A 56,963-nucleotide genomic window follows, 5' to 3' on the forward strand; every position below is an offset into this window, starting at 1 on the left:
ATGGCGAATAAGACCGCGAAAATCAGCCGGATCGAAAAAATCGAACGCGTTTCGATTGATAAAACTATTGCCGATGATTCTGCAAAACTCAGCAGCAATCTGCAGGAACTATCAGCGCGTCTGTTTTCACCTGACGAACAAAAAGCGTTGAGGCGTTTCAGTAGTACCGAAGCTGCAAAGTTGCTTGGCGTGACCGACAGCTATGTCCGGCACCTGGCTTCACAGGAGGACTCGGTCACGTCCGAGAAGACAGCGGGTGGTCGCCGAACGTTTTCTCTGTCGGAGATCAACACGATCCGACACATCCTGGGAAAGACTAAACCCGCGTATCTTCCTGGACGCCGTGAAGGGGACCACCTGCAGGTCATAGCAGTTACTAACTTCAAGGGCGGATCTGGTAAGACGACGTCGTCAACGCATCTCGCTCAGTATCTGGCGCTCCGTGGCTATCGTGTGCTTGCTGTCGACCTTGATCCTCAGGCGTCGATGTCAGCCATGCTTGGATATCAGCCGGAATTCGATGTTGGCGAAAACGAGACACTATTCGGAGCTATCCGATATGATGAGCTTCGCCGTCCAGTAGGGGAGGTGGTTCGGGAGACTTATTTCCCTGGACTTGATCTGATCCCGGGCAATCTCGAATTGCATGAATTTGAGCACGACACCCCTAGGGCTCTTGCCGAGCGCAGCAGCTCGGAGACCGACATGTTCTTTCTCAGGGTAGGGAAGGCGTTAAGCGATCTTTCCGATCGCTATGACGTCGTTGTCATAGACTGCCCGCCAACTCTGGGATTTTTGACGCTGTCAGCGCTGTGCGCGGCAACTGCGGTGTTGATAACAGTTCACCCTCAGATGCTGGACGTGGCTTCAATGAACCAGTTCTTGGCTATGACCTCTGATCTTCTCTCCGTGGTCAAGGAAGCAGGTGGCAATCTCGAATACGATTGGATGCGATATCTCGTCACACGGTACGAGCCGAACGACGGCCCCCAAGCGCAAATCGTTGCCTTCTTGCGAAGTTTGTTTGGCGAACGCGTCCTTACATCAATGATGGTGAAATCAACTGCGATCTCTGATGCGGGCCTGTCGAAGCAGACAATTTATGAAGCGGCGCGAGAGTCAATGAATCGGCAGACATATGATCGCGCCGTGGAAGCGATGGACGGAGTCAATTGGGAAGTTGAGAATCTGCTGAAGAGTTCATGGGGGCGTGCATGAAAGGCCGCGATATCCTGAAGAACATGGTGAGCTCGTCTGCGAGCGATTCAACCAAGTCGCCCGTTCAAGCGCAGCCTCCACACAAGCCAGCTGGGGCCGTTCGAGCTATGAACCTCTCACTCGGTCGACTCGGTGATGAGGCCGCCGCTGCGAAGGAGCTTCGCACCGCGCTTGCAGCTGGTGATAAAGTTGTCGAGCTAAGTCCCGCTCAAATCGAAGCCTCGTTCATTCGGGATCGTATCCCGACTGACCATGATCCCGCCCTGCAAGAACTCATTTCGTCCATGAGGGAAAGCGGACAGCAAGTTCCCATCTTAGTTCGTCCGCATCCATCAAAGGAAAACCACTATCAGGCGGCATATGGCCATCGAAGATTGCGTGCAGCGGTAATTCTGGATCGCCCAATCAAGGCAATCGTGCGCCAACTTTCAGACGATGAACTGATCGTCGCACAAGGGCAAGAAAACGGTCCCCGCGTCGATCTCAGCTTCATAGAGCGTGCCCTGTTTGCCAAACATCTCGAGCTGCATGGTTTTGACCGGGACAGGATTTCCCAGGTTCTGTCGGTGGACAAACCTGAAATTTCCCGTCTTTTGCAAGTTGCTGACGCTATCCCAGAACAAATAATCCTCGCTATAGGGCCAGCCGCAAAGGTGGGGCGACCCCGCTGGTTGGCGTTTGCCGATCTCTTGAAGGACAAGGCAGCTTACGGAAGGATCACTGAAGCGATTGGCGAGGCCGAGTTCACATCAATTGATTCAAACGAGAGATTTACGCGTCTCTGGCTAAGCGGTCAGGCACGGAAAGCTTCGAAAGACAATAGTCGAGGACAGATTCGCACTCGGAAGGGGCTTGTTCTGGCAGCTGTTGAGCGGACGTCAAAAGGCTCAAAAATCACCGTCACATCAAGAGCGTTCGCGGAGTTCCTTGACGCTAAGATGAGCGATCTCGTCGAACAGTTCGAACGAGAAAATTCTTCTCAAACAGACAATTAGCGTGATTGTCAGCTGACAATCACTTGTGAAACCTGGAGACCAGACCCGCAAAAGAAAAAGGCCCCCAAAACGTCGCCGTCGTGGAAGCCCTTCTCATCGTGTAGCAACTAGAGAATCGCATTTCCCCGAATCCCAGTCAAGAGTCTAGGGCGCCAATTTGGTGAGCAGTCTTCTTTTGCCTTATTGAAGGCAGAGATAATGCAAAGTGGAAATGTCACGACGCCCTTTGGGCGGCGGCCGGTTGTGCTTGCTCTTGTAAAAAGGCAGCTCCAGACGTCCGAGACGAAACCAAACCGCCCGGTCGAAAAATGGAAGGTGTTTCGCGACGCCTGTGAGGCCCGTGAACGCCTCGGCCTCCAGGACAGGGCGCTGACTGTGCTGGACGCATTGCTGACATTTTATCCGGAAAGCGAGCTCAACTGCGATAGCGGATTGGTGGTCTTCCCTTCGAACGCCCAGCTTTCTGTCAGAGCGCACGGCATCACTGGAACGACCTTGCGGCGCCATTTGGCTGCCCTGGTCGAAGCCGGGCTCATCCAGCGCAAGGATAGTCCGAACGGCAAGCGCTACGCTCACCGGGACAAGGGTGGCGATATCGAGCAAGCCTTTGGGTTCGATCTTTCTCCACTTTTGGCTCGTGCTGCGGAACTTGCAATTCTGGCACAGGAAGTCGCTGCCGAACGCCTGCAGTTCAGGCGAGCCAAAGAGGCACTGACTATCTGCCGGCGTGATGTGCGCAAGCTGATTTCAGCAGCGATGGAGGAGGGGGCCGACGGCGACTGGGAAGCCATCGAAGACATGTATGTCGGCATTGTCAGCCGACTTCCCCGCAATCCTGACCGTCACCAGGTGGAGGCAATCCTCGACGAGATGCAGCTTTTGCGTACCGAAATCCTCAACCTTCTGGAAAATCAGTTAGATTCTCAAAATATGGACGGCAATGCTGTTCAAAATGGCTGCCACATACAGAATTCAAAACCCGAATCCATCTATGAACTTGAACCTAGCTCTGGAAAAGAGCAGGGCGGAGCCGTCGAGCTGGAAGTAGCACCCAAAGCGGTTGCTCAGCCGTTGGCAAAGCCGGAACAGATGAAGGCGTTCCCGCTGTCGATGGTCCTGAAAGCCTGCCCGCAGATTTCGGACTACGGGCCCGGCGGCACGATCTCCCATTGGCGCGAGCTGATGGGCGCCGCGGTGGTGGTACGATCAATGCTTGGTGTTAGCCCGTCGGCTTACCAGGAGGCTTGCGAGGTGATGGGGCCGGAGAACGCGGCGGTTGCCATGGCTGCAATCTTGGAGAGGGCAGGGCATATCAATTCGGCAGGTGGATATCTCCGCGATCTCACGCGCCGGGCGAGGGGAGGGGAGTTCGGACTGGGACCGATGCTGATGTCGCTGATGCGTGCAAATGCGAACAGCGATCGGAAAACGGGGTGAGGGACGACGCGTTCCTAAATGGCCATCACTTGACGGCCCTTTCCGTTCTTCAATCGTCTGTCGGGGTATCGACCTTGGATGATTTTCGACCTGGTGGCCGGCCAGGGGGACGGCCTTTCCTGCTGACTCTCGCCGCTTTTCTAGTCAGTCGTTGGCGTTCGGCCTCAGCTTGTGCTTCGGCCTCCGCTTCCGCTTTTTGCCGAGCTTCAAGAACATCCTTAGGCGTCAGTTGGCCAACTATACCGATCAAACTGCGTATGGTGTCATGCGGGAGGTCATGAATGAGTCTGAAGAGTTCAACACGATCATCTGCCTCTTCAGGATTTTTACCGTAGAGATGAGGTGCAGCGGCATGAATCATCTGCATCGGCAGGAACCCAAGGAGCTCGGAAAGGTGAATCATTCGAGAGACGGTCAGTCGCGAAATGTTCAGTTCGTAGCGGCTGTAGACCACTCGAGCGAGACCAGCCAGGGTCGCGAAATCACTCTGGGTCAGACCAGTTTTCGCGCGTTCGTCGAGTAGGAATGCGGAAAGTTTTGCGTCGATCTCGCCGAAGCTGACTATGCCGTCGAATCCCTCCTTGCGGTACAAGGGTCTCTGGAAATCTGGATCTGTAGTCTCAACCAGTTCCCTTGATTTGATATAGTCGGATAGATTCCGCACAGTCGGTATTCCCTCAGTCCCCAAATCCGCCTGTGGCAGATATCACGCACCATAACGTGCCATTAAGGCACTGTCATCCTGCGCGCCAGTTACAAAGCCCTAACAAAAGTGGGGGGAATGAATGCCAGGATGCTGATCTCCTCGATATCAAATCCGCAACTCAGGGCGCGTTGTCCATCACCTCAAGATCCAGTGGGAGCATTCCTGTTCACGGCTTTCGCAGCGATCAGGCTCCAGCTGTGGGCGCTGGATTGAAAAACGCCTTCGACCGTTCTTTCTTCGGAGATCCAGCTCAGCTTCACGCGCATTTCGCATGCCAATGAAAGCTGGTCGATGCTGATGCACCTTGTGATCAAAATCTCAGACTTCGGCCCAAATGTCTCAAAGTCCCACATCGCAAACCGGAACAGCTCCCGTTTCGCGTGTTCGTTGGTTGGCCAATCAGCTTGTTTGACCGGCTCGGCTGGAGAAGAACCAATAAGAGGCATAGTCCTCTTTATGGACTGAATGTCGATCCCTGCCTTCTCCGCTGCTTCAGGGTTGATCAAGAAGCCAAGGGTGGTGCCCACGGCCACCCCGGCCAGAAATCGAAGGTCGAGGATCAATAACCATTATCCTTCAGGAACTGGTCGATTGCGGCCTTGACGATCACCGTCATTTTTAAGTCGTTTTCAGAGGCTGCGCGCTCCAAGCGTTTCTTGGTGTCGTAATCAAGAGGGCAATTGACGAAGTGCTTGCTCTCGCGCGCCTTGTTCTGCTTGAGCTCCTGCAGTCGTATTCTGGACGCCTCACGCTCCAACGACTTGTTCGTCGCTCTCTCCCGGCGAGTCTCCGGTGAGGGCAAAATCAAACTTGATCTTGGGGGCACCTGAACGGCTGGTACCTGAGCGGGAGCTTCTTCGACAGCGACCTCGTCCGGTTGATGGCTGGCGACCGCGTTTTCTGCTTCGTTGTCTATAGCCGGCTGCGACATTGGATTGGGTACATTCCCCCGGGACCGTCGCGGTGCAACGGGAAAATCAGATATGCTGGAAGTCCCTTTAGCCATCTTACGACCTCTTCTGCTCGTTCGGCAGGAAACGTTCAATTTCTTGCATCAAGGTCATGACCTCGCTCCGGGCCTTTTTGACTGAGTCGCTCAGCTCCAGCATTTGTAGCGTCCCATATCCAAGTCTGATGTCGCGGTATGGGTTTCGCTCATAAAGCTCAGTGTCCAAGAGGTATGAATCATATCCCTGTTCCTGCAAGTTTGCGATGAAGGGGCGTATCAGGCGGTAGGCTTCCAGTGAACGTCCCGGGAGAGTAATCCGGGTTCTGAAGTTGAGATGTGGAATGTTTCGCCCGGTACGATCGCAGGTGTCAGCCACGTCCATTGCTGCCTGGCCGGCAGCAAGAATCTCGTCTTGGTTTGGCTGGATCGGGGTCATAACGATGTCCGAGCCGGCGATGATCGTGTCTCGCAGCACGGTGTCTTGACCGGGCGAGTCGATCAGCACGACGTCAAACCCATGCGTTTCGTTCTCCAGAATATGCTGAAGTGATGCGTTGGTTACTGCCGTGCGAAGCTCAATGCCGTCTGGCCTGTTGTCTTTCGCCTCGGAACGGGACCACCACTCATTCAGGTTTTGTCGGCCATCGGCATCGACCAAGAGCACTTGCTTACCATGAAGCGCATATTCTCCAGCGACTAGGATTACGGCGGTTGTCTTGCCCGCTCCACCCTTGCCGCTTACCAGCGATATGCAGATTGCCATTGCACGATCCTCTCAAGACTAATGGTTCCCCCGCCCCCTAGCGATCCGACGTGGGTTCAATCGGCACATCAGTATCGTCGTTAAGATCTTCACATCGAAGCAAACCTAACATGTGAACACACGCAGGTTAAGATCAAAACATGCGTGTGAACGCACGCCTCGGAACATCAGTAAAACCACACGAGTTAGTCGTGTGGTTTTTACAAGTGTCTGGGTCGAGTGGTGAACCCCGGAGCCGCGTGAGGCCTCACTTGGCGCTCGCACGGAAGGCGCAAGGGCGAAGAGCGAAGCGTCCCTTTCGCCTGAGTACGAGGGACAGACAAAGGCCTTCAGAAGCGGTTTTGGCGGTGAACCCTGGTGAGCGTTCCAACGGAAAGAGTGCGAAGCGAAGTGGAGCCAGTCGAGAGGTGGAATTTGGTTGAAATTATGAGATTGTGCTTTAGGTTTAGAGTGGCAGGATACGCAAAAATGTTTTACATTTTGCATTGCGATCGTGGGACAAGCCCACGATGATGGTCGCAAGGCTCCGGGAAGGCTTAATTGATTGATGAGTGAAGACACGATCGAAGTTCCGACAGCCAAGCAACGCAAGGGGCGTCTCATCAACGTCCGCGTCAGCGATGCAGAGCATTCGGCTATCGAAGAAGCGGCCAAGTCGGCTGGTATGAGTGTCTCTGCTTTTTTCCGTTCGCTGCTCCTCGAAGGTGCTGGCGTTCGACCTATTCTGACTGCGGAAGACAGGTTGATCATGGCCGCATTGCTCGAAGACATGCGGATGATCGGCATCAATTTGAATCAGGTCGCCCGCTCCCTGAATGCAGGAAAGGGTGTCCATCCCTCAGAGCTGGACATCAACCTTGGCAACGTCCAGCGGATTCAGGCGGCCGTAATGAGTGAGCTGCGGACACTTTCGCGCCGTGCCGGGCATGAGCGCCGAGGCGAGGTGTAGGCCGTGGAGTTCTTTTTCGGCACTTTCACAAGCGAATGGGAGCAAAGGCGCGCGGCGCTATTGCACGAAATGACGCTCGGCGGCCGTGGGAGCGCTGTCGAGGAAGAGCTTGAGAAGAGACTGAAGAATCTGCAGCACCAGGTTGGGATGTCTAAAGGCGGGTCGGGATCTAGGGGAGGGGTGAGGACTTCGGCATTCAACGTGTCATCGCCTGCGAGGACGATGGCTGCCGGTTCGGGTGCTATGCGATCAATGGACGTTCGTCTTGCGAGCGTTGCCAAAGGGAGCCAGCCCGCCGTGGTCAAACTGGCTTCCTACGGTGGTGGCGCCCGCGTCGGCTCGATGCTCAACTATGTTTCCAGAGGGGGGGAGCTGAAGGTTGAGAACGAGAACGGCGAGACGTTGCGTGGCCGTGAGGAGCTGGCGCGTCTCCGTGGCGATTGGGATCACCTTTTCCAAAACAGGACCGAGAGCCGCGATATCGGCGCGTTTAGCGTCGAGGTGAGCGTTTCCGGCGGCTCGAACCCACATGAGAAGGTGCGGGACATTCTCAGCAGTGGCTTTGGTGATCGACGCTACGCTTACTCTGTCGAAACCCGAAACAATGGATCGCTGAAGGTCGAGGGCTATGTCGTGCTGCGCAGCGGGCAGGGCGAGCGGCTGACGGCTGACGCCGAGGCGGCCGCCATCGTTCAGGAGCGTTTCAACGCCAGCGCCGTTGCGAAAGAGGCCCCTGCGGCTTTCTCGTTCACAGGCTATGGCAACGGCGTGGAATATGGCGCTGCCAAGTTGCGAGACCTGATCGCGCAGCGGAACGACGTTCGAGACGATCAGGGACGTTCGGTTGCCGATGACAAGGCTGCGGGCGGCCTGGTGCAAAAGGAATGGCGGGATGAGCTGCACAGCCGCAAGAGCCGTGACGTGATGCACGTGATCATGTCGGCGCGTGCCGGCACGGATGCTGTCGCGTTCGAAGGAGCTGTTCGCGACTTCCTGGCTGAGCAGTTTGCGGGCCATCGGTACGTATTCGCTATGCACGATCCGGAGAACGATCCGAAAGAAGCAGGGGAGGGGGGCAAGCGGCCGCATGTTCATGCCCATGCCATCGTTACCATGCGTTCGGAATCGGGCGACCGGATCGAGACGACTCCGGCCACCTTCCGGCAATGGCGTGAGGTCATGGCCGAGAAGGCGCGTGACCACGGCATTAATATGGAAATGACCGATCGGCGCGAGTTCGCTACGCCGCCAGCCTTCACGCGAAATCAGGTTCGCGCCGTCAGGCATGACGGTCGAACCGAGCATGTAGGCACCAGCGATCCGGCACAGGCGCGATATGACGCAAAGCGAGCTGGTCGACGCGTGGTGGCGACGAGCCAGAGGAGCCGCCAGTACATCCTAAAAGCGCAGGAGACTTGGCAGAAGATTGCAGTCAACGCCGGCGACACAGTGGTTGCGGCCTACGCCGCTCAGCATCGCTCCTATCTGGAAAACGGCCTTGCCCAACTGGATCAATCGCCTGCTGGTTCGGTCATTCATGCGGATTTTGGCGGTGATTACCGCTCCAATATGTTAGCAATCAGAGACATGTTGTCGGAGGCAAAGGACATGCGCGAGCAGACACGCCCAGAGTTCGAAGCGTACGAAAAGACGGTTGAAACGGCTCTGTTCAACCTTCAGCGCAGCGCCGGTCCAGAGGACCGGTCAGGCTTCGAAGAAGTTTCCTCCCTCGCTCGCGAGATCGTCGATCTGCGCAGGCAGATGCTCGAAATGAAGGAGCGTGGACTTGATGAGCAGGATGGACGAAACGCTGCTGGCGACGTCTCCAGAGAGGGTGGTGCCGCGCCGGAAAGAACGGCATCTGAGGTGCAAGAGCAGACGAATGCTAACCTCCAGTGGGAGGCGGCTGTTGCCAAGCATGGAGAGGCTGTCGTTGAGGCTGGTCACGATGCGATGGCAAATGTGGAACACTATCGCTCCGGCCTCGCCCATATCGAAGCCGGCGAGCTCGGAGACGAAAACCGGGAGCAGTATGAGAAGGGCCTTGAGGCTTCGCTTCATCATGCAGCTCAACTCGCCGCTACCGGAAACGGCTATCTCCGGGATGTTGCCAACGAAGATCCGGAACTGCGCGCGGAGATCGAGACCATTGAGCGCAATGAAGAGCGTGGGGACGAAAACAAGTCAAACAAGCAGCCGATAATTGCGGATACTGCCGACGATCGCCAACGCGATCTCAGGGTGGATCTGGAAGAGGAACGTCCGATTGGGCAAGCGGAGCGTGAGGCTCACCAGCTCGCTGAGACGGTGGACGCTACTCAGCGGCAGCAAGATCGTGTAAACAGAGACAGGGAAGCGGCCCAGCGGGGCGGCGAGACCACTCGCACTGATCCCGCGCAACAGCACATTCCTCGGCTCGAGGAGTTGGAGCGTGAACAGGTTGAACAGAGGGAGCGTAATCGGGACGACCGTGATCGCTAAAGTGTCATGCAGGACGGTAATCAGAACACCTATTTGGTGGAAGTAAACGACCCCAAGTCTGCCGACATCGTCGGCAAGATGATGGTGTGGGGTATGGTCTCCGTTGGGATCCTCGCGATACTGATCAAGGTCTACGGGACCGTGATCGGCTGGTATCATGCTTCTGTGGCTTGGCTAACAGAGGCGGGTCAGTACGCATCGAGCTTCTGGCCCTTCTGAACCTGAATTAGCGGCCGGCCTGTTCCATGATTGGATCAGGAACGGTCGCTGCGAATAGCTCTTCCAAGCTCTTCCTCTTGCGCGGTGATTTGCCTTCGGCTTCCCGTTCGACGACCTCCCTTAGACGACTAACCCGATCATTGTGCGCTTTTTCGATGTCGTTCTCTGAGACAGGTGTTGTGCGCTTTTCGGGAGCGGGCACAGCTGTCTTAGCAGGTTCCGGAGTGCCCCCGGCGCTGACCTTCTTGTTGGCCAGGGCGGATGGATTCACAACACGAGCGGGCGAGGTGGAGGGCGCTGGCTCTTTCGGAGCCTCCTCCTGGACAGGCGCCCGCGGTTCCTCCGCTTTCGCCTCAGTCGCAGGCTTTATCGCTTCTGCTTCATCAGCCTGTTCCTGGCCTGCATTGGCATAGGCTGGCGTGGTCGCTGGAACAGGTTTAGGTGGCAGGTAATCGACAGTTGGAACGGTCGGTATGTGCGTCTGAGAATAGGCCTCCGCCTCCTTGAAGGGCTGCGTCTTAAAGAAGCGCAGCTTGTCTCCAAAAATTGGCCGCTGACCCTCCACCAGCAAGATCATCTTGTTCTCGGGCATCTGGCGCACTTCCTGCGGCATCATCAGGTCCCGATCGCGAATTTGCTCGACCTTTGTTCGGCGCGGGAGGCCCATAAGCTCGATAGTGCGGGATTCAGACTGATATCGGATAGTTCTCTTGCCAAGCGCGCGGGAAGCATACTCTGCCGTGGCCTGGTCATTGGCACCAAGGATGAGCTGATAGCCGCAGTTGCCAAGGAGCGAATGTCGGGACGTCTCACCATAGATCTCATCCAAGTTCTTCAGGTCCTGGATGATGAAGGCGAGCTTGATCTTATAGCCGGCCACATAGGGCAGCTTCGTCATGATTTCGTCCATGCGCTTCAGCTGGCGAAACTCATCCAGCAGAAAATAGACCGGCACGGAGTTGGGATCATGCTCAAGGGTAAGTATGTCCATCACCTGTTGAACGAACAGCGTCAGCAGCGGCCTAAGAAGGGTGATGTCGGTGATGTTCGGGGCAAGGTAGATTGTGATGGGGCGACGCTTCATGGATCGAAGGTCCATGTCGGTCACGTTCGTTGCGGCCACAACGCGTTCGTTCTTGAACGGCCTCATCGCCTTCTGGATATCAAGCAGTGCCGAGGCCGCGGCCCGATCCGAGAGAGACAGGTAGGAATTGAAGCTCTCCATCGTGAACTTCGACAGGTATGGCTCCTTCTCCTTGATGTACTTCATCAAGGCCTGCAGATCGGTCCCGCTGTTGAAGAAGGAGTTGATCTCGCCGAGGTTCCTGCGCCCTTTGTAGAAGGGGCTTTCAAGAACATAACTGATGGCGCCGGCGAGAACCTGTTGAGCTGTGGCCTGCCAAACTGAATTCTCGGATTCGGTGTTTTCCGGTACAAGAATGCTGGCGATATTTTGAATGTCAGTCGTGCGATTGCCTCGCTCCTGACGAACGAAATCCAAGGGATTATAGCTGTTGGTCGTCTCGGAACCCGGCGCGAACAAGAAGACCTGGCTGCCGTTGCGCTTCCGATAGCCGGCGGTTGCCTTGTAGACCTCGCCCTTCAGATCCGTGACGATCATAGAGCCTTCGTGCATGAGAGCGTTGGGGATGACGTAGCCCGCGCCCTTACCGGATCGCGTCGGGCCAATAATGAGGTGGTGGCGATCGTCATACGCGCGGAGGACGTTGCTCCCGATGCGGCCGAATATGTGACCTTTCTTGCCAAACCACTTCCCGCGCCGAAGGGTTGCAAGATCCTGAAAGGCCGCATCACCCAATGGATTGCTGGTAGGTTTGAGCCCAAGGTAAGCAATGAGGCCTGATACGAGCAGCGCGGGCACTACGGAGCCGAGCGCGACTTTTTGTAGGGAAGGGGAGGAGCTATAGGCCCAGAACTGCTGAGTTGGCGCGAATGGGTTTGAGGTGATTGTCGCCTCGAGGATCCTACCGTCACCGTAGAAAAGCTGAAGCCCCGCCCCGTACGCCAGCATCCAGACTGCAAATGCGATCAACAGGCAGAAGAACAGATAGAAGGCCTGTAGCCCCTTACTCATGATGCATCCCGTGCGAAGTAGATTTCGGAAACCCCGCGCTTGCCGCCCTCCCGCCTGAGCTGGATCACGATCGGAATGACCATTTGGATGTAGGACATCAGATCCTGCTTGGAGTAGCCGGCGGACATGCCTGACTGCTGCATCATCATGGCGAGCTGTTCATAGGCGCCGAGCGGCGTATCGGCGTGTACTGTCGACATGCTGCCCGGGTGGCCTGTGTTGATGGCGCGAAGGAATGAAAAGGCCTCAGCTCCACGAATCTCGCCAACAAAGAGGCGATCCGGCCGCATTCGAAGCGCCGATTCAAGAAGGTTTTGAATCGTCACGTTCGCAGTGCCTTGCCCACCCTTGGAGGCGATCAGGTGGACCGCGTTCTTCTGTGGTGGGAATAGCTCACGAGTGTCTTCAAGCGTCAGGATCCGCTCATTCAGGTCTACAGAGTTCAGGCACGCGTTCAGAAACGTGGTTTTGCCCGACGACGTGCCGCCACTGATCAGGATCGAAACCCGCTTCGTGATGGCCGTATGGATGAAGTCGTAGATCTTCTCCGCGCGGAGATAGGCGATCAGCTCCCTATCCACGTCGCTTAGGCCCCCGACAGCAACCGAGACTTTGTCGAGAGAGCCGTTGTCACGGTAGTCCTGCAGAGAGAAATTCTGAACAACCTGCTTACGGATCGTGATCGACCCGCCGTCAGGTGCCGCGGGCGGCAAGACGACCTGGATACGTTCGCCGGTCGGCAGTGCTGCGCTAAGGATCGGATTAGCGGCGTTGAGGAACTGCTTTGTCGCTGCGGCAACCCGCTCGCCAATGTTCTCGATCTCGCGTGCCGTCAGAGCATCGATTTCATGATGCTCCATGTGATCAGCACCGAAGCGCTCAACATAGACTTGGCCTGGCCGATTCACTGCAATCTCAACCACCTTCGGGTCATCGAGAAATTGCCTGATGGGCTCCAGAGACCGGTTCAGGAAATAATGAGGATCATGAGCGGTCGTGTTACCTACCATAACGTTCACGTTTGATCTCCTTCATCGCTTCCGTGACAGGATCGTCGTACATGGCGCTGAAATCGAGGTCCTGGCGAACATAGACAAAGATCCGCTCGCCTTGCGGTACGCTGATCGTTGGCGGGATCCTCAAGTTTTCGGCAAGGACCGTGTTCGCCATGTCGCTGAAGGTCTGCGCGATCGTTTCTCGCGCCAATTCAGCAGCTCGCTCAGTGTCATCGTTTCCGGAGCTGGAGTCGCTACCGTATCCGGCTAGATAGCTTGCACCGCCTCCAACGATCGACAGCAAGATTGATGCGCCAAAGCGCTCACGGAACTTGTTGTCGACATGACCCGTCAGGCCTGATCGCCCGAGGCTGTCCGTGCCGATGGAGTTCAAGCGCACCGACACGCCGTCATCCCGGATCAGCCTCGTCCACACAACAAAGACCCGCTTCTGCCCCCGCGTAACTTCGGACTGATATTCCCCGATCAGGCGTGTTCCTGTTGGGATCAGGACACGCCGCCCATCGAAGGAGTAGACATCCTTGGATGTGATGGCCCGGACCTGGCCCGGAAGGTCGCTGACGATCGCCGTTTCCAAGATGCCGGGGATCAGCGTGCCCTCTGGGATCATGGCGTCGATGCGCTCAATCTGCCGGGCTTTGGCGGAACGGTCACCGATCGCACTCGCTGAGGACAGGTACTGGCTGTTGCGATCCTCGCCAGCGACGGTCAAAGGCGTGCCGCTGTTCGAGCCATCGAGCGAACCATTCGCGGATCCTCCCAGGTTCTGGTCAAGCGTGATTAGCTTTGACCGAAATCGCTCCGGAAATACCTCTTCGGCGGGCGGGGGGGCGCTCGCCGGTTGAGCTACTTCGGGCGGGGGAGGCACGTTGAATTCAGTGACGTCCACCGGCGGAGCTGGCGGCGGAGGTGGCGGAGGTGGAAGTTCCAAGACAGGCTGTTCGGGTGGTGGGGGAGTGGGTTCTCCATCGCGCACGAAACCGGGCGGCCGGAAGGTCGTGGTACGGAACTCCTCCTCACTTTGCGGGCTTTCAGGCGGGCTTTCTCCGGACGTGGCGAGCACCAGGTACGCGGCGAAGACGCCAGCCAGCAAAAGGGCGGCCATGCCGACCGTTTGATTGCGCTTCACGTTTCGATTGCTGATTTCGGCCTCGTCGGCCGCCGCCATTGCGTCGAGTTCAGGGCTGCGCTTCATTAGTTGCCGCTCCTCCTGCGTTTGCTGGCATCAGGATCCGGCTTCGGAGCCATGATGTCAGGATCAGGTGCTGCAAAGTCCGGCTTGCGGAGGTTGAAAATGCACGTCCACTGGTTTCCGTCCCGGAGCGTGTATTGCGTGGCCACGCCGTCAACGACGATGTATTCGCCTTCCTTGCGGAAGTTTCGCAGGGTCTCGGAGAAGTCGGATTGAACGGCAAAAATGGCCGGCACGGTCCCTCGGCCGAACTTGAAAAAGGTCTTCTTTCCGTCATCGAAGACCATTGTCGGCTTCAGCGCCGCGTCGCCCGAGAAAGAGTAGTCAATATTGACGTTCGCTTTGTCGATGCTCGAAATGTTCGGGTTAGCTGCCCGAAACTCAGCCTCCTTCCGCAGAGACTCGTTCAGGTTCTTCTCGGGATAAACGAAGCGAATGCCGAAGACCTTTTTCCCTGCTTCCGGTGCATAGTCGTTCAGCTCAAGGAAGTAGATCCTCTTTGAGGTCACCACGTTCATGTTTGTGGAAACGTCCTTGGCTATCGGCTTGACGAAAAGGATGTTGCCCTTTTCGGACGGGGCAACCTGCCAACTGTCGGTGTCGCCAAGCGAGATCGTCTCAAACTTCTCATCTTCGTCGAAGATGATCATCGTTGAGATGCCGTAGGTTGCAGACACCTTCACGACGTTGTTCGGCTGATAGACGACACTGGTCACACGCGCATCCAGACTGCCAGGGCGGGGCTGTTGCGCCGCATAGGCGTGAGTCATCGTGAGAGCGGCGATCGACGCCGCTAGTAGGAAGCCATATTTCACTGCTGGCCTCCCGAGGTCACCGTTTCCTGATCACGGCGGTAGTCATAAACTTGGAAGCCCAACGGGTTTTCGAAGCGCCATTCGTTGCGCTCAGGCGTATCGGTGTAGCGATAGCGAACGATAGAGATGAAATGGCGCGTGATGACGTCTGCATCAGAGCGCTCATGCGTCGAGAACCGGACGAGCGCCGTTGTCGTGTTCGGGAAGGTGACAGACTTTATGTCGACGGTGATCGACTTATTTTTGCCGAGCCGGCGAGCTGGATTGTCAGGGTTCGCGGCACTCCATTGGGCCTGGAGGTCGCGCGCTGCGTCCCCGGTGGAGAGCAAAGCTGCAATTCCAAAGTTCTGCTCAATGGCAAAAGGATCATAGCCCTCGCGGGATCGAATGTAACGGACGACATTCGCCTGAGTGACCGCCTGCTGATCGGTGATGTTCGATGTTCGGGTCAGCCCTGTCTTGACCTCAATATAGCCAGTGTTCTTGTCGACCTCGACAATGTACGGCTCGAAGCTCTTGAGGGGCACGAGCATCACCAATGCGGAGAGCGACAGGATCGTGATGCCGCCGAAGATCAGCGTAATCAGCCAAGCGAACGCCTTGGACCGTTTGGCCTTTTTTACGATCTCTTGTTCCCAACGGTCCCCATCCTGAAAATAGCTCCGGAGAGCATCGTTATTCTCTGCCATCTATCCTAGCCCTTAATTCCCGCCACCAGTTGCCTAGTTGGGCAGACTGTTGTTGGTAATTCTGTTTTGCATCGCTTCTGCTGCACCGGCGTTTTGGATGTTTTCCCTCATGCCGGCATGGGTTCTGGCGCGTGCGGCCATTCCTAATTCTCCAGCCCTCCCGGCTAAAGAACGTGTCGCGGTCAAAGCTCGTGCCGGCAGTGCAACACCGGTCGCGTAGCCAACCGATCGAGCGATCTGCCCAACGCCCGTTGCCACGCCCCCGGTAATTCCCTGGGCAAGAGTTTGAATGTTGAAGAGGACAAAAGCGCCAGCCGCACAGATCAGGACGAAAGCCGAGATATCGTCTAACTGGATCTCGTTCGCGGATGCTGCCGCTGCGACCTTCTGCAGTTCAGCGTCCATGGTCGTGATGAGAAAGGCGGCGACGACGTAAACGAAGAGCGGAATGATTGCGTACGTCAAAACCTGCTGGAACCAAGCCATTCCGTACTGGCGTGTGGAATCAAACAATAGGCAGGCGATAAAGATCGGTGCAGTGCCAAGCAGCACCCACATCATCACCTTCGCAAGCACTAGGATGGCAAGCGCAACTGCAATGAACAGCCCAACCGCCAGCATGATCAGGAACCCTACAAGGCCCGGGAGAATGGCGAAGTAACCCGACTGCTCCGCGAATGCTGCTGCTGCCTCATTTGCCGTCTCCCAAATCATGGAGAGGCCGTCTGTCGGCTCAGTTATCCCGGTACTGCTAGCCGTCAAGAGCGCCCGCCCCACGTCTTCAGGCGTGTTGTTCAGCCAGTCGTAAAAGAAGAGTTGGAAGTTGCCCCACTGATCAATAAAGGCGACGATAAGTATCATCCGCACGACCCGGCCGACGATCTCGCCGACGCTCACTCGCGCGGTCCCCATGACGAGTTGAAGTCCGTAATAGGCGACGTAGGCAATAAGCATGATCGTCAGCAAGGGCATGATCTCGTCGCCAACGACCTCATAAGCCCGTTGGGAGAAATTCCGCCCTGCATCTTCAAGAGCCTCAAGCAGGCCGCCTAGAAAGTTCATGGGGTCACTGCTCTCCGCTTGCAGCGAAAGCGTCGATCGCCGCCAGCGCTTCCGATGGGTTGCCATTCACGCTGGTCATTGGGCCACATTCCTGTCGCGGATCCTCGGCGTAGGATGTGAGGTTTGCCGGCCTCTTGCATGGTGCAGTCTTCTCTTTCGGAGCACCGGCGCAGCCAGTTACGCCGGCAGCAACCAGAACGGAGAGGAGCACAAAGCCTTTCACTCGAAATGTCTTAGTCACCGTAGGTCAGCGCCTTCTTGGTATTGGAGATGTCGACAAGGCGGCGCTGGTTTTGAGCCTGCAGGGAGCCGACCGCCCCATTCATCACGCCAATCATTTCGTTGATCGTCAGGCCGGTTTGAACCTGCAGCTGCGTGTTCTGGTCAATGGACCCTTTGATGTCTTGGGCCTGGCCGATCTGCTGACCTGCCTGCTGGAATGCCTGTGTTCGCGACTGAACGGCCTGTTGCGAGCCGGTGACTAGGGCAGCAACTCCAAGGACGGTCTTCATCATCTCTTCGTAGGACTTGTCGCCGGAGAACGTGCTGTCCGCCTTGCCAGACAAGTTCTTTACTAGCTGAAGACCGTTGATGAAGGTGGTGGCAATCTGGCCGATGTCACCGCCCATGCTGCCGAAGTTCGGGACTCCGCCCTGCATGAGGCTATCGAGTGACGGCATCTGAGAAACGCTGAACCCTTGACCAACGGCGAGGTTCTGCATGGGATTTGAAACGCTCCCGCGATCCCCCGTGACGGCTTTAAGCGTCTCTTCTACCGTCTTCAGAACCTCCTTGTTCGTATCCAGGATCTGATCAGTCGTCTGAGAGGTTTCCGTTGCAATTTTCAGGTTGGCGCTGTCGATCACGGGAACCTGTGCATGCGCAGTAGACGCCATCGCTAGCGAAAACGCAGTCAGAAATGCTCTTTTCATGGCCGTTCTCCTTGTCATTCGGCGCTCAACATCAGCTTCATGTCAGCCTCTGGTTCGAGTTTTCGAACGCAGGCCTGTTCCTCCGGATTCCACTCAAGCTGCAGTTCCTTGTCGCAGAGGTCAGCTACCTCGCGATCGTCTTCCTTCTTGTCTCGCTTGTAGCCGCTGGACCGCGAAGACCCCGAGAGCCCGCCCAGATCGAGTGCATTTTGAGAATTCATAAGCTCCGCCATCGTTGTTCCGAGGCGGATGACCTGGTTCATCATTTCGAGGTTCGCATTGCGTGCGCCGGAATTGTGGTCCCAGCTGTCTTGGATCGTGCCGCTTTCCATCTGGCCGAGTTGCTGAAGCCATGACGCGACGTTCCCGCTGTTTTCGGAAATCGACTGGCTGGTTGCCATTGAGTTGATCGTTGCGTCTCTCGCACCTGAAAAGCCCGACGTGCCTCCGCCGAAGTTTTCGGGGATGTTAGAAACATCTGAGCCTCCAAACTGAGGCATCCATTTGCCTTTGATCGCGGCGACATAGCCCTGCGTCTCCTTGAACGGAGGGATGCCGCCATACTTACGGACGTTGCCTGGCCCCGCGTTGTACGCGGCGAGCGCAAGGTTGGTATTGCCGTTGAAGGTGCGGAGCTGCTGCTTCAGGTAGCGTGCGCCGCCGCGAAGGTTATCCTCGATATCGTGAGGATTCACGCCAAGATCCTTGGCTGTGCCCGGCATCAGCTGCGACAAGCCCATAGCGCCGACAGGCGACTTTGCGCAGGGATTGAACCGGCTCTCCTGGTAGACGAGAGACATGAAGAGGGTTTCGTCTACCCCTTCCTCACGCGCCACTCGCTTCACGAGGCCGACAATCTCCGGATTGGCTTGTGCTGCCGAGGGGGCGTCACCTCCGCGCCCCGGCCGATACATCGAGCAGGTCACGCTCTTGCTCACGGAGTGCCGGCGACTGTCTGTTTCTTCGATCTGCTTCGTCGTTTCATTGCGCACTGCATCTGTTGAAGTGAGGGCGCCATCCGTAACAGGAACCCGCGAGGAGGCGGGGGGCGCTGTTCCCCAAGCCAAGGCTGCAACTAGCAGCGTTAGAGTCCGACTGTCCCTCATTCGGCCTTCTCCCATCCGCAGAATTTCGCCAACCAGTTTTCGGGTTCGTCTCCGTACTGCTCGCGAAGTGCCGCGCACTCCTCGATCGTCTCCTTGCGTCCTGAAAGCACCTTCACGAGATCCGGCATTGTCGACAGATCGAGACGCGCAATGACAGAGTCGTTGCCATGCTTAATCAGGAAAGTTCTCTTTTCAGGAGGCGTGTTCTTGATGAACTTGAACTCCTTCACCGTCAGGCCGAAGCGCTTGATGTAACTCTCTTCGTCAGCCCGTGGGTTCGGGAAGTGGATGTTGGTCGCCGATTGCTCAATGAGCGTGTGCGACGCTTTGGATTTGGTAATGTCAGCAGCCGACTGCGTACCAAAGCCCACGATGCCGTTGAGCTTTCGGATCGTCTTCATCTTGTCGACGATGAAGGCGCTGAAAGTGTCATCCATCAGCAGCTGCCAGCCTTCATCCATGAAGAACATGACGGGGTTACCGTCCAGCAGCTCGTCCAGCCGATGGTAAAGATACATCAGCGCAGGGGTTCTTAGCTCCTCGTTTCCGAGGATGTTGGTCATATCAAAGCCAAAGACGCTGTGACCCGAGAAGGACAGGACGTCATGGGGCGCGTTGAACAGCCAGGCCTTTTCGCCTTCGATCCAAGGGCGAAGCCGCGAGTATAGATCGTTGGCATCGGCCTTTGACCGCCCCATCAAGAGGCCGGCAAGATTGGGGAGGTTCCGCTGAGCTGCCGGCTCCTGCATGATCCGGACGATTGCCTTTTCCAGCGTGTCCTCGTCCTCTTGCGTGAAGTCGGTGCGACGATCGCCGCGCAGCATGGCCTTGAGCAGACGGACCAGAAATTCCCGGTTCTCGCCGGTGTTTTCCAGTTGCAGCGGGTTAAAGCCCGTGGGTGTTCCCGGAGACAGAACCTCGTAGGCTCCGCCGATCGCCCTGACGAAGATCTCAGCCCCCCGGTCCTTGTCGAAGAACACGGCGCGAGGCGTGGGTGAAACCCGCATCGCCTGAGCCAGCAGGAAGGTCAAACCTACGGTCTTGCCGGATCCTGTCGGACCAGTCACCGTGAAGTGCCCGATATCGCGACGGTGGAAGTTGAACCAGTAGGGGGTTTGTGAGGTCGTTTCCAGAATGGTGATCGGCAGGCCCCAATGGGTGCGATCCGCTTGTCCAGTTGCGAAATTATGCATCGAGGAAAGGCCGGAGAAGTTGGCGCTCGACAGCATGGCGATGCGGGAGATGTAGGAGCGGTTTCCCGGCAGCTGCGCCCAGAACGCCGCTTCAAGATTGAGATCCTCCCGGAGCCAGTTGATGTTCATGTCGGTGAGGCAAGCGCCAAGTTCCGACACGCAACGGCTTAATCCCTCGAGGTCCCGCGAAATGCACAGAAGCGAAAAATGATGGAAGCCGAATACAGCCTCCTGATTGAGGAGGCTGTTCAAAGCATAGTCGATGTCGGATTCGACCGAGCTACCTGCTTCGTCGGAGGCCTTGATTTGGCGTTGAAGGCGACTGATCCGCTCTTGTGCAATCGGCTTGTCTGCAAGGGTAAAAGACTGCGTCAGGATGAACTCGTGGTTCACCTGCAGCAACCCATCCAACATGCCGGGACCAGTGAATGGGGGATATTCTTTGATCGAGAGTAGAGCGGCATAGCGGCTATCTTCTTCCACCGCCGCTTGTGCCTGCATCGTCCGCTTTGAAAAGTGAAGCCGTGAAGTGCCGACGTAGTTGCGAATTCCCATGCGCGGAAGCCGCATCTTTCGCGGCACACCGCAGGTCAGGATCGTGTTGAAGAACTCGCAGGGCTCCGAATACGGATCGCCCTTAGCTGTAGCGGCTTGCCAACATAAGCGCCTCTGCTCGCAAACATCGGCATTTTCTGCTCGAATTATCTGACAATGGAGCGGGCGTCGTGCTCACGCTCTTTGCCAATGTGCTCGCAAACATCCGGGTCTGCTTGCAAACATCCGCCACGTGCTCAGATTAATTGCCAGCGACGGCATGGTCAAACCGGGACGCCTGCCTGTCGTAGTTGCTCGGTCAGCTGACGGGAATATTCGGGATCAAGGGTGCCCGCCAGGAAGGCGCGGATATACGGACATGCGCTGTGGCTTTCCCTCCTTGGCGCTTCGGGTGCAGGAGGTTCTGCAGCATGATCCGTTGTCAGGGCATCTCTTCGTCTTCAGGGGCCGCAGATCGGATATTTTGAAGATCATCTGGCATGATGGTCTGGGCGCCTGCCTTTTTACCCGGCGGCTGGAGAAGGGCCGGTTTATCTGGCCGAATATGGGATAGCATCCGTCAAGGTGGTGTAGAATTGGGACCGGGCCGTCATGATCAGGCGGCTCTGGGTGAAATTTCTCCATCGCAGCTACGCGAGGAGGTAGAGCTGAGTTTAAGTGCTGTCATTGAAGTTTCACGAGCCTGATAAACGGACGTCATATGTCGCCCATAGTGATGCAAATATTCAATCGATGCACCACTAACGATCAGGATTATTGTGATGCTGGCTCTGAACGGAGTTGCCGTGACCTATGCCAACGGCACCCAAGCTTTGAAGACAACGACATTGACGTTCAACCAGGGTCAGTTCGTCGTGCTCCTCGGTAGATCCGGCGCAGGCAAATCTACCCTCATCCGGACACTCAACGGCTTGGTTGCGCCGACGTCTGGTTCGATCACTTCTAACGATATTGGTGCTCTGGATGCGGAAACTAAGCTTCGCATTCACCGAAGGCGAACTGGGATGATATTCCAGCAGCACCAACTCATAGGGCGCTTGAGCGCGCTCGACAACGTCATGACGGGCCGCCTGGGCTACCACTCTGGCTGGCGTACGTTGTTCCCTATGCCGCGTTCGGATCGAAGGCTGGGGTTGGAATGCCTTGAACGCGTAGGCCTTCTTGATAAGGCTCTCGTCAGGGCGGATCAACTATCCGGCGGTCAGCAGCAACGGGTGGGCATTGCGCGCGCGCTGGTCCAGAAGCCCCAACTGGTCCTTGCAGATGAGCCCGTTGCAAGTCTGGACCCTGAAACGGCTGTCGAGGTCCTGTCGCAGCTTCGCGAAATATGCACAGCCGACGGCATCACTGCTGTGATCAGCCTTCATCAGATCGATCTAGCTCGCCGGTTCGGCGACCGGGTCATTGCTATGCGCGACGGGGAAGTGGTTGCGGACGCCGCTGTCGACGAACTGACCGATCAAATGTGTGCGTCGATCTACCGCAGCGCCCCAAGAAATCCGACCACAACACAAGATTTGTCCAACTACGAGTATGATCAACCTTTAGCTGCCATGGAGGCCGCATTATGAAGAAGCTTCTGTCCCTCGCATTCCTCGCCGTTCTTGGCTGGAGTTCGTTGGCGCATGCTGGCTCAAATCCAGAGACATTGCGCGTCGCGTTGCTACCGGACGAGAACGCCGCCACTGTCATCAAAAACAATCGTCCTCTCGAGGAGTATCTTGAGAAGACACTCGGTCGGGAGATTGAACTGATCGTAACGACCGACTACTCGTCAATGATCGAAGCGATGCGTTTCGGCCGGCTTGAGTTGGCTTATTTCGGGCCGCTCTCTTACACGCTCGCGAAAACCAAGGCTGATATCGAGCCTTTCGCAGCAGTTATGAAGGATGGCGAAACTACCTATCGCGCTGTAGTTGTCGCCAATGCAGAGGCTGGCATCGAAAGCCTTGAAGATGCAAAAGGGAAAAAGGTCGCGTTTGGGGACGTGGCTTCCACCTCAAGCCACCTTATCCCGAAATCTATGCTGCTTAAGGCCGGAGTTGAGGCTGGAAAAGACTATAGCGAGAACTTCGTAGGGTCGCATGATGCCGTGGCTATTGCAGTGCAGAATGGCAATGCTCAGATTGGCGGACTTTCGTTGCCCATCTACAATTCAATGGTCGCTCGTGGCACCATTGATCCTAAGAAAGTTATCGCCCTCGCCGAGTCCGATCCGTTCCCGCAGTACCCCTGGACCATGCGGTCGGATCTTGACACTTCGTTGAAAGAGGCGATCACCAAAGCCTTCATCGACCTTAAAGACGAAAAGGTATTGGCATCCTTCAAAGCCGATGGGTTCGCTCCGATCGATGACAAAGCCTACGACGTCGTCCGTGAGCTCGGTAAAGTGCTGAACTTGGACCTGAGTCAGTAAGGCGCGTTCGAGACAGTTTCTCACCTTTCGACGCAGGCGCTGGCCTGCGTCCTTTCTTCCAGGATATGTGATGACACAGCCGTCGGCCGACTACGACTCTATCCTTCAACATCAAAACAAAGCTTGGACCAGAGCTGGCGTGATCGCGTTGGCAATTGCGTGTGTGATCATTGTTAGCAGTTATCACTCCGGTCTTCTTGATCTGGAGCGTCTGGGATCTGGGTTTCCTGCGCTCTGGCAGCTCGGTACGGAAATGTTTCCCCCGGATTTCAACCGAGGCTTGGAGTGGATCAGCCCTCTCATCGACACTCTGGCGATGAGTATAGCTGGGACTGCGATCGCGGTACTGATATCACTTCCAGTTGGCTTTTTCGCCTCAGGGAAAACAGCACCCAACGCTGTCATCTATATGATCTCGCGTGGATTGTTGAATGGTCTACGGTCGATCCCGGAGCTGATTATGGGCATCGTCTTCGTGGCGGCAGTGGGATTTGGAGCGCTCCCAGGCGTGCTGGCTCTTGGTCTTCACTCGGTTGGCATGGTGGGCAAGTTCTTTGCGGAGGCGATCGAGCATTGCGATAATGCGCCTATAGAAGCCGCACGCGCAGCTGGTGCGTCGCCGTTCCAGATCGTGACGCGGGCGATCTTGCCACAAGTTCTACCGCAATTGGCCGATGTGACCATCTATCGGTGGGAGTACAACTTCCGCGCCTCGACAATCCTGGGCACTGTGGGAGCTGGTGGTATCGGTTTCGAGTTGATGACATCCCTCCGGATCATGAATTATCAGGAGGTTCTTGCGATCATGCTCGTTGTCCTTCTGATGGTCACCATCGTTGACCAGGTCGGCGCTCTCCTCCGCCGCCAGCTGCAATAGAAGGATAAATTAAATGCTCCCAAAGGTAGTAATCACCCATCGCGTCCACGAGGAGATTATCTCAAAGCTATCTCCCCACGCTCGTTTAGTTTGCAACGATACTGATGATACATGGCCCCGCGAGAAACTGCTCGCAGAATTGAGCGACGCCAAGGCGATGATGGCGTTCATGCCGGACATGATCGACGCGTCTGTACTCGCGCACGCTCCCGATCTTCAACTTGTGGCATGTGCGCTGAAAGGCTTCGATAACTTCGACATCGAAGCCTGCACGCAGCGTGGAGTCCACGTCACGATAGTGTCCGATCTTCTCACTGACCCGACAGCCGAACTTACAATCGGTCTGATGATTGCTCTTGGGCGGCACATTCTGCCAGGCGACAAGAGCGTCAGGAGGGATTACAAAGGTTGGCGCCCTCGGTTTTACGGCCTTGGGCTGCAGGGCACAGCAATCGGCATTTTAGGGATGGGAGCGATCGGAAAAGCTATAGCACAGCGCCTAAGTACCTTCGGCGCCATTGTGTCGTACTGGGATCGTCAATCCCTGGACAAAGCCGATGAGATCAGACTGAACGTAAAGCCTCTTGAATTTGACCAGTTGATCTCGTCGTCTACCTTTCTTGTGTGTGCACTCCCGCTTTCGGCCGAAACGAAGCATCTCCTCGGCGCTGAACAACTCGCCAAAATGCCCAAAGGAGCACTTCTTATTAATCCTGCACGCGGAAGCGTGGTTGATGAAGAGGCTGTTGTCGCTGCATTGCAGGCGGGGCGCTTGGGAGGCTACGCCGCTGATGTTTATGAGATGGAGGACTGGGCCAGACCCGACCGGCCTGACAAGGTCCACGGGGGTCTCCTCAATCGCGAACATGATTCGATCTTGACACCCCACATAGGCTCAGCAGTGGCGAAGTCGCGTTTGGCTATCGAGCACGAGGCTGCTGACAACATTATAGATTTTGTCCAAGGCCGAAGACCTCGTGCGGCAATTAACGAGGTTCAACTAATTCCTTGATTAGAGAAAGTAATGTTTAGCCTTTCGCATGTCGCAGCATTCATAGAGGTAATCGAAACTGGCAGCTTTCACGAGGCGTCGCGACGGCTTCAGATATCCCAACCGACTGTCTCACATAATGTGAAACGATTGGAGGATATACTAGGGGTGCGGCTGGTCGAGAGGAGGAAGGACAAGTGTGTGCCGACTCGGCAAGGGCTCGTATTCTTGCCATTCGCACGCAGCCTTTTGACCGTCACGAAGAGATCTCTGGACCGCCTGCACAGCGGCCGGATTACGTTGGGTGCCAGTACTAACATCGGTACCTATATTTTGCCAGTCCACTTGAAGCGTTTACAGGATGCTCAAGGCCGGCCACCTGAGGTGGCCGTTGCCTCAAATCCTGAAATCATCGAAAAGCTCTTGAGGAAGGAGATTGATCTAGCCTTTACCGAATGGTGGGACGATCGAAAAGGATATCAAGCCCGCCTTTGGCGGAAGGAAAAGCTGGTAATAATCGTATCCCCACAGCATAATTGGAGGACGCGAAAAACAATTGAAGCGGCAGAGTTATTTCAAGAGTCCCTCATTGGCGGAGAACGTGGAACCGGTACCGGATCCGTGCTCCGCGAGGCCTTCGGCCAAGCGGCAGAGCAATTCCCAATCTCATTCAATGTCGGGAGCACTGAGGCTGTGAAGCATGCAGTTCGAGCTGGTCTCGGCATTTCGATCGTGATGAGGAGCACTGTCCTCGATGAGCTCGCGTCGGGTAGGCTTTATGAGGTTTCTGTTGAGAATGTGGTTCTCGAAAAGTCTGTGTGGGCTGTACATCCCGTACATATGGAGGATGGTTCACCGGAAGCAATCGCGCTTAAGGTTATACTCGATGCGAGCGCCCCTCTGGGTGACCTAGAGCACGTCCACATTACTCGGGGTCATATCCGCAAGATTTGAAGTAGTTGGCGCATTCCTGCGGCTCGAACATGGTAACGGCCTGGCCGACCGCATCCTTTGGTATCGCCGCCTCAATTCCCGGAGTATCCCATACAAGGGGGACAAGATCGGGGACCGCCCGATTTTCGATGCGTAAGGTTCCCTGCTCCATGTCGCGAATATTCGGCCGTCAGACACATAGTTGGTTTCCATGGATCGTTTGTCATAAACGAGGGTTTTTGAGCATGCCATAGCGCATGCCGTCACGCCCCTTGAATGGCGCGATGGAATCTTCTCAAAACTGTTATAGAAACGGTTGTCGCAAAATGCTATGTGTCCAACGACTTTCAAGAACATTTGGATGGCTATGCGGGTCGGGTACGCCAGGGTCAGCACGATCGATCAAAATCCGGAGCTTCAGCTTGAGGCGCTGAGACGCGCCGGTTGCGAGAAGGTGTTTACCGAGCGCGGGTCAGGCGCTCGCGATGACCGCCCGGAATTGGGCCGAATTCTCTCCGACGTGCTTCGCACTGGTGACACGCTCGTTGTCTGGAAACTCGATCGGTTGGCGCGATCGCTAAAGAAGCTCATCGCGACGGCGGAAGAGTTGGAGCGCGCGAAGATCGGGCTCGTGTCCTTGACCGAGAGCATTGATACGACGACGCCGGGCGGCATGCTGACCTTCCATGTCTTCGGTGCGATCGCCCAGTTCGAACGTGCTCTGATCCGCGAACGCACGACGGCTGGACTGGTCGAGGCGCGGCAACGTGGCCGCAAGGGTGGCCGCCCGCCCGCGATGCGCCCGGGCGATATTGCCGCGGCGCGCGCCCTGATGAAGGAAGGCAGCATACCGGTACGCAATATTGCGCAGCGCATGGGGGTTTCTGTTGCAACCCTCTATCGTCATATCGGCAAGAAGGGTGGCTCTCCCAAAACAGTGGAATCCGAGGACGTCCATGGCTGAGCGGAGAAAGCGGCCGCCCGGAGAGGCTCTTGTCGATCTTCGACGCCGATTGTCGCTGCTTTCTCCCCGTGATCCAGGCCGTACCGAGATTGTTGCTCGTGCCGCCGATGCCTACGGCATCTCGATCTGGACCCTGTATCGGGCGCTGCGGGAGTTGAACCGCCCGAAATCCGTACGGCGCGCCGATCACGGAACCTCCCGGATCGCCCCGCAGCCGGAGATGGAAACCTATGCCGAAATCATCGCGGCCCTGAAGATCAGAACGGCGAACCGGAAGGGGCGGCATATCTCCACGGCGCGCGCCATCAAGCTGCTTGAGGAAGACGGCGTGGTGACGCCCGATGGCCTGGTCCGTGCACCGCCCGGCATCTTGAAACGCGCAACGGTCGATCGGCTGCTGCGTGTTTCCGGCCTGGATTATGCGCGCGTCACCCGCCCGGTGGCTGCCGTCCGATTCCAGGCGCGGCGTTCCAACGAACTCTGGCACTTCGACATGAGCCCGTCCGACCTGAAGCAGGTGGAAGCGCCGCTTTGGGTCGAGGAAGGGCGCGGCCGGCCGACGCTGATGCTGTTCTCCGTGGTCGATGATCGCTCCGGCGCGAGCTATCAGGAATACCGCTCCGTCTACGGCGAGGACGCGGAGTCCGCCTTGCGCTTTCTCTACAATGCCTTCGCCGCCAAGCCTGAACCGGAACTGCCGCTTCAGGGGATTCCAACGACCATCCATATGGATAACGGGCCGGTGAGCCGCTCGCGCGTTTTCCAGTCCGTCATGGGTAGCCTTGGTGTCCGGGTTCTCACGCATATGCCCCCGTCGGACAGCGAGCGGCGCACGCCGGCGCGAGCGAAAGGCAAGGTCGAGCGGCCGTTTCGCACGATCAAGGAAGTGCACGAGACCCTCTATCATTTCCACAAGCCGAAGGACGAAGAGGAAGCCAACCTTTGGCTCAGGCGCGCCTTGGTCACCTACAATAACGGCGACCATCGCACAGAGTCTCATGCACGCATCGAGGATTGGCTGCGGCATCTTCCTCCTGACGGGGTGCGGGCGATGTGCTCCTGGGAGCGGTTCTGCGCCTTTGCGCGCGAACCGGAACGACGGACGGTTGCTGGAGACGCGACCGTATCGGTCGAAGGCGCATCCTATGAGGTCGAGCCCGAACTTGCCGGCGAAACGGTGACCTTGCTCTGGGGCCTGTTCGATCAGGAACTGTTCGTCGAGCATGAGGGCAAGCGCTTCGGTCCATTCCAACCTTCGCGCGGGGCGGTTCCCCTCTTTCGCTATCGCAAATACCAGAAGAGCAAGCTCGAAGAGCGGCTCGACAAGGTGGTGCGCCTGGCAGACCAACTTGGGCTCCCCCGCGCCGCGGTCACCGGCGGGGATCGTCCATTGCCTTCGCTGCCCCCGACCACGGCTGGGCTGAGTGTACGGCGGACACCGTTTCCGGAACCCGCAATAGAGACCGCTTATCCAAATGGCCTCGCAGCCCGTGGGGCCATCGCCGACCAGCTCGGCCGGCCGATCGGCGCGATGAATGCCGGTGACCGCGCCTTCATCAATGAACTGCTTGGAGAAACACTCGACAAAAAGATGATCGCGGCCCGTATCCGCGAACGCTTCCAGGCGCGAAGAAAGGAAGAATGATGCTCGCTGACGTTCAATCCAGTTACGGCCTCGACCGGCCTTTCCAAGGGGCCGGCAACTTTGAGACCGAGCATCAGCGCACGATCATCCGCGAGGTGTGTGCGGCCGTCCAGACCGGTCGGCTTGTCGTGGTCTCCGGCCTGGTCGGTTCGGGGAAAACCCACCTTTTGCGCCGCATCGAGGCCGAACTCACCAAAGCCGGCAAGGTCGCACTCGCCAAATCGCTGGCGGTCGACAAGCGGCGCACTTCGCTGCCATCGCTCATTGAAGCCCTGTTCTACGACTTGTCTCCCGGCGATCGTGCGCAGGTCAAGATCCCCAAGCAGGCCGAGCGCCGGGAGCGCGACCTGCGCGACATCATGAAAAAAGGCAAACGGCCGATCGTCCTCGTGGTCGACGAGGCCCATGACCTGCACCACAAGACCTTAACCGGCCTGAAGCGACTGATGGAGGTGGTCGCCGACGCCGGCGTGCTCCTTTCCGTACTTCTTGTCGGGCATCCCCGGTTGCGCAATGATCTGCGCCGGCCGCAAATGGAGGAGATTGGCTACCGCACGACCATTTTTGACTACGAGGGGATCGGCTCCGCGCGCCGCGACTATGTTGCCTGGCTGCTTGGCGCCTGTGCGGCCGAAGGCGTAAAGGTTGGCGAACTCCTCGAGGAAGAAGCCATCGACCTCATCGCCGAACGTTTGCGCACGCCGCTTCAGATCGAGATGCATCTCACCCTCGCATTCGAGCAGGGCTTTCGCCTCGGCGCCAAGCCGGTTACCGCCGAAATCGTCGAGCAGGTCCTGTCCCGCGCCATCGACGATCTCGAACCGACGTTGACCCGAAATGGTTACGATGCGACGGCTCTGGTCACGCACCTCAATGCTCGGCCGTCGGATATCCGCGCCTTCCTGGCGGGCACCCTTGATCCCGAATATTCCCGTCAGCTGACCGAGCAACTACGACAGGCAGGCGTCCCGGTTTGACCATGCCGTCGCTGGCAATTAATCTGAGCACGTGGGGGATGTTTGCAAGCAGACCCGGATGTTTGCGAGCACATTGGCAGGGAGCGTGAGCACGACGCCCGCTCCATTGTCAGATAATTCGAGCAGAAAATGCCGATGTTTGCGAGCAGAGGCGCTTATGTTGGCAAGCCGCTACACCTATGGCTTCGCCTGGGGCGGCTCACAGCTCTTCACCGGTCGACTTTCCGATCACGTTGGGCGTCATTGGCCCAATGTGCTCGGCATGTGGATTTCGGGCCTCGGGGTCGCCATGGTGGTGATAGGCAGCGGCGTTTGGTGGTGGGCCGCATCGGCCGCCATCGCCGGCTTCGGCATGGCCCTGCTTTATCCCAATCTGTCGGCAGCCGTGGCCGACATCGCCCCGCCCAGCTGGCGCGGCTCAGCCATTGGCATTTACCGGTTCTGGCGTGACCTTGGATATGGCATTGGTGCGCTCGGGCTCGGCCTGGTTGCCCATTTCAGCGGCGCTCTCGAGGCTACATTCTGGTTCGTGGCACTTTCGATGATGGTGTCGGGCTTGGTGTTGTGGGCATTCGGTGAGGAGACCCATCCGCGGATAAACCCGGAAGATTTGGCCTAGCTCATGCCTTGGCATCATGGTGGACGTTGACGTCGCTTGATGGCAGCTTTCAGGCATCCCAGCAGGGCAAGGGGCTATAGTCCCGCAGCCTTGGTAAGGTTTACGCGAAAGCGGTCCCGCCGGCGTTGATAGCGACGGGTCATCTCAGCCGAAACATGCCCTAGCTGCTTCTGGACGTAGCGTTCGTCGACCTCGGCCGATGAGGCGAGACCGGCCCGCAGAGAATGGCCGGCGAACAAGCCCCCCCGGGCATCTTCCGAAAGGTCGCCCCGTACCCCGGCCGCCAGTGCCGCTGTCTTGACCAGGCGGGCGACTTGTTTGTCGTTCAGTCGATCGGCGCCGACGCCCTTGCCCTGCCCAGTCACACGGCGAAACAGCGGGCCATGCGCGATCCGAGCGAGCTTAAGCCAGGTTTCCACTGCCACAACGGGGCAGGTGGCATCAGTGGATCCGCGACCGATTTCCACTTCACGCCATCCGGTCTTGCCCCGAATATTCAGGACCATCCCTTTGTCCAGGATCTCTATCCAACCACGGCCGTCCTCGCTCTGCCCTTCGCCGCCATCGAGGCCGACGATTTCCGAGCGCCGCAGGCCGCCGGCGAAACCCAGCAGCAGCATGGCGCGATCGCGGATGCCACGCAGGCTGCCGCGGTCGAAGGTTTCCAGCATCGCCAGGAGATCCTCGGGCAACAGGGCTTCCTTTTGCCGTGGTGGCTTGGCGTGGGTATTGCGGATGCCAGCCATCACTGTGGCGATGTGGCGATCCTTGCGATCTAGGACTTGCCCGAGCTGGGTGTAATTCCAGGAAAGCGACGAGAGCCGGCGTTCGATGGTGCTGACTGCATTTGGCGCAACCGTAGCCTGGCCTGTCGCACAGGCCGTAATGTAGAGGCCAACAATCTGTGGATCGGGCGGCTGCACTGCCAGTCCCTGCCGGCGACACCAACCAGAAAAATGCTTCCAGTCCGAGGCGTAGGCCAGCCTGGTGTTGGCCGAGCTGGCTGCCTCGACATAGTCCCGGGCGCGATCCGCCAGGCCGCGCAAATGGGCGCGATCGCCGCCCGGAATCGACACGGCGGAATTGCCGACGGGTGCCGCGGCTGCAGCACAGGGCAGGGGGGCGTTGCCGGCGTCGTTTTGCGTGGTTTCGTCGAGGTTTTGGGGCATTCTCTCTATAATGAGCAAAACGTCCGATAATGCAAGATTATCATTCGTTCTGAGATGCCGACAGGTAGGGCGGTTTACAACCAAATCGGTAGCAAAAAGCGCCGCTGCGTGTTACTCTGTTTGCATGAAAATCGCTGCTGATTTGCTCGAGATCGATCTGCCACCAGTGCCGAAGGTGCCGGCCTGGGCGCGCTCGCGCGGCGAGATTTCTTACGATGTCGACGGTGCTTACATGGCGGGTGCAGCGTTGAATTCGTTGGATAGTTTAGTGCGGCAGAGTTGTCCTTGGGCCGGTGCCTGGCGCCAGCGACTGGCCCTGCATAGTGCTAGCGCGGCGGTGAACTTGACCGGTCGGCGCGAGGACGAATCCGCGTTGCGCGATACCCATTTTCTGCGCGGCAAGGGCGATGATCCTGGGCCAGCCGGGCACCTGCTGATGGCCTGGCGCCGCTTGGCCAGCCGGACCACCAGTTGCGACGCAGAGTTGGTACGCCCGGTGGTCGAACAGCATTTTGCTCTGCAGTGGGATGACGTTCTTGCCGAGGTTGTCGCCAATGCCGAAGACCTGACGGCGTCGTCGCGGCCGGCTCCAGCCTTGGCGGCCGAGATTGCCGCTGCCGTCTACCGGGCCCGGCCCGATGCCGAATTGTTGGCCTTTTGGCTTGCTGACATGGTCCTCGCCCAGAAGTTCAGATGGCCTGTTCCGGTGCCCCTGCTGATGGGGCAGGTGGCTTCGCCGACCTTTAAATCGGGCGAACACCGCAAACGCATCCGGCCGGGAGGAGAAGGTTGGGGCAAGGCGGTGTTTTGGGCCTACGCCACGGCGGCGGCAGAAGCCTGCGATCTCGGGTCAGAGCTGGGGCAGCGGGCGGCAATACTGGCTTCGGCGGCGCCAAAGTTGCGCGCTAAAGGTGCTGGCGACGTCATCAAACTGCTACTGTCCGATGACGCGGTGCCGGGCTCCTGGTCCAGCCCAAGACTGTCGGCGCGCGGGGCTCGGCGGCTATTCGATCGCTTGGGAGAGTTGGGGGGAGTGCGCGAACTCAGTGGCCGGCCGACGTTCCGGCTCTACGGTTTGTGAGGCAGGGCAACGGGATGGCCAGGCGCAAAAGGACAGATGCCGAACCGCCGATCTTCGATTCCGAACTGGTCGATATGCCGGCTGACCTACGCTGGCGCGAATGGATGAACCGCATCGAAGCCGTACTGTTCGCGGCGCCCAAGCCGGTGGAGCGCGAGGTCCTGGCGCGGGTGATCGGTCGTGACGCCAGCATCGACCTGCTCATTGACGACATCCGTGAAAGCCTGCGGGGCAAACCCTACGACCTGGTCAGTGTCGCTGGGGGCTGGGCGTTCCGCACCCGAACGGCCTATGCCGATGCCATCGCCACGTCTGCTGCGGTGCCGGACCGGGCGATCGATCTGACTCAGAACGAGGCCATGGTGTTGGTGTCGATCGCCTATCACCAGCCAGTCACGCGAGCAGGGGTGTCGGAAATCCTGGGGCGGGAGGTGTCGCGCGACGTCATCGGGGCGTTGCGGGACAAGAACATGATCACCGCGGGACCCCGCAGCCCGACGGCCGGGGCGCCGTTCACTTATGTGACAACCAAGGGGTTTTTGGAGCATTTTGGGCTAGCTACGCTTCGTGATCTTCCCGAAATTGAGGCGCTCCAAGATGCTGGTCTTCTCTCCAGCGACCATGGCCAGCACGGCGACGTTCCGATTGGCAGTGACCGCTCCGCTGACGAGGCATAGGATTTTGGGAGTGTCAGTGCCACGGTTGTATGGATGCTCGGAAGCGCTCAACCACCCGCCATCTTCGCCGCACCGCAACTTAGACTTTATATTTCATCAATCGAAATATCGAGATAGCGCTCCGGATCGCAACGACAGCACTATGGCATGACGCGCATATCCCACGTCCCATAAGGAAAGTTGGAAACAGCCGAGTTGGCGCTCATCGCGGCGATCAGGCGGGGTCAACCTGGACCGTGACCTTCGTGATGTTAAACTTTGAGACTGCGCCGCCGATCGCCTTCGCGGGATCAAATAGCGCTAAGTTCATCCCGTCGCTGACCGAGCTGCGGTAAACGACGCCGTCATAGCCGTTCTTCTTGATGAACTCACAGAGATACTGGCTGGGAATGTAATCGATTGCGGCCCCACGAGGCAGCACAGGGCGTGTCAACTCATCCCCAAGCCGCTCCAGAAACGCAATGTCCGCCCGCAGCTGACCGATCGCGCTCGCATCGGCCAAAAGGAAGGGCGACACCAGCTTGCGCGGGTTACGCAAATCCACCGCGCGCAGCGGCATAGGAATTGTGAACTCGGCGACGCACGCCACCTCGCCGGTATGAGGCCGGACTTCCGCGGCCGCGGTCTCTGGAATTGAACCGAGATACAAATATGGAATGCCGGGCGGGTTCGCGCGCCCGTGTGATGCAAGCCGCTTTGGCGGAGCACCCATTTCTCCAATAAGATAAACTGTGTCGTCGGACAGGATACGCGCCCGGTACCACTTCGCAGGCATGTCATCCGTCGGCAAATGGCCAAGCAACTCCCGCAGCCGATCCGCGTCCAGGACCTCGTCCAGGAAGTACCGGTTCTTCCACATCAGTTCATCGCGCAGATTTTCCCATTGCGCGAGAGCTTTGCTGTCATAGGCGGACGACGGCGCGAACGGCTTGCGGACGATGTCGCCGTCATCGAGAATCTCAGCGAGTAGCTCCTTCGAATGCGCAACGTCCATTGCGGCATGGCTGAACAGCTGCCAGTCATCTTTCATCCATTCAACTAAGGTTTTGCCCGCGGAATCTGCTTCGTAGATCCCGATTAACAACTCGAAGATGTCAGCGAGGGCACGTGGTTCAACCAGGATAACGGCTGTCGACCCGCAGAAGTCACAGTCCCCCATTCCATGGCTGAGCGAGGGGATGATGTCGCGGCGAAGGCCACGGTCGTCGAAGCATTCGGGGCAACAGAACTTCGGCATGTGATTGCCCGCTACTCGGAAAAAAAGTCTGCGAGCGTCTCGATATGATGGCGCATCGAAAGCTTCTTGACCTGCCCGAGCCCCGGGAAGTGGCCTTTTTCATGCAACTCCCGAAATTCGGCGATGGCTGTGCTAGCAAACAGTCTGGAGGTTCCGGAATCCAGCTTAGCGATCAGTTTTGCCAGCGCTTGGGCAAACTTACCGCCCGGATCAGTCGGCGTGTCCTTTGTCGTTGATACGAAATGATAGATGTACATCACCTCGTCCTTGTCGGGGTCGAGGAACGTCAGGTGGATCGCGACAGCGTACGCGGGGCCGCCACCTTCAACATAGTCGTCGCCAACGATTAGGAAGTCGCCGAACCCGTCCATGTCTTCCTCCTCGAATGTGAGGTGGAGGTCTGAAAACAATTCGACTGCTGGATGATCGGCGTTGCGCCGCCGTTCGAACCCGTCACGAAGAAGGATACGGGTTTTGCTGCCTTTCAGGTGTTTCCGGTAGAGCTTGTGGCAGTGCTTTTCGAAGAAGACGTGTCGAGTCTCAGAGAGGTCATTCCCGAGCGCTTCTGCTAGCGCCTTCGCTTCGGTGAAACCGGCATGGATGAATACAGGACGATGTGCCTGGTGCTTGGTGTGACAGGCCATCGCGTCATCGATATTCATGTCGTTGGTGAGCAAGATGCCGGCGCTAATGCCGTCTTTATTTAGAAATCCATTTCCCAGAAGGGTCGAGATGCTCACGCCGTCCTCAGCATGATCGCCATAGGCTGGATTAATGATCACGATCGCCTCGCCGCCGGCGTCGCAGATCGCCGTCAGGGTTCTCTCTAATCCCTTGAGCGCCTCCCGCACCGGCTCAATGATGGGCACGAACCCCGATCCAGCCATCAGTGCTGCGGTTTCGCGAATGGCGATCAGCTCGAACTGCTTGCCACGAAAATAGGGGTGATACATGCGTTAGGCCCAGGCCATCGACTCGCCCAGCGGCGTAGAGATCGCTTCTACCACATGGGCATGGTCTGCACGGCGCACCGGAATTGAAAGAGCGGCAGCGTGGAGCGAGCGCGGGAGCCGGTCGACGAGGTAAGCTAGTGGCGCCAGATCGCGGGTGCGTTTTAAGGTCCGCACCACTTCGCGGTGAACCGCGACGGGGTCCAGATGCGCGAATAGCGCCCGCATGGCGGCGTGGCGCTGTGTATTGGGAACATCAGGAACGGCAATGCTAAGCGCTTTCAGGATACTCGCAGCTTCTGCTGAACGAAGCGATTCGAACACCGTAGCCGGGCAGATTCGCTCGGGACAATCTACTGCGTCACGCACGGTCGCGATGCGGTAGCGATGCGACAAGCACAGGATACCGACATCCTCCGGAAGGATCAGTCGGACGCCGTCCACATGGCGCTCGCTGACTACAACGTTCACAGATGCGAATACGCGTTTGTAGTTTTCCACTTGGTTGATCAGACGCGCGAGGGAGTCTCGCTCGGATTTGATCTCGTAGACCGTCGAGGTTCCGTTGAGAATGACAAGATCGGCTTTGCACGATCCGGCGCGAAATTCGTTTAGCATTGAGGCGGTGCGCAAGGAGTGTTTGCCCATCAGTATCTTGTGGGTCAGCGCTGACCGATAGATATATTCATCGCGTAGTCCGGCGACCCTGAGAATCGAGAAAGCGGCCTCAAAGGCATCCCCGACTGTGGCTTCTTTCGCGCACAGCTCGGCGAGGCGGGTCTCGCCGAGTAGACGTCCAAACAGCGCAGAGCGCCCCTTCCGGGCCAGTTGCTGGAACACGGCCGAAGAGAACAGGCGCGTCAGCGCTGAAAGTTCTGTTGTACTTACGGTCACGTTTTTCCCCGACGCGCAGACTTAGGCCGCGACTGAGCCAGTTTAGCTTAGCGGCCCTACAACGCAAATCGATAATGCTCAATGGGTTACCTCACCTATCAAGCCGCCATGCTCATATTTGCCGGCAATGCTGGATATCGCGGTCCGGACGTTGCGACTGCCATTGCTGAGAGCATCGGCTCCCGCGAGGCAATTCTCGCGGTCAGTCAATGCGACGTCATCTTCAGTTGCGTCGACACCCACGAGGCAAGGCAGATTGTTGACCTGATCGCGTCTGCCTTTCTTATCCCCTTGTTCGACGTGGGCGTTGTCATTCCGACGCGGAAGGTGGGGAACGACGGAGTAGCAATAGCCGACGTTTGTGGCCGGATCGACTACGTCCAGCCTGGGGGTTCTACTCTTGCTGACCGGCGCGTATTCACTCCCGAGAGCCTCCGCGCGGAATGGCTGCATAAGGCGAACCCAGGCGCATTCAAAGAAGAGCAAGAAGCCGGCTACATCAAGGGGCTGACCGAACAGGCCCCTTCCGTTATCTCGCTCAATATGCGGGCAAGTTCGGCCGTCGTGATGGAGCTCATCGCTCGTACCTTTCCCTTCAGGCACGATGCGAATGAGCTTTATGCCCGGACCACGTTCAGCCTGGCGGCAGCCGAGGAGGAATACACCCCGGAGAGCGAATTCGATCGAGACCCCGACACGGAGCTAGCCCGAGGCGCAGAAGAGCCGCTGCTGGGCATTCCCGCGCTCGGCAAGCCAAAGGGCAGAAAGTGATGAGCCTGCCCCGCTGGTTTCATCGTCTGTGGGATCGGTTCGGCCCCGCGCGTCGACTTCAAACTGTCGTGGGAGACGAGTTGCCCTCCGCGATGCCGTCCAGGGACTTGGTGCTTGCTATCGATGATGGCGAGCCATGGAGTGTGGGCATGATGTGCCCATGCCGCTGCGGCGCCATGATCGAAATGCTTGTGGTCGATGCCGGGAAGCCACGATGGGACATCGCCGTAGATGCCAAGGGTCGGCCGACTTTGCGTCCATCCGTCTGGCGGAATACCGGATGCAAGTCGCATTTCTGGCTGCGTTCGGGCCGGATAGTTTGGTGCGGCAATTCCGAAGCGGACTAGCGCTTTGACTAGCCAGGGTCGATACAGAGAGCCGGGTAGTTGGGTTATCGCATACACGAAAAAGCATGTGAAACACCGCGCGCCCTGGGCATTCTCCCTAGGTCTTAGGAGGCTGGCGGCTTTGGAACGGCAATCGCCGCGTCTATTTCAAGCAGCGCATTGACCACGCTCTCCAGCAACTGCAGACCTTGCACGGCTTGTGGGTTCCTGCCATCGACGCCAAGGCGCTCAAGGCCACTTTGCACCAGGGTCGAACCGAGGTGCGAACCGGCATTGCGAAGGTCAATCATACCAAACAGCGGCCCCATCATCTTCCTGGCCTGTTCCTCGGTTAGGACGGTACCCAACAAGCGCTCAATGGCCTTTAATGACCCTGGCTTCTTCTCGCCCTTGGCCAATGGGGGGCATTGCGCCAGCACCACATCAACATCAACCCGTTCGGTGAAGAGCTGGGTCAATTGCTTGGAAAGTTCCAGCAAACCTTCCGTCTCCGCACTTCGGAACCGATGGGCTCGCGTGAACAAGTCCGGCACCTGGGCATTCTCACGAAGCAGCTGCTGACCATACCGCTCGCGGAAGCTCGAAGCGACACTATCGACGGCCTTTTCAATAAGGGCTTCTGGCGCCTTGGTCGAGGCCGGCTGGACCATCATCTGCGCCTCAAAAAGCTCCTTGGACACACCGCCATCCGGGGTGACGTTGTGGGCGGCCCAAATTCGCTGTTCCCATGGCTTGAGCATGCCGATGTCCTTGGCGAAAACGGTGATCAGACCAAGGTCGTTGACACCGAAATGGACGGTGTCTGAGGTCGCACCCACACCACCAGTATCTCGCGACGCCCAATGAAGCCGACCACCACGATGCCGAAGCAAGGCATTGATGATCCCCGGGTCAAAGTAAAGCCAACCGATGTCTCCATGCAGCCGCGCAGCGGCCACCCGGGTACCATCCGGCTTGGTCACGAAAGAAACCTCATCGGCTGGCTTATCACCGCGGACACGAGGGCTGAATGTTCCCGGCTCCAGCCATTCAGTTCGCCATATGGCGCCTCTGGTGAAGAACGATCCGCGAGGATTGGGCCAACCTGCCGAGGTGGTAGTGTATTCGAGCAGATCTCGCCCCTCAGCCACGTTGATTGGCTTGCGAGACCAGCCGTAGCCGGGATCCTTCTCAGTCACTGCCGTCCGCTCGGCATAGCTCGAGCAAAAGAGACGCATCCCCCGTGCTGCTAGATAGTCGTTGAGGAATTCAGTTTTGATCTCGATGGAAACCGGCTCCCCATTATCGCCTCGGGCCAGCCGTACGACCTCCGGCCACCCTTCTTCGGGCCGGTACCAGCGATCGCCTTCCTGGATAAGCCGGAGCGCCACAACCAGATCAGGATGCAGATGCCAAATCTCCTTGCTCGGCTCCTCGAGGTGCTGGGCAATGACCAGGTTGATGCCAAGTTCGGTGTCTCCCCAGCCACGGAACACATCCGATGACTGGTAGCCCCATGATTCCATACCTGCCCGATGGGGGTTCAGCCCGACATCGTTCCATCCCATCGTGTCTACATCAGCGGACTTGGCGGAATGAACCGCGGCGGTCGCTGTCCCGTGGAATTCGGCTACAGAGATGACCCGAGGCGGGAGATCGTTAAGCGTCGACTCCGTCACCCTCCGCAAGGGGGTCCAGGTGCGCGCCGCGAGCTTCGGCAAGTCAGCCAGATTGAAGAAGGTCTGCTTGATCGTCATAGGCGCTCCTTTGCCTGGCGCAGACCAGGAATCGGTGCCGCGATCGAGATGTGGACCAAGATACGCTCTGCGGCAACGGTGGAGCCTGGGAAACCCCTGCTCCCTTGCTTGGGTGAGCCCTTGGGGTGGACTGAGCGAGGTTGAAGTGCCCACTATGGGATGCCCGCTCGCGCCCCCAGGCGTTTTGCGGCGATTGCCAACACATATTTGCGGCGGACGCTCGCCTCGCCGATCTTGGCTATCTCTTCGAACTAGCCATGGGCAATCCGAGTTGAGGCGTTGTCTGCATCGATCAAAGCAGCGAGACGAACGGTCAAGGGCCGGTCGCGGTCCTGGTTGGATAAAGTAGTTGGGCGCTATGGCACTTAATATAGTGAAAACGTTGTTTTTGCCCATTGTGCCGACAGGGCGCTGAGGAGATTGTTGTCCTACGATCCAAGAGGGGGCACCTATGTCTGTTCTAGATATTCCTCTCCGAAAGGCCCTTCAGTTATTCTATGCGCCCAATTCACTGCGTCGATCCATTTTGAAAGAGGACATTCGACTTGATCGTAAAAAGGAAGCCGGCGGCACTAGAAGTCGAGGCGGCGACTTCTACCTACCCTTTTGGTCAGACGTTAAGATGCACATCTCTGGCCGAGGCGACCTAGCGCAGCTGACCCAAGATCGCATCCGATCGAACAGGAATTTCAAACGACTTTATCCGCTACTGACCAATGGAATTCTCGAACTGCTTAGCGCAAAGCTGCGCTGGTCAAACGAGCCCGTGGAGATCGTTCCTATAAGCATGCACGGCAACCTGCGTATCGAAACTTTGGGAGCCACAGTTCGGATAAGGGATGCACTCCATGCGCGCGTCCGGGGGGAATATACACGTGTGGTATACCCATACTTCAGTGAAGAGCCGCCGCTCTCGGAAGAAGGAGGGAGGCTAGGGCTCTGGGCAATGCAACAAGTCCTAACTGAAGCAGACTCCGCTGACATGCGTGTTATCGATGCACTGCGTCGTACTTTCTTCTCTCCGCAAATGACGCCGTTGCAGGGCAACGAGGAGGCAGTTTTTCATGAAAAGTACAGGACGTTGATTGGCGAGTGGGAGCGACTGAAGCTGGAGTGAGCGAATGCGCGAATGTCGTCTAGGCTGTTTAGCCTTTCACATGCCATAGACAGCGCCCTTATGAGGAGAAGTCATGGTGACGGCCCGTGCCTAAGTCCGGTAGCCACAAATCGCAGCACTATATCCCAAGGAGCTACCTTTCCGCCTGGTGTGATCCGCATACGCCTGCTGGAATGCAGCCCTTTGTGTGGACCTTTGATCCCAGTGGCGGCGTCGGCCGCAAGCGAGCACCCCAAAACCTCTTCACCGAGACCGACATCTACACGATCCTCGGGCCGGACGGTTCCCGGGATCTGCGGATAGAGTTTGAACTGTCGAAACTTGAGCAGGGCCTGAAGACACTCGTCACAGACTTCGTAGCCAGCCACCGCCAGTTGCCTCGGCTTCGGCAATGGCAGTTGATCGCCTTCATCGCAGCGATGCACGGGCGTACGCTTGAAGCGAGAGAGATCCAACGGACGCTTTGGCAGCAGACCTTGGACGCGGCTGAGAAAAAGGCCGTTGCTCTAGGTATATCCGCAAATTCCGAGGCGCAGCTAAACAGCATTCGAAAAGCGGTGGCGTCGCCTATGCAGTTTTTGTTACCGGGAGCCATGATGGATGGTCTGACCATGCTAAGTGAAGTGACGATGACTATTATGTGCTCCGTTGAGCCCGACTTCATTACTTCAGACAGTCCGGTAACTTGGTTCGATCCAACTGTGCCTAGGGAGAGATTCTTAACTCACAAGAGTTCTCTAGCGAATCCGGGCATCGAGGTGGTGATGCCGCTTTCGCCGCAGCATACAATTATCTTGCATTACCCAAGAACACCCTTCGAAAAGCCGGTCCGTTACGTCAGTGCTGGTTCGGCGACCGTCGCTGCCCTAAACAAGCGCACGGCGCACTACGCCCACAGGGCCGTAGTGTCATGGAGAGACGGGTCTGACCCCGAATGGCGAATAGGGGCGCCGGACCGGTCGGATTGACGTCACTCAATGCCAGGATGTTGCTGGCGAATGTCTGCTTTGGGGATTGGTCGAGGGGCGTTGAACGGCAGGAATGGGGGCGCATTGCGGACGGAAGAGGGGCCAGCGACAGGCATTGGACGCTATATTTGCCTCAGCAGTGGGTTGACAGTCCACCTAGCTGGACCCATTTTGTAAACAAATGGAACGGGAATGCTCGTTCGGCGTCGGGCCTCGGGGAATACCTCGGGGCCCTTCGCTTTTCTCACGGGAATATTTTCAGCCCGTAGCCGCGTATTTTCCCAGCCGCACTCCGACGGAACTTGGGTTCTGCAAGATCGTAGGCCCGGTTTGGCTGGTCAGGAGCTATTATGTGCCGGGCGACCGGGTAGGCCAAAAGGTCGGCCATCTGCAGCCCCGCTGAATTATGCTTCTTGTCCATGAAGCGGATGTCGAGGTTTGGCATGGGTCCAACCTGGTTGCCGCCAGCGGCAATACGCCTGAACTCGAGCTCTAGGTCATCGTCCTCTTTCCGGCCTCGCTGTTCGACCAGTATCCAGGTCTTGCGGTGATCTTGCCCTCGTTCGGCCAAGAACCGCTGCAGGCGCTCCATGCAGAAAGTTAGCGCAATTTTGTATGGATTGTCGGGATCATGGTACTTCTGCACATGACGTTGCTTATCAATTGCAGCCGCTATGAGCGTGACCGGCGCCTGTTCGACGACATAATTCACAGTTGCCATGAAGCGGTCGCGCACGGTCTGATTGAGCAAGATGGAAAAGTCACCGGACGACTTCCGGATCTCGCGGCTATGTAGAACAACGCCGTCATGGCCCCAAAACTCGAACTTGAGTGCCTGCACAAGCGGTACCATTGCTGTCCGGTAGGCCTCTTTCTCGAAGATGCAGAAGGTGAGCACAAACACCGGATTCTGCGGATTTATGCTGACAAGCCCGTGGTCGCCGCTCTCATCGACGTAGACTATAAAATCACTGAATTCCATGCACCCAGCGTTGCACAGACGCGAGATTCTGCCAATGCAATGGAAGCGTGACGGCACTCATGCACGGGGAGTCGGGCCGGATTCGCATAATATTTGTTGGGGAACCCACAGTGCCTCAGCGGCGGCCACCAACATGTGCGGCCCTGCTAACGGCAATCGGTCGGCCGCATGAGAATGGAATGATCGGTCTCGTCCACCGCGGCGCCCGCCTCACGACGCGCCAGCACTTGGTCAATGGGCGACGCAGACTACGACGTCGTCCTAACTGGAATTAGCATGTGGTGCCGCATGACGAGGTCGGCGCGCTCGACTATGGCTAGGCCATTGCGCTTTTGCCGGCGCCACCGGTTAAGGCGGCAACGCGATGGGGGGGCCGCGCGCCGATACCGGTCTTTTGTACGCGAGCGACGGGATGGCTAGTTCAGACTAACTTCAAAATTCGGTGCGGGCGCGGAAGGCCGACGGACTTGCGCTCCACAAGCGGGCAATCAATCTGGAGTCTGCCTGCTATGATGCCTAGTTTTTGCGCTTCGCGCTTAGCGTAGATGTGCGTAATCGCACGTCTTCCCATATCTTCGTGCGGAACGCGGATTGTGGTGAGCGGAGGCTCCAGATGACGGGATGAGGATGCATCGTCGAAGCCGATGACCGAGAGGTCGCGCGGAATCGATAGCCCAGCTTCCTTTGTGGCCTCGTAGCAGCCGATGGCCATCTCGTCGCTGGCACAGAAGATCGCCGTGGGTGGCTCGGGCAGAGCGAGCAGTTCGCGGGTGCAATCGTGGCCGCCTGAAAGCGTCCAGTTGCCTGATCGGACGAGTTTGGCGTCGAACGCTATGTCGGCGGTCTTGAGGCCGCGCTTGTAGCCGCGCAGACGGTCCTTGCTAGCTTCCATCCAGCCTTCGCCGTTAATGAAGGCAATGCGCCGGTGGCCGGAGGCCGTCAGGTGGCGCACGGCCGTTTCGGCGCCCAGCGCATGCGCCGGCAGGATGGCCGGAGCAATGTCGCCTTTAGTGTGGCAGTTGATGAGCACGACGGGAACCGAGCTCATACCAACGGCTGTCATGATTGACCGATGTGGGCCCAGTCGCGCATTCCGATGGACATGATTGTTTCGGGCTGATCGATGAGGTTGTTCCAGGCTTGGCATGACGCGTCGATGATGGCGTCGTAGGTATCGAAGACGCGGTTGGAGAGCCAGTTCTGCCTGAGGTATTGCCAGATGTTCTCGACCGGGTTCAGTTCGGGAGAGCGCGAGGGCAGGAAGATCAGCGTCATGTTCTTCGGGACGACGAGTTTGCCCGTGGTGTGCCAGCCGGCGCGGTCGAGCAGCAGAACGGCATGAGCGCCGCGCTGAACATGCCGGCTGATCTCGTCGATGTGGAGTTGCATGGCGAAGGTGTCGGCAAAGGGCAGCGCCAGCCCGGCGCCCTTTCCCTTTGCCGGGCAGATAGCGCCGAACAGATAGGCGTTCTGGTAGCGCTGATCTGCCGGTTGCCGTGGGCGGGTTCCACGCCTTGCCCAAAGCCGGGCGATCCCATTTTTCTGCCCGATCCGGGCCTCGTCCTGGAACCAGATTTCGATCGGCTTGCCCTTGGGGAGATGGCAGATATGGGCGGTCAGCGCCCGCGGCCAGTTTTTTTAAACGCCGCCACCGTCGCGGCGTCCTGACCAGGATGCAGCGGGCGTGCGCTCATGTGGGAGAAGCCGAGTTTCTTGAGAAGCGTGCCGACATGGCGCTCGTGATACTCGATACCGAACCGCTCCCTAATGACGCGCTGAAGATCTACTCGGCGCCAGCGAACAACGCCGTCTACATCCGGGTCGGGACCGGTCTCGACGATCTCGGCGAGTTCGACCTTCTGCTCTTCCGACAGCCGCGATGACGGACCGGGTGACCAGTGGTCGAAAAGGCCATCGGGGCCGGCTTCGTTGAACCGATGAACCCAGTCCCGAAGCGTCTGGCGGTCCATGCCGCCGATCCGGGCGGCGTCGGCGCGGCTCATGCCGTCAAGCACGGCTGCTAGTGACAGAAGTCGTCGGCTCTGGTTGGCGTCCTTGCTCCGTGACGCCAGCCGCCGGAGTTGAGAAGGGGTATAGTCCTGTCGCAGTCGAACCGATCCGGGCATGGGCGAATTTCCTTCGCCGACATCGAATCAGCAACTCAACAGTTTGGGAATCCCCCGCGAGTCAGACGTCAGAGCCGTTGGTATCAGTTTCTGCGGCAGGGTATACTGGCGCGTGAAGAAGGCCGCGAACACCACGCCCACCACCCGATGTGCGAACAGCAGTTCGAGCGCCGCGGCGCGCAGGCGCTCGTCGTTCTGGGTCGGCAGGACGACAAGCACGGCGCCATTTTCCCAAGCCAGCTGCCGTGCCGATTCGATCGCCTTGTTGGTGATGGGGTTGGACGTGCTGTCGTCGATGATAAAGCCGATGGCCTGGATGCCGCCCTGACCGACCGGCGCGCGCATCCAGACGCGATAACCCAGCGTTTCGGCCGCCTCGCGGACGAGACCGCGCGTCTTTTCGGTGACCCGCGTGCCGCCGGTTTCGTTGAGCACCATCGAGACGGTGGCCTGGCTGACTCCGGCAAGCTTGGCCACGTCGACCATGGTTGGTCTCGTGCTGGCTTTTTCCGTCTTGCGTCTGTTCATCACCCTCTCCGCCAGAAGGACATATCGCAGGATTTTGTGGAAGGAAACTGCCCCGAAGCGCCGGTTATAGAAAACTGACCTGTGCTTGACAGTGGTTATAAATAACTAATAGCATTACCACGTGCTGGAGGAGCGCAGGGACGATCCTGGCGACGGGATATGTCCGATGTCGGTGCCATTCGAGGAATGGCGTGGGAGGAGAACAAGATGACGATTTCGAGAAATTGCGCGACTGGGGTTATCATGACCAAACCCAACATCTTGTGGATATGCACTGACCAGCAGCGCTGGGACACGCTTGGCATTACCGGCAATCGCCATGTGCGAACTCCGGTGCTCGACAAGCTCTTCGGCGAGGCAGCCTGGTTCTCCGGGGCCTATTGCCAGTCGCCGGTCTGCACGCCCAGTCGCGCGAGCTTTCTCACCGGCCGCTATCCGCGTACGACCCGGACGCGCCAGAACGGGCAGGACATGCCGGCCGACGAAATGCTGGTGACGCGGCTGCTCGCCGAGAATGGCTATACCTGCGGTCTATCGGGCAAGCTCCATATCTCGGCGGCCAATCCGAGCGTGGCGCCGGTCATCGAACCGCGCATCAATGATGGCTATGCCGCCTTTCACTGGTCGCATCATCCGGGTTGTCGGATGGTACTTAATGACTACGGCAGCGCGCAGAACTGGCCACTCAACGAATACAATCTATGGCTGCTCGAGCGCGGCGCCGAATACCGGGCTGACCCCTATCGGGGCTCCAGATATGTGAAGGCGGGGCCCGAGACAAAGAACCACCAGACCACCTGGTGCGCCGACAAGGCCATCAATTTCGTCAAGGCGCATGAGGCGAACGACCGGCCCTGGCTGTTCTCGGTCAACTTCTTCGACCCTCATCACCCCTTCGATCCGCCCGCCGAGTATCTCGATCGCTACCTCGACCGGCTCGACGAGATCGAGTTGCCGAACTACCGGCCGGGAGAGCTGGAAGAAAAACCTGCCTTCCAGAAGATCGACCACCAGGGAGCCTATGGCGGCAATGCCGGCATGCCCTACGACGAGATGACCGATCATGACCACAGGCTGGTGCGCGCGGCTTATTTCGCCATGTGCGACTTGATCGATGACCAGGTCGGCCGCATGCTCGACGCCCTGCGCGATACCGGTCAGCTCGACAATACCATCGTCATCTTCATGTCCGACCACGGCGAGCTGCTGGGCGATCATGGCGTCTATCTCAAGGGGCCGTTCTTCTACGAGCCCAGCGTCCATGTTCCCCTGGCGATCTCGTGGCCGGGCCATATTCCGGCCCGCCGAATCGACGGGCTGGTCGAACTGACCGATATCGCGCCGACCCTGCTCGAGGCGGCGGGGCTCGATATCTGGCCGGGCATGCAGGGCCGCTCGCTCTGGCCGCTGCTGTCGGGCACCGAGACGCAAACCGGCGTCGCGGATGTCTACTGCGAATATTACAACGCCATGCCCTGGCATAAAGAGCCGCATCTGCCATTCGCGACCATGCTGCGCACCGGGACGATGAAGCTGGTGGTTAGCCACGGCGACCGGCGCGGTGAGCTTTACGATCTGAATGCAGACCCCGACGAGACCACAAACCTGTGGGACGATCCAAACCGCCTGGCGGAGAAATGCGACCTGTTGCAGCGTCTTTGCGACCGGATGGCCTTCACCGTCGACCCGCTGCCGCTGCGCCGCGCCCCCTGGTAACCCAGCGAGATTCCAAAAATGACCGATCCCCGTTCGGGCCGTGCGCCGGCCACGCCACTCATCGTCCACGACCCCTTCATGAGCGTCTGGTCGCATACCGATGAGCTGACCCAATCCTGGCCGACGCACTGGACCGGCAAGAACCAATCGATGGCGGGCATGGCCCATATCGACGGCAAGAGCTATCGCTTCATGGGGCTGGTGACCCGCACCGGCATGGAGGGCCTGTCGCAAATTTTCTTGGTTAACGGCCTGTTGACCACCAGCGGAGAAATTGCCGCTCCCAATGTAGCGGAGCGTAGCCATGATTCTGAATGCCATTGCCGACAAGCTGAAGCGCCAATCAAAGGACGACTTCAAAGGTCGGCATTTCGAGGCATGGCTCATCATGCAGGCGGTGGCCTGGTATCTGCGCTATCCGCTCAGCTATCGAGACCTTGAGGAGATGTTTCGGGAACGTGGTTTCGAGGTCGATCACAGCACTGTCAACCGCTGGGTTTTGGCTTATGCGCCGATGATCGAGAAGCGGCTTCGCCAGTTCCGACGCCCGCATTGTGGTTCGATCCGGATCGACGAAACGTACGTGAAGATCCGCGGCAAGTGGCGCTATCTGTACCGGGCGATCGATAAGCATGGAAACCCGATGGATTTCCTGCTGGCGGCCAGGCGCGACCTGGATGCTGCAAAGAGGTTCTTCCGCAAAATGCTCAAAGACGAGCCCCTGTTATCGCCTAAGAAGATCGGCACGGATGGAGCGAATACCTTCCCATCCGCGATTAAAGCATCGGTAGATGATGGTCTGCTTCAGCCCAACCCCGTGCACTACGTCACAAAGCATCTCCAACAACGCATCGAGAGTGACCATTTTCGGGTTAAGAAGAACATGCCCAAGATCGGCGGCTTCCAATCCTTCAAAACGGCGCGTCGGACAATCGCAGGCTTCGAAGCCATGCTCTGGCTGAAGAAGGGCTTCGGCTTTTCCGGCGTGTGGACCGTAAATGATCAGAACGATCTGCTCGCGCACCTCTTCGGACTACAAAAGGTTAACAAAGCATGAAAACGAGGACGCTCAGTGGATAATTGCGCGCTCCGAAAATGTTTGCGACAAGCCCCAGATATTTGATAGGCCATCTGCACTGGTTTGTCGAAACATGGGCGAACCGGCAACCTCGGCGGGTTGATCCCGGCGAACCAGGGCCCAGTGCCGGTTCCACCTGCTTTCGACACAGGGCTAGCCGGACGCCGGGTTGCGATCTAGGAATTGGAATGAAATCGAAGCACCATCAATATATGCAGGTCGCAATATGACCCATAGCTGCTGCGCGCCGCACCGCGACCCGATCCCCGAACAAACGGACAAAGCTCTAGCCCCGATCCTGGCAGCGGCCAGGCCGGTCGCTACCGAAACTGCCAATATCCCCGGCGGCCAGGTACAGGTCGGAACCCGGCGGCCCGTTCACGACGGTGACGGCGAATCCCCTGTGCGCGCCGTGCGCGTCAAACCGTTTCGCATGGACGTGACCGCGGTCACGAACGAGCGGTTCGCGGCCTTCATAGCGGCCACGGGCTACGTGACCGAGGCCGAAAAATTCGGCTGGTCCTTTGTCTTCTTCGACATGCTGCCCGAGGCAACGATCACCCAGGGCGCGGTGGGGACAGAGTGGTGGCGACGCGTCGACGGGGCGACATGGGATCGCCCCGAGGGGGAGGGCAGCAGCTTCTCCGGGCGTGAACAATATCCGGTGATCCATGTCAGCTGGAACGATGCCTCCGCCTTCGCGCACTGGGCCGGCGGGCGCCTGCCCACCGAGGCAGAGTGGGAACATGCCGCACGCGGCGGGCAGGCTGACCCGATGTTTCCGTGGGGGGATCGGGAGCCGAACGATACGGACTTCATGCCATGCAATATCTGGCAGGGCAGCTTTCCCGGCACTAATACCGCCGCTGACGGACACCGCTGGACCGCTCCCGCGCGCTCATTCGAGCCCAATGGCTACGGGCTCTACAACATGTCGGGCAACACCTGGGAATGGTCGGCAGACCGCTGGCGGGTCCGGTCGCTGAAAAAGGCCAGCCGTCAGCGTGATGCCGGTGCCGCCGCCACCGAACAGCGCGTGATGAAGGGGGGCTCCTTCCTCTGCCACCGCAGCTATTGCTATCGCTATCGGATTGCTGCCCGTCACGGCAACACGCCCGATACGACCACAAGTCATGTCGGCTTCCGGCTGGTCTATTCCCCGGCTGACGATTGAGGCGCTCAGGCGCTCTCGCGTACCAGCAGCCTGTGTGGAACAATGAGGCGTGGTGGCTCATCCACCGGTTTTCCATCAATGCGGGCCAATAGCCGCTCCACCGCCAGCCTGGCGATGACGTGCCGGTCAGGCGCAATGGTCGTCAGCGAGGGCGTCGAGTAGCGCCCCTCGTCGATATTGTCGAAACCGACCACGGCAATGTCCTCGGGCACGCGCAGCTTGTGCTGATGAATGGCGCGGATGGCACCAAGCGCCAGCAGGTCGTTGAAGCAGAATACGGCGTCCGGCCGCTTTCCCGATTCGATCAGGTGCGTCATGGCGGCAGCGCCGTTTTCGCGCTGGAAATGCGTCGTCGAAATGATGAGGTCCTCGACGACGTCCAGCCCCATCTCCGCGTGGGCCTTGCGATAGCCCAGTGTGCGAATTTGGGCGGCGCTGCCCCCCCAGCGTTGCTCGCCAATGGCGGCAACCCGTCGGCGCCCCTGCTTCAGCAGATGGCCGGTAGCTTCGGCCGCTGCCGCAACATTGTCGATCGAGACATGGTCGAAGCCGGGATCGAACAGGCGCGGTCCGAGCAGGACGAAGGGCACGTTCAGGATACTGCGTAGCTCGGCGTCGCTCACGCGCGAGGGGCTCAGAATGACACCATCGAACAGGTTGGAGGCCGAACTGCGGATCAGGAAATCCTTCTCCTGCTCCACATCGCCCCCGGTATGGTCGATGAGCACGACATAGCCATGCCTGCGCGCCTCTTCGATAATGGACTGGCCCAGCTCACCGAAATAGGGCGAGCCGATTTCCGGCACGACCAGCGCGATGACCTTGGATCGCCCGGAGCGAAGGTTGCGCGCCATGACATTGGGCCGGTATCCGAGCCGGTCGCAGGCCTCCTGCACGCGGCGCCGGGTCTCTTCGGCCACGTGTATGTAGCCATTGACGACATTGGACACGGTCCGGGCGGAGACCCCCGCCACTTCAGCCACGTCCTTCAGGGTGGTTGCACGCATCTGCGCCATGTGGTCGATCCGCCAACGTCCAGCTTCTGTCTCTTCTGGATAAACCAAACTGCCGCCATTGACTATTGCAACGTTGAAAATTCTATGCACTCATGTTTGCAACGTTGAAAACGTCAACAACCGCGATCAAGAAGCGGTCAAAGCGAGGGATTCGCCGTGGCGGGAGTCGAATTGCGTGGTCTGTCGAAGAACTTCGGCGCGGTCAAAGTCCTGCATGACGTGTCGGTGGAGATAGCCGACGGCGAGTTCGCGGTGCTGCTGGGGCCTTCCGGCTGCGGCAAGACCACCCTGCTGCGCTTGATTGCCGGCCTCGAGGCCATGACAGAGGGCGAAATCCGCATAGATGACCAGCGCATAGACCAGTTGCGGCCCGGGCAACGCGGCATCGCCATGGTGTTCCAGTCCTACGCGCTCTATCCGCACATGTCGGTGCGCGCCAATCTGGCCTACGGGCTGAGGAATGTCGGCACACCCAAAGACGTGATCGACGAGCGCATCCGTGTTGCGGCTGGCATTCTCGAGATCGAGTCGCTGTTGGACCGGAAGCCCGCCCAACTCTCGGGCGGGCAACGCCAGCGCGTTGCCATCGGCCGGGCCATCACCAAGTCACCGAAGGTATTCCTGTTCGACGAGCCGCTGTCGAATCTGGATGCCAGCCTGCGGGCTCGTACCCGGGTCGAGATCAGCAAGCTGCACCAGCGCCTCGGCGCCACAATGATCTTCGTCACCCACGATCAGATCGAAGCCATGACCATGGCAACCAGGATCGTCGTCATGCATGCCGGCCGGGTCGAACAGGTGGGAGCGCCGCTCGAAGTGTATCGGCGACCGGCAACCCGCTTCGTTGCCGCCTTCATCGGCACGCCGCAAATGAACTTCGTTCCAGTGACCGGGGTGGGCAGCGACGGCGAATGGATCGTGCCGGCACTTGCCGATGGCACGAGCGTCGAGGCCCGGATCGCGCGGGAAGCGATGGGCGGCGCCATGCCGGTCGAAATAGGCTTCCGCCCGGACGAGGTCGAAATCGACGCCGCAGGACCGCTCCAGGCCGACGTGGACGTGGTGGAGAGATTGGGCGACCGTACTCTCGTCTATGCACACCTCGCCGATGGCACGGCACTGATCTACCAGGATCATAGCGAAAGCACGGTACGGCTGGGCGACCGCGTCGGCCTGCGGCCGCTGCCGCACAAGCTCATCGCCTTCGATGCCGAGGGCAGGACGTATCATCCTGGAGAGCCCGGATGACCGTCATCGCAGAAACGGCGGAGCGGGCAGGGGCCGCGACCCGGAGCAACAATCGCCCCCGCCGGCAATGGATCGGACTGCTCTTCGTTGCGCCCTTCGTGATGCTCTACCTCTGGCTGATGATCTACCCGCTCGTCATGGGCGTGGTCATGAGCTTCCAGTATCAGGACCTGCTGAGCGGCGTGACCGAGTTCGTCGGCTGGTGGAACTACGAAGACCTGTTCAGCGATCCGATATTCATCGGCTCGATCTTCAACACCCTGCGCTTCGTGCTGCTCACGGTGCCGCCCTTTGTCATCATCGGCCTGCTGATCGCTTTGGCGCTCAACCGGCCCACCCGGGGCGCCGCCATCATGCGGGCGCTGTTTTTCGGGCCGCACGTTCTGTCGGTGACGGTAGTCACGTTGATCTGGAAGACGGTTTACCTGCCCAATGTCGGCATGATCGACGCCGGCGCAGCCGCCATGGGCCTGGAGCCGGTGTCGGTATTGCTCAATCCTGACTGGGCGCTGGCCGCCGTCGGTCTGGTGACGGTCTGGTGGGCCATCGGCCTGCCCATGATGCTGTTCCTTGCCGCATTGCAGCAGGTGCCGGACGACATCTACGAGGCCGCCAAGCTCGATTCCGCCGGCCCCGCACGCATTCTCTTCACTATCACCATCCCCTCCATCGCCAAGATGATCGTGCTGGTGGCGGTGATCGAAGTGGTGCTGCAGTTCCAGGTCTTCGGCCAGATCAACCTGCTGACCGGCGGCGGACCCAACAACACCACCCGCACGATGGTGATGTTCATTTACCAGGCGGGATTCCAGCAGTGGCAGGCCGGCTATGCCGCCGCAGCATCGCAGATTCTGTTCCTCATCATGCTGGTCGCGGCAGGCCTTCAATTCTGGGCCAGCCGCCAGCGAGCGGAGGCTTGATGATGGCCGTATCCAAGAACCGCGAGCCGCTGTTCAGTCGCCTGACTTACTGGCTCGTCATCGTTCTGTCCCTGTGCTGGCTGATCCCGCTGTTCTGGGTGCTGGGTCTCTCGCTCAAGCCCAACGAGGAGCTGTCCTACGGCCTGGGCACTGTGTTCCGCGCGCCCTATACGCTCGAAAACTATTCGGACCTCGTGCGCTCGAGCCAGTTGGGAACCTGGATCGTCAACAGTGTCATCGTCTCGGTCATCCAGACCGTCCTGGTGCCCATCATCTGCTCGGTCGCCGGCTATGGCTTTGCCCGCCTCGACTTTCCCGGCCGGGGGCCATTGTTCGTCTTCGTGCTGCTGGGGCTGGCCATTCCGGGGCAGGCCATCATCATCCCGCTTCACTCCATGTTCGCCGAACTGGACCTGCACAACAGCTATGCAGGGCTAATCCTGCCGCATCTGGGTACGCCATTCGGCGTCTTTCTGATGGCGTCCTATTTCCGCGCCCTGCCCAAGGAACTGGAAGAGGCCGCAGCGCTCGATAACGCTTCGCGCTGGAAGATATTTCTCACCATCGCCCTGCCGCTTTCGGTGCCAGCCCAGATCACCCTGGCGATCTTCACCTTCCTAAATGCCTGGAACGACTATCTGTGGCCGCTGATCTCGGCGACGCGTCCGGACATGTACACGCTGACTATAGGGCTTGCGGCGACGCAGACCAATTTCGACCAGTCTGAAGGCATCGGCTATTTGATGGCGCAGGCGGTCTTCGCCGGACTGCCCATGCTGATCCTTTATCTCATTTTCCAAAAATACGTCCTGCGCGCGGTGGCCGGTGCTGGCGGACGATGACGAACAAGGCCACGGGAATGCTCAAGGAGGAGAAGCGCCCATGAAACTGATCCGCAAATTGACCCTGTTGGCTGCCACGATATCCTTGGCAGGCCTGACAGCCCAGACGGCCTTTGCGCAGACCGAAATTCGCTTCGCGCGGTTCTTCGGCTCGTGCGAAGCCGATTTTGCAGACATTACCGATCCGAGCACCGCCACCAATGAATGCGGCGTCATCACCGCGTTGACCAATAAGTTCAACGCCGAAAACCCCGATATCCGGGTGGTGACCGAGATCGTTGAGTGGCAGCCCTATTATGAGCAACTGGCCGGACGTCTCGCCGCCGGTGACGTGCCTGACGTCTCGGTGATGCATGCCGATGTTCTGGGTGAATTCGCTCGCCGCGGCCTGCTGCTGCCTCTCGGCGACGCCTTTGCCGAAGTGGGTATCGACGTGAACGATTTCGTGGCCAGTGGCCGTGAGAACGTGGAAGTCGACGGTGAGATCTATGGTCTGCCGCAGGATTTCATCAGCTGGCTCTGGCACACCAATAACGCCCTGTTCGCCGAGGCCGGGCTGGCCGATGCCGATGGCAAGCCGGTCATGCCGACCAGCATGGACGAGCTTTTCGAACAGGCAACCGCCTTCAAGGAAGCCACCGGCAAGCCATACCTGGCGCTACCGGTCGATTCCGGCTCCATCGCGCGCACGTTCTATACGCTGGTGTGGCAGCAGGGCGGCGAATTCTTCCCCGATGACACAAGGCAGATCGCCCTGCAGACGCCCGAGGCGACCGAAGCCCTGACCATGCTCAAGCGGCTGGTCGATGAAGGATTGGCCACCGCCTATACCGATGGCGGGGTGGGCAATTCGGAATTCCAGCAGGGCAATGCGGGCGTGGTCACCCAGGGGACCTGGATGATTGCCCCCTTCGTGGCCGCCTCGAGCAATGACGAGATGGCCCTGACCGACTACGGGGTCTACCCGTTGCCGCAGCTCTATGCCGAGAACGCCCAGTTTTCCGCCGGCCATACCTGGGTGATGCTGAAAAGCGAATCCCGCACCGAGGAACAGCGCCAGGCCGCGCTCAAGTTCATGAAGTTCCTCTATGACCACAATGGCGACTGGGCCCGCGCCGGACACCTGCCTTCGCGCCAGAGCGTGCTGGACAGCGCTGAATTCCAGGAGCTGCCGTTCCGGTCCGATATCATGTCCATCCCCGGAAACGCTCGCCACCATCCCAATACGGTCAACCAGCAGCGCGTCATGTTTTTCACTATCGGTGAAGAGCTGGCCGCCGCGGTCCTGGGGCAGAAGAGTGTCGAGCAGGCGCTCGCCGATGCCGAAGGCCGCGTCAACGCCGTGCTGCGCCGCGCACGCTGAATTCCTCCCACCGCCCTTCGAGGCGGTGGGTCCCCAATCCGTCCATCAGGTCTTTCCCAATCCATGAGCAAGCGGCCAAATATCGTCTATGTCTTCGCCGACCAGTTGCGTTACGACGCGCTGGGTTGCACCGGCAATCCGCAGGCCCACACGCCGAATATCGACCGCTTCGCTACTCAATCGGCATCGCTCACCAATGCGATCGTGAACACGCCGGTCTGCACCGCCTATCGCGCATCGCTTTTGACGGGCAAGCACACCACCAGCCACGGCATGGTCATCAACGAATTGCGGATGAACCCAAATCAGCGTTGCCTGGGTCACATGCTCACCGATGCGGGCTACAACACCGCCTATATCGGCAAATGGCACCTGTATGCCAACGAGCTGGGCGGCCACTACGAGCCGCGCAACTCCTTTGTCCCGCGCGGCCCACACCGGCTCGGCTTCGATGGGGAATGGAAGGCCTTCAACTTCCATCACGAAAATTATAGCCCGCCCGCCTATTACCATGAGGAAACGCCCGACAGGATCAGCTACGGCCCCGGCGAGTATGAGCCGACTGTGCAGACCGAGCATGCCATCGACTTCATCCGTCGCGCCGCGCACGACCCGGACGCACGCCCGTACTCGTTGACGCTGTCCTATGGACCGCCGCACGATCCTTGGGGGCCTGATAACGTGCCGGAGCGCTTCTGGCGCTTGTTCGAGACGGCGCAATTTCCGCACCCGCCCAACTATCGCGATTCAGACGACGCGCCCTATCGTGACCGGTGGGCGAGCCTGAACGAAGCCGAGCGCCGGGAGCTCGAGAACTGGCGCCGCGGCTATCACGCGCAGGTGGCGAGCCTCGACGCCGAATTCGGTCGCCTGATGGCCGCGATCGAAGCCTCGGGCCAGGCGGACAACACCATCGTCGTCTTCACCTCGGATCATGGCGAGATGTTCGGTGCCCATGGGCGACGAGCCAAGCTGATTTTCTACGAGGAAGCCGCCAACGTTCCCTTTATCGTCCGCTGGCCGGGGCGGGTTCCGGCTGGCACCACGCCCGATATCCTGCTCAGCACGGTGGACATCCTGCCAACTCTCGCCGGCCTGGCCGGCTTGCAGGCCGCGGGTGATGTGGAGGGTATGGACCTCAGCAAGCGGCTCCTGGGCGGCGCGGGGCCGGAGCCCGAAGTCGCCCTCATGCAGGGTTGTGGCGCCACCGCGCGCTGGGAAGACGGCCATGAATGGCGCGCCGTCCGTGACAAGCGCTTTACCTATGCCGTGTTCAAGCTGGACGGCAAGGAATTGCTGTTCGATCGAACCACCGACCCATATCAGCTCGTCAACCTCGCCACGGACCCCGCCTATGCCGACGAGGCGCAGCGGCTCCGCTCGACCATGCTGGAGCGCATGGCGCGCATCAATGACACATTCGAACTGTCGAGCTGGTATCGCGATCATTGGACGGATGGCGACCGCAGGATCCTGCGCTCCGCCACGGCGGATTTCGGCAGGCAGCCCGACTGAGTTGGTGCGCGATAGGAAACTCGATCTGTAGCGGTGAAGCGATCACTTTTGTGCATGGCTCGCGCGCACCTTTCGAGCGCTCCCACACGCCGGGGTTGGTAGAGTGGCGGCGGAGGCCCTCATGACCATGCCCAATATCCTGCTGATCACGACTGATCAGCAGCACTACGATGCTCTCGGTGTGAAGACGCCGCAGTTGAAGACCCCGAACCTCGACCGCCTGTGCCGGGAGGGAACACGTTTCGAGCGGGCCTATTGCCCGGCGCCGGTCTGCACGCCCTCGCGGGCCAGCATCATTACCGGCCAGTATCCCTCCCATCACGGGGCCTGGACTATCGGAGTGAAGCTGCCCGAGGACGTCCCGACGCTTGGCGATCACCTCATCGCCGCCGGCTATGCAACTGCCCTGATCGGCAAGGCGCATTTTCAGCCGCTTGCTTCCGCGCCGGGTTCGGAATCGCTGGAATGCCAGCCCGTCCTGCGGGACCTCGATTTCTGGCGCAGTTTCAACCGAACCTGGTACGGGTTCGAGCATGTTGAACTGGCGCGCAACCATGCCGATGAGAGCCATGCCGGGCAGCATTACGCAATCTGGATGGAAGAACGGGGCCTGTCGGACTGGCGGGAATACTTCCAGCCAGTAAAGGGTGAAACCTCATCCAAGGCGCCGCGGCTGGGACCCAAGAAGGGCTATACCCGTGCCGACCGTTCCTGGGCATTGCCGGCCGAACTGCACTACACCACCTGGACGGGCGAACGGAGCCTCGCCTATCTCGATGCCCACGCCGATCGCGACAAGCCCTTCTTCCTGTGGGCCAGCTTTCACGATCCGCATCCGCCCTATACCGTCAGCGAGCCTTGGGCATCCATGTATGACCCCGCCGATATGGTCGTGGATCGGGTGACGCCTGGCGAGCATGATCGCAACCCGCCGCACTTCGCCAAGACGCAGCAGGAAAATCCCGATTTCGGTGCCTGGCACTCCCCGTTCACGGCGCATGGCTGCGAAAGCCACCTCTATCCGGAGGAGGAACTGAAAGGGGACAAGGCCACGTATTTCGGCATGATGAGTTTCCTCGATGCCGAAATCGGGCGCATTCTCGACCGGCTCGACGCGCTTGGATTGACCGAAAGCACGCTTGTCGTGTTTTCGACCGACCATGGTCATTTCCTTGGCCAGCACGGCCTGATTGCCAAGGGCCCGTTTCACTACGAGGACATGCTGCGTATCCCCATGATCGTGCGCATGCCCGGCAGGGTACCGGCCGACGCGGTTTCCAATGATCTGCAGAGCCTGGTCGACCTGGCCCCCACCTTCCTCGATGCGCTGGGGCTGCCGGTGCCGGGCGAAATGCAGGGCGTATCGCAGTGGTCGAACTGGCAGGGCGGCGAAGCGGCACGGGATTACGTGCTCTGCGAGAACCGGCACAATCCGCAGATGCCGCATGTCGAGACCTATGTCGAAAAACACCACAAGATCACGGTCTATCGCGAGGCCGGCTATGGGGAACTGTTCGACCTGGCGAGCGATCCCGGCGAGATCAACAATCTGTGGGACGATGCGGCCGCGCAACAGCTGAAGACGCGGATGCTGCAAGCCATGGTGCAGGGGATCATGAAGTCCGAACCCACCCGCATGGCACGCATCGCGGGCGCTTGAGGCCTAGCGAATGACGACAGCGCGGTCCATCGTATGCACCGCGCTGTCGAGGCG

General features: G+C 58.7%; 56 protein-coding genes and 1 pseudogene (1 of these 57 running past the window's edge). 32 read left to right on the plus strand and 25 right to left on the minus strand.

The window, feature by feature from the left end:
• From repA to repC, 3 genes are all read left to right on the plus strand, one after another.
• Positions 1-1,218: a plasmid partitioning protein RepA gene (gene repA, locus K0P03_RS34175; RefSeq protein WP_137137018.1), complete on the plus strand. Its 1,218-nt coding sequence runs from the start codon at positions 1-3 to the stop codon at positions 1,216-1,218.
• A complete protein-coding gene (gene repB / locus K0P03_RS34180) occupies positions 1,215-2,213 on the plus strand; it encodes a plasmid partitioning protein RepB (protein WP_137137017.1) in 999 nt (332 codons plus the stop codon). Before repA ends, repB begins: the two co-directional genes overlap by 4 nt.
• Positions 2,214-2,411: 198 nt before the next feature.
• A complete protein-coding gene (gene repC, locus K0P03_RS34185) occupies positions 2,412-3,650 on the plus strand; it encodes a plasmid replication protein RepC (RefSeq protein ID WP_272792115.1) in 1,239 nt (412 codons plus the stop codon).
• A 49-nt stretch (positions 3,651-3,699) separates the two neighbouring features.
• Here repC and K0P03_RS34190 read toward each other — a convergent pair whose 3' ends face one another.
• From K0P03_RS34190 to K0P03_RS34205, 4 genes are all read right to left on the minus strand, one after another.
• Positions 3,700-4,242 (minus strand): helix-turn-helix domain-containing protein, encoded by a 543-nt coding sequence (locus K0P03_RS34190; RefSeq protein ID WP_233109146.1) that lies wholly within the window; start codon positions 4,240-4,242, stop codon positions 3,700-3,702.
• Between the two features lie 254 nt (positions 4,243-4,496).
• Positions 4,497-4,919 (minus strand): hypothetical protein, encoded by a 423-nt coding sequence (locus K0P03_RS34195; RefSeq protein ID WP_272792116.1) that lies wholly within the window; start codon positions 4,917-4,919, stop codon positions 4,497-4,499.
• Positions 4,916-5,287 carry a hypothetical protein gene (locus K0P03_RS34200; protein ID WP_245422713.1) on the minus strand — a complete coding sequence of 124 codons (372 nt, stop codon included), beginning with the start codon at positions 5,285-5,287 and terminating at the stop codon, positions 4,916-4,918. Before K0P03_RS34200 ends, K0P03_RS34195 begins: the two co-directional genes overlap by 4 nt.
• Before the next feature lie 76 nt (positions 5,288-5,363).
• Positions 5,364-6,068 (minus strand): ParA family protein, encoded by a 705-nt coding sequence (locus K0P03_RS34205; RefSeq protein ID WP_137040027.1) that lies wholly within the window; start codon positions 6,066-6,068, stop codon positions 5,364-5,366.
• A gap of 547 nt (positions 6,069-6,615) precedes the next feature.
• Between K0P03_RS34205 and K0P03_RS34210 the strand changes: the two genes are divergently transcribed.
• The 3 genes from K0P03_RS34210 to K0P03_RS34220 are packed head-to-tail and all read left to right on the plus strand — an operon-like array spanning position 6,616 to position 9,717.
• Complete coding sequence (locus K0P03_RS34210; protein ID WP_133675526.1) at positions 6,616-7,017, plus strand: DUF6290 family protein; 402 nt, start codon at positions 6,616-6,618, stop codon at positions 7,015-7,017.
• 3 nt (positions 7,018-7,020) lie between these two features.
• Positions 7,021-9,498 (plus strand): relaxase/mobilization nuclease domain-containing protein, encoded by a 2,478-nt coding sequence (locus K0P03_RS34215; protein ID WP_272792117.1) that lies wholly within the window; start codon positions 7,021-7,023, stop codon positions 9,496-9,498.
• Between the two features lie 6 nt (positions 9,499-9,504).
• Positions 9,505-9,717, plus strand: coding sequence for a hypothetical protein (locus tag K0P03_RS34220; protein ID WP_230175213.1), 213 nt, complete (start codon positions 9,505-9,507; stop codon positions 9,715-9,717).
• 7 nt (positions 9,718-9,724) lie between these two features.
• Here K0P03_RS34220 and K0P03_RS34225 read toward each other — a convergent pair whose 3' ends face one another.
• The 10 genes and pseudogenes from K0P03_RS34225 to K0P03_RS34270 form a co-directional block, all read right to left on the minus strand.
• Complete coding sequence (locus K0P03_RS34225) at positions 9,725-11,812, minus strand: type IV secretory system conjugative DNA transfer family protein (RefSeq protein WP_272792118.1); 2,088 nt, start codon at positions 11,810-11,812, stop codon at positions 9,725-9,727.
• Positions 11,809-12,831, minus strand: a complete 1,023-nt coding sequence (virB11, locus tag K0P03_RS34230) for a P-type DNA transfer ATPase VirB11 (protein WP_037093762.1) — start codon at positions 12,829-12,831, stop codon at positions 11,809-11,811. Before virB11 ends, K0P03_RS34225 begins: the two co-directional genes overlap by 4 nt.
• On the minus strand, positions 12,812-14,023 hold the full coding sequence (gene virB10, locus K0P03_RS34235; RefSeq protein ID WP_272792119.1) for a type IV secretion system protein VirB10: 1,212 nt from the start codon (positions 14,021-14,023) through the stop codon (positions 12,812-12,814). The genes virB11 and virB10 overlap by 20 nt, the downstream gene beginning before the upstream one ends.
• A complete protein-coding gene (gene virB9, locus K0P03_RS34240; RefSeq protein WP_037093757.1) occupies positions 14,023-14,835 on the minus strand; it encodes a P-type conjugative transfer protein VirB9 in 813 nt (270 codons plus the stop codon). Before virB9 ends, virB10 begins: the two co-directional genes overlap by 1 nt.
• Entirely contained in the window at positions 14,832-15,524 is a 693-nt protein-coding gene (locus tag K0P03_RS34245; protein WP_203021034.1) for a virB8 family protein, read from the minus strand. Before K0P03_RS34245 ends, virB9 begins: the two co-directional genes overlap by 4 nt.
• A gap of 33 nt (positions 15,525-15,557) precedes the next feature.
• Positions 15,558-16,586 carry a type IV secretion system protein gene (locus tag K0P03_RS34250; RefSeq protein ID WP_272792120.1) on the minus strand — a complete coding sequence of 343 codons (1,029 nt, stop codon included), beginning with the start codon at positions 16,584-16,586 and terminating at the stop codon, positions 15,558-15,560.
• Positions 16,587-16,590: 4 nt separating this feature from the next.
• Positions 16,591-16,827, minus strand: a complete 237-nt coding sequence (locus K0P03_RS34255) for a hypothetical protein (protein ID WP_037093750.1) — start codon at positions 16,825-16,827, stop codon at positions 16,591-16,593.
• The gene (locus K0P03_RS34260; protein ID WP_107341898.1) at positions 16,820-17,518 is read right to left on the minus strand and encodes a type IV secretion system protein; all 699 of its coding nucleotides are present in this window, start codon (positions 17,516-17,518) and stop codon (positions 16,820-16,822) included. The genes K0P03_RS34255 and K0P03_RS34260 overlap by 8 nt, the downstream gene beginning before the upstream one ends.
• 14 nt (positions 17,519-17,532) lie before the next feature.
• On the minus strand, positions 17,533-18,624 hold the full coding sequence (locus tag K0P03_RS34265; protein ID WP_272792121.1) for a lytic transglycosylase domain-containing protein: 1,092 nt from the start codon (positions 18,622-18,624) through the stop codon (positions 17,533-17,535).
• Positions 18,621-20,456 (minus strand): annotated as a pseudogene (locus K0P03_RS34270) (type VI secretion protein); the annotation flags it as partial. The gene K0P03_RS34265 and the pseudogene K0P03_RS34270, both read right to left, overlap by 4 nt.
• 274 nt (positions 20,457-20,730) lie before the next feature.
• Here K0P03_RS34270 and tnpB point away from each other — a divergent pair.
• The 10 genes from tnpB (at position 20,731) to K0P03_RS34320 (ending at position 29,794) form a co-directional block, all read left to right on the plus strand.
• A complete protein-coding gene (tnpB, locus tag K0P03_RS34275) occupies positions 20,731-20,925 on the plus strand; it encodes an IS66 family insertion sequence element accessory protein TnpB (protein ID WP_006473174.1) in 195 nt (64 codons plus the stop codon).
• A gap of 208 nt (positions 20,926-21,133) precedes the next feature.
• Positions 21,134-21,943: a phosphonate ABC transporter ATP-binding protein gene (gene phnC / locus K0P03_RS34280; RefSeq protein WP_006473175.1), complete on the plus strand. Its 810-nt coding sequence runs from the start codon at positions 21,134-21,136 to the stop codon at positions 21,941-21,943.
• The gene (phnD, locus tag K0P03_RS34285; RefSeq protein WP_046802286.1) at positions 21,940-22,788 is read left to right on the plus strand and encodes a phosphate/phosphite/phosphonate ABC transporter substrate-binding protein; all 849 of its coding nucleotides are present in this window, start codon (positions 21,940-21,942) and stop codon (positions 22,786-22,788) included. The genes phnC and phnD overlap by 4 nt, the downstream gene beginning before the upstream one ends.
• A 70-nt stretch (positions 22,789-22,858) precedes the next feature.
• On the plus strand, positions 22,859-23,665 hold the full coding sequence (gene phnE / locus K0P03_RS34290; RefSeq protein ID WP_006473411.1) for a phosphonate ABC transporter, permease protein PhnE: 807 nt from the start codon (positions 22,859-22,861) through the stop codon (positions 23,663-23,665).
• A 13-nt stretch (positions 23,666-23,678) separates the two neighbouring features.
• Entirely contained in the window at positions 23,679-24,677 is a 999-nt protein-coding gene (locus K0P03_RS34295; RefSeq protein ID WP_003501101.1) for a phosphonate dehydrogenase, read from the plus strand.
• A 12-nt stretch (positions 24,678-24,689) separates the two neighbouring features.
• Complete coding sequence (locus tag K0P03_RS34300; RefSeq protein WP_003501100.1) at positions 24,690-25,610, plus strand: LysR family transcriptional regulator; 921 nt, start codon at positions 24,690-24,692, stop codon at positions 25,608-25,610.
• 340 nt (positions 25,611-25,950) lie between these two features.
• Positions 25,951-26,553 carry a recombinase family protein gene (locus K0P03_RS34305; protein ID WP_003501098.1) on the plus strand — a complete coding sequence of 201 codons (603 nt, stop codon included), beginning with the start codon at positions 25,951-25,953 and terminating at the stop codon, positions 26,551-26,553.
• On the plus strand, positions 26,546-28,198 hold the full coding sequence (locus K0P03_RS34310; RefSeq protein ID WP_003501095.1) for an IS481 family transposase: 1,653 nt from the start codon (positions 26,546-26,548) through the stop codon (positions 28,196-28,198). Before K0P03_RS34305 ends, K0P03_RS34310 begins: the two co-directional genes overlap by 8 nt.
• Positions 28,195-29,175: an ExeA family protein gene (locus K0P03_RS34315; RefSeq protein ID WP_003501092.1), complete on the plus strand. Its 981-nt coding sequence runs from the start codon at positions 28,195-28,197 to the stop codon at positions 29,173-29,175. Before K0P03_RS34310 ends, K0P03_RS34315 begins: the two co-directional genes overlap by 4 nt.
• Before the next feature lie 157 nt (positions 29,176-29,332).
• The gene (locus K0P03_RS34320) at positions 29,333-29,794 is read left to right on the plus strand and encodes an MFS transporter (RefSeq protein WP_272792122.1); all 462 of its coding nucleotides are present in this window, start codon (positions 29,333-29,335) and stop codon (positions 29,792-29,794) included.
• Positions 29,795-29,868: 74 nt separating this feature from the next.
• Here the strand turns inward: K0P03_RS34320 and K0P03_RS34325 are convergent, their stop codons facing one another.
• A complete protein-coding gene (locus K0P03_RS34325) occupies positions 29,869-30,963 on the minus strand; it encodes a tyrosine-type recombinase/integrase (RefSeq protein ID WP_051961367.1) in 1,095 nt (364 codons plus the stop codon).
• Positions 30,964-31,087: 124 nt separating this feature from the next.
• Here K0P03_RS34325 and K0P03_RS34330 point away from each other — a divergent pair, with 124 nt between their 5' ends.
• Together K0P03_RS34330 and scpB are read left to right on the plus strand one after the other, a co-directional pair.
• Positions 31,088-32,044, plus strand: coding sequence for a DUF1403 family protein (locus K0P03_RS34330; RefSeq protein ID WP_272792123.1), 957 nt, complete (start codon positions 31,088-31,090; stop codon positions 32,042-32,044).
• Between the two features lie 14 nt (positions 32,045-32,058).
• Positions 32,059-32,721, plus strand: coding sequence for an SMC-Scp complex subunit ScpB (scpB, locus tag K0P03_RS34335; protein WP_272792124.1), 663 nt, complete (start codon positions 32,059-32,061; stop codon positions 32,719-32,721).
• 214 nt (positions 32,722-32,935) lie between these two features.
• Here scpB and K0P03_RS34340 read toward each other — a convergent pair whose 3' ends face one another.
• The 3 genes from K0P03_RS34340 to K0P03_RS34350 are packed head-to-tail and all read right to left on the minus strand — an operon-like array spanning position 32,936 to position 35,802.
• Positions 32,936-33,958 carry an RES family NAD+ phosphorylase gene (locus K0P03_RS34340; RefSeq protein WP_272792125.1) on the minus strand — a complete coding sequence of 341 codons (1,023 nt, stop codon included), beginning with the start codon at positions 33,956-33,958 and terminating at the stop codon, positions 32,936-32,938.
• An 11-nt stretch (positions 33,959-33,969) separates the two neighbouring features.
• Positions 33,970-34,911: a sce7725 family protein gene (locus tag K0P03_RS34345; RefSeq protein ID WP_272792126.1), complete on the minus strand. Its 942-nt coding sequence runs from the start codon at positions 34,909-34,911 to the stop codon at positions 33,970-33,972.
• A 3-nt stretch (positions 34,912-34,914) separates the two neighbouring features.
• Positions 34,915-35,802 (minus strand): sce7726 family protein, encoded by an 888-nt coding sequence (locus K0P03_RS34350; RefSeq protein ID WP_272792127.1) that lies wholly within the window; start codon positions 35,800-35,802, stop codon positions 34,915-34,917.
• Positions 35,803-35,883: 81 nt separating this feature from the next.
• Here K0P03_RS34350 and K0P03_RS34355 point away from each other — a divergent pair, with 81 nt between their 5' ends.
• Both K0P03_RS34355 and K0P03_RS34360 read left to right on the plus strand, forming a co-directional pair.
• Positions 35,884-36,573, plus strand: coding sequence for a hypothetical protein (locus K0P03_RS34355; RefSeq protein WP_272792128.1), 690 nt, complete (start codon positions 35,884-35,886; stop codon positions 36,571-36,573).
• 149 nt (positions 36,574-36,722) lie between these two features.
• Positions 36,723-36,920 (plus strand): DUF6527 family protein, encoded by a 198-nt coding sequence (locus K0P03_RS34360; RefSeq protein ID WP_336314313.1) that lies wholly within the window; start codon positions 36,723-36,725, stop codon positions 36,918-36,920.
• 104 nt (positions 36,921-37,024) lie between these two features.
• Here the strand turns inward: K0P03_RS34360 and K0P03_RS34365 are convergent, their stop codons facing one another.
• Positions 37,025-38,656, minus strand: coding sequence for a hypothetical protein (locus K0P03_RS34365; RefSeq protein ID WP_272792129.1), 1,632 nt, complete (start codon positions 38,654-38,656; stop codon positions 37,025-37,027).
• 451 nt (positions 38,657-39,107) lie between these two features.
• Here K0P03_RS34365 and K0P03_RS34370 point away from each other — a divergent pair, with 451 nt between their 5' ends.
• Together K0P03_RS34370 and K0P03_RS34375 are read left to right on the plus strand one after the other, a co-directional pair.
• Positions 39,108-39,773 carry a hypothetical protein gene (locus K0P03_RS34370; RefSeq protein WP_272792130.1) on the plus strand — a complete coding sequence of 222 codons (666 nt, stop codon included), beginning with the start codon at positions 39,108-39,110 and terminating at the stop codon, positions 39,771-39,773.
• A gap of 86 nt (positions 39,774-39,859) precedes the next feature.
• Positions 39,860-40,741, plus strand: coding sequence for a DUF4238 domain-containing protein (locus K0P03_RS34375; RefSeq protein WP_272792131.1), 882 nt, complete (start codon positions 39,860-39,862; stop codon positions 40,739-40,741).
• Positions 40,742-40,985: 244 nt separating this feature from the next.
• Here the strand turns inward: K0P03_RS34375 and K0P03_RS34380 are convergent, their stop codons facing one another.
• The 4 genes from K0P03_RS34380 to K0P03_RS34395 form a co-directional block, all read right to left on the minus strand.
• The gene (locus K0P03_RS34380; RefSeq protein ID WP_272792132.1) at positions 40,986-41,723 is read right to left on the minus strand and encodes a DUF3800 domain-containing protein; all 738 of its coding nucleotides are present in this window, start codon (positions 41,721-41,723) and stop codon (positions 40,986-40,988) included.
• Positions 41,724-42,144: 421 nt separating this feature from the next.
• Positions 42,145-42,771, minus strand: coding sequence for a substrate-binding domain-containing protein (locus tag K0P03_RS34385; RefSeq protein ID WP_272792133.1), 627 nt, complete (start codon positions 42,769-42,771; stop codon positions 42,145-42,147).
• An 11-nt stretch (positions 42,772-42,782) separates the two neighbouring features.
• Positions 42,783-43,849, minus strand: a protein-coding gene (locus tag K0P03_RS34390) for an IS630 family transposase (protein ID WP_272792134.1) whose coding sequence is annotated in 2 segments (ribosomal slippage) — positions 42,783-43,363 and positions 43,363-43,849 — 1,068 coding nt in all. Because the reading frame shifts where the segments join, the coding sequence is not laid out codon by codon here.
• Positions 43,850-43,876: 27 nt separating this feature from the next.
• On the minus strand, positions 43,877-44,377 hold the full coding sequence (locus tag K0P03_RS34395) for a LacI family DNA-binding transcriptional regulator (protein ID WP_272792135.1): 501 nt from the start codon (positions 44,375-44,377) through the stop codon (positions 43,877-43,879).
• A gap of 243 nt (positions 44,378-44,620) precedes the next feature.
• Here K0P03_RS34395 and K0P03_RS34400 point away from each other — a divergent pair, with 243 nt between their 5' ends.
• The 4 genes from K0P03_RS34400 to K0P03_RS34415 all read left to right on the plus strand — a co-directional run bounded on the left by K0P03_RS34400 (position 44,621) and on the right by K0P03_RS34415 (position 48,345).
• Entirely contained in the window at positions 44,621-46,093 is a 1,473-nt protein-coding gene (locus K0P03_RS34400) for a sulfatase family protein (protein WP_272792136.1), read from the plus strand.
• Between the two features lie 18 nt (positions 46,094-46,111).
• Positions 46,112-46,534, plus strand: coding sequence for a DUF4964 domain-containing protein (locus tag K0P03_RS34405; RefSeq protein WP_272792137.1), 423 nt, complete (start codon positions 46,112-46,114; stop codon positions 46,532-46,534).
• Entirely contained in the window at positions 46,425-47,150 is a 726-nt protein-coding gene (locus K0P03_RS34410; protein ID WP_272792201.1) for an IS6 family transposase, read from the plus strand. The genes K0P03_RS34405 and K0P03_RS34410 overlap by 110 nt, the downstream gene beginning before the upstream one ends.
• Before the next feature lie 247 nt (positions 47,151-47,397).
• Positions 47,398-48,345 (plus strand): formylglycine-generating enzyme family protein, encoded by a 948-nt coding sequence (locus tag K0P03_RS34415; protein WP_272792138.1) that lies wholly within the window; start codon positions 47,398-47,400, stop codon positions 48,343-48,345.
• Between the two features lie 5 nt (positions 48,346-48,350).
• Here the strand turns inward: K0P03_RS34415 and K0P03_RS34420 are convergent, their stop codons facing one another.
• Positions 48,351-49,361 carry a LacI family DNA-binding transcriptional regulator gene (locus tag K0P03_RS34420; protein WP_272792139.1) on the minus strand — a complete coding sequence of 337 codons (1,011 nt, stop codon included), beginning with the start codon at positions 49,359-49,361 and terminating at the stop codon, positions 48,351-48,353.
• Between the two features lie 156 nt (positions 49,362-49,517).
• Between K0P03_RS34420 and K0P03_RS34425 the strand changes: the two genes are divergently transcribed.
• The 6 genes from K0P03_RS34425 to K0P03_RS34450 all read left to right on the plus strand — a co-directional run bounded on the left by K0P03_RS34425 (position 49,518) and on the right by K0P03_RS34450 (position 56,909).
• Positions 49,518-50,609 carry an ABC transporter ATP-binding protein gene (locus K0P03_RS34425; RefSeq protein ID WP_272792140.1) on the plus strand — a complete coding sequence of 364 codons (1,092 nt, stop codon included), beginning with the start codon at positions 49,518-49,520 and terminating at the stop codon, positions 50,607-50,609.
• The gene (locus tag K0P03_RS34430; RefSeq protein WP_272792141.1) at positions 50,606-51,529 is read left to right on the plus strand and encodes a carbohydrate ABC transporter permease; all 924 of its coding nucleotides are present in this window, start codon (positions 50,606-50,608) and stop codon (positions 51,527-51,529) included. Before K0P03_RS34425 ends, K0P03_RS34430 begins: the two co-directional genes overlap by 4 nt.
• Entirely contained in the window at positions 51,529-52,371 is an 843-nt protein-coding gene (locus K0P03_RS34435) for a carbohydrate ABC transporter permease (RefSeq protein WP_272792142.1), read from the plus strand. Before K0P03_RS34430 ends, K0P03_RS34435 begins: the two co-directional genes overlap by 1 nt.
• A gap of 40 nt (positions 52,372-52,411) precedes the next feature.
• On the plus strand, positions 52,412-53,734 hold the full coding sequence (locus tag K0P03_RS34440) for an ABC transporter substrate-binding protein (RefSeq protein WP_272792143.1): 1,323 nt from the start codon (positions 52,412-52,414) through the stop codon (positions 53,732-53,734).
• A gap of 63 nt (positions 53,735-53,797) precedes the next feature.
• Positions 53,798-55,249, plus strand: a complete 1,452-nt coding sequence (locus tag K0P03_RS34445; RefSeq protein WP_272792144.1) for a sulfatase family protein — start codon at positions 53,798-53,800, stop codon at positions 55,247-55,249.
• A gap of 121 nt (positions 55,250-55,370) precedes the next feature.
• Positions 55,371-56,909, plus strand: a complete 1,539-nt coding sequence (locus tag K0P03_RS34450) for a sulfatase family protein (RefSeq protein WP_272792145.1) — start codon at positions 55,371-55,373, stop codon at positions 56,907-56,909.
• Between the two features lie 3 nt (positions 56,910-56,912).
• Here K0P03_RS34450 and K0P03_RS34455 read toward each other — a convergent pair whose 3' ends face one another.
• Positions 56,913-56,963, minus strand: the 3' portion of a protein-coding gene (locus K0P03_RS34455) for a sulfatase family protein (protein ID WP_272792146.1). The gene runs 1,383 nt beyond the window's last position; only the last 51 of its 1,434 coding nucleotides appear in the window; the start codon falls outside the window, past its right edge; the stop codon is at positions 56,913-56,915.

This window comes from Shinella sp. HY16 (assembly GCF_028534175.1).
Lineage (GTDB): Bacteria > Pseudomonadota > Alphaproteobacteria > Rhizobiales > Rhizobiaceae > Shinella.

Coding starts and splice junctions, on each gene's coding strand:
- K0P03_RS34305 (WP_003501098.1), top strand. CDS start 25,951: ATGGCTATGCGGGTCGGGTACGCCAGGGTCAGCACGATCGATCAAAAT.
- K0P03_RS34200 (WP_245422713.1), bottom strand. CDS start 5,287: ATGTCGCAGCCGGCTATAGACAACGAAGCAGAAAACGCGGTCGCCAGC.
- K0P03_RS34435 (WP_272792142.1), top strand. CDS start 51,529: ATGATGGCCGTATCCAAGAACCGCGAGCCGCTGTTCAGTCGCCTGACT.
- K0P03_RS34245 (WP_203021034.1), bottom strand. CDS start 15,524: ATGGCAGAGAATAACGATGCTCTCCGGAGCTATTTTCAGGATGGGGAC.
- repB (WP_137137017.1), top strand. CDS start 1,215: ATGAAAGGCCGCGATATCCTGAAGAACATGGTGAGCTCGTCTGCGAGC.
- K0P03_RS34415 (WP_272792138.1), top strand. CDS start 47,398: ATGACCCATAGCTGCTGCGCGCCGCACCGCGACCCGATCCCCGAACAA.
- K0P03_RS34440 (WP_272792143.1), top strand. CDS start 52,412: ATGAAACTGATCCGCAAATTGACCCTGTTGGCTGCCACGATATCCTTG.
- phnE (WP_006473411.1), top strand. CDS start 22,859: ATGACACAGCCGTCGGCCGACTACGACTCTATCCTTCAACATCAAAAC.
- K0P03_RS34400 (WP_272792136.1), top strand. CDS start 44,621: ATGACCAAACCCAACATCTTGTGGATATGCACTGACCAGCAGCGCTGG.
- K0P03_RS34330 (WP_272792123.1), top strand. CDS start 31,088: ATGAAAATCGCTGCTGATTTGCTCGAGATCGATCTGCCACCAGTGCCG.
- K0P03_RS34365 (WP_272792129.1), bottom strand. CDS start 38,656: ATGACGATCAAGCAGACCTTCTTCAATCTGGCTGACTTGCCGAAGCTC.
- repA (WP_137137018.1), top strand. CDS start 1: ATGGCGAATAAGACCGCGAAAATCAGCCGGATCGAAAAAATCGAACGC.
- K0P03_RS34325 (WP_051961367.1), bottom strand. CDS start 30,963: ATGCCCCAAAACCTCGACGAAACCACGCAAAACGACGCCGGCAACGCC.
- phnD (WP_046802286.1), top strand. CDS start 21,940: ATGAAGAAGCTTCTGTCCCTCGCATTCCTCGCCGTTCTTGGCTGGAGT.
- K0P03_RS34395 (WP_272792135.1), bottom strand. CDS start 44,377: ATGAACAGACGCAAGACGGAAAAAGCCAGCACGAGACCAACCATGGTC.
- K0P03_RS34315 (WP_003501092.1), top strand. CDS start 28,195: ATGATGCTCGCTGACGTTCAATCCAGTTACGGCCTCGACCGGCCTTTC.
- K0P03_RS34370 (WP_272792130.1), top strand. CDS start 39,108: ATGTCTGTTCTAGATATTCCTCTCCGAAAGGCCCTTCAGTTATTCTAT.
- K0P03_RS34205 (WP_137040027.1), bottom strand. CDS start 6,068: ATGGCAATCTGCATATCGCTGGTAAGCGGCAAGGGTGGAGCGGGCAAG.
- K0P03_RS34320 (WP_272792122.1), top strand. CDS start 29,333: ATGTTGGCAAGCCGCTACACCTATGGCTTCGCCTGGGGCGGCTCACAG.
- K0P03_RS34355 (WP_272792128.1), top strand. CDS start 35,884: ATGGGTTACCTCACCTATCAAGCCGCCATGCTCATATTTGCCGGCAAT.
- tnpB (WP_006473174.1), top strand. CDS start 20,731: ATGCGCTGTGGCTTTCCCTCCTTGGCGCTTCGGGTGCAGGAGGTTCTG.
- K0P03_RS34340 (WP_272792125.1), bottom strand. CDS start 33,958: ATGCCGAAGTTCTGTTGCCCCGAATGCTTCGACGACCGTGGCCTTCGC.
- repC (WP_272792115.1), top strand. CDS start 2,412: ATGCAAAGTGGAAATGTCACGACGCCCTTTGGGCGGCGGCCGGTTGTG.
- phnC (WP_006473175.1), top strand. CDS start 21,134: ATGCTGGCTCTGAACGGAGTTGCCGTGACCTATGCCAACGGCACCCAA.
- K0P03_RS34210 (WP_133675526.1), top strand. CDS start 6,616: ATGAGTGAAGACACGATCGAAGTTCCGACAGCCAAGCAACGCAAGGGG.
- K0P03_RS34405 (WP_272792137.1), top strand. CDS start 46,112: ATGACCGATCCCCGTTCGGGCCGTGCGCCGGCCACGCCACTCATCGTC.
- K0P03_RS34430 (WP_272792141.1), top strand. CDS start 50,606: ATGACCGTCATCGCAGAAACGGCGGAGCGGGCAGGGGCCGCGACCCGG.
- K0P03_RS34225 (WP_272792118.1), bottom strand. CDS start 11,812: ATGAGTAAGGGGCTACAGGCCTTCTATCTGTTCTTCTGCCTGTTGATC.
- K0P03_RS34220 (WP_230175213.1), top strand. CDS start 9,505: ATGCAGGACGGTAATCAGAACACCTATTTGGTGGAAGTAAACGACCCC.
- K0P03_RS34250 (WP_272792120.1), bottom strand. CDS start 16,586: ATGAACTTTCTAGGCGGCCTGCTTGAGGCTCTTGAAGATGCAGGGCGG.
- scpB (WP_272792124.1), top strand. CDS start 32,059: ATGGCCAGGCGCAAAAGGACAGATGCCGAACCGCCGATCTTCGATTCC.
- virB10 (WP_272792119.1), bottom strand. CDS start 14,023: ATGAAGCGCAGCCCTGAACTCGACGCAATGGCGGCGGCCGACGAGGCC.
- K0P03_RS34300 (WP_003501100.1), top strand. CDS start 24,690: ATGTTTAGCCTTTCGCATGTCGCAGCATTCATAGAGGTAATCGAAACT.
- K0P03_RS34310 (WP_003501095.1), top strand. CDS start 26,546: ATGGCTGAGCGGAGAAAGCGGCCGCCCGGAGAGGCTCTTGTCGATCTT.
- K0P03_RS34295 (WP_003501101.1), top strand. CDS start 23,679: ATGCTCCCAAAGGTAGTAATCACCCATCGCGTCCACGAGGAGATTATC.
- K0P03_RS34450 (WP_272792145.1), top strand. CDS start 55,371: ATGACCATGCCCAATATCCTGCTGATCACGACTGATCAGCAGCACTAC.
- K0P03_RS34345 (WP_272792126.1), bottom strand. CDS start 34,911: ATGTATCACCCCTATTTTCGTGGCAAGCAGTTCGAGCTGATCGCCATT.
- K0P03_RS34420 (WP_272792139.1), bottom strand. CDS start 49,361: ATGGCGCAGATGCGTGCAACCACCCTGAAGGACGTGGCTGAAGTGGCG.
- K0P03_RS34265 (WP_272792121.1), bottom strand. CDS start 18,624: ATGAGGGACAGTCGGACTCTAACGCTGCTAGTTGCAGCCTTGGCTTGG.
- K0P03_RS34380 (WP_272792132.1), bottom strand. CDS start 41,723: ATGGAATTCAGTGATTTTATAGTCTACGTCGATGAGAGCGGCGACCAC.
- K0P03_RS34360 (WP_336314313.1), top strand. CDS start 36,723: ATGATGTGCCCATGCCGCTGCGGCGCCATGATCGAAATGCTTGTGGTC.
- K0P03_RS34385 (WP_272792133.1), bottom strand. CDS start 42,771: ATGAGCTCGGTTCCCGTCGTGCTCATCAACTGCCACACTAAAGGCGAC.
- K0P03_RS34260 (WP_107341898.1), bottom strand. CDS start 17,518: ATGAAAAGAGCATTTCTGACTGCGTTTTCGCTAGCGATGGCGTCTACT.
- K0P03_RS34445 (WP_272792144.1), top strand. CDS start 53,798: ATGAGCAAGCGGCCAAATATCGTCTATGTCTTCGCCGACCAGTTGCGT.